Annotated in this window: 58 protein-coding genes and 1 pseudogene (1 of these 59 running past the window's edge); 24 read left to right on the top strand and 35 right to left on the bottom strand. The window is 56.0% G+C overall.

Going from position 1 to position 57,131, the window contains the following annotated elements:
• From AC2FH8_RS01680 to AC2FH8_RS01665, 4 genes are all read right to left on the bottom strand, one after another.
• Positions 1-27, bottom strand: partial view of a xanthine dehydrogenase family protein molybdopterin-binding subunit gene (locus AC2FH8_RS01680; RefSeq protein WP_142634107.1) — the beginning only. It extends 2,334 nt beyond the left edge of the window; the window shows 27 of its 2,361 coding nt (coding positions 1-27); it begins with the start codon at positions 25-27; the stop codon falls past the left edge of the window.
• Positions 28-81: 54 nt separating this feature from the next.
• The gene (locus AC2FH8_RS01675) at positions 82-567 is read right to left on the bottom strand and encodes a (2Fe-2S)-binding protein (RefSeq protein WP_142634109.1); all 486 of its coding nucleotides are present in this window, start codon (positions 565-567) and stop codon (positions 82-84) included.
• A gap of 147 nt (positions 568-714) precedes the next feature.
• Entirely contained in the window at positions 715-1,716 is a 1,002-nt protein-coding gene (locus AC2FH8_RS01670) for a molybdopterin-binding protein (protein ID WP_281994692.1), read from the bottom strand.
• Entirely contained in the window at positions 1,713-2,681 is a 969-nt protein-coding gene (locus AC2FH8_RS01665; RefSeq protein WP_496687866.1) for an XdhC family protein, read from the bottom strand. The genes AC2FH8_RS01670 and AC2FH8_RS01665 overlap by 4 nt, the downstream gene beginning before the upstream one ends.
• A 225-nt stretch (positions 2,682-2,906) precedes the next feature.
• Between AC2FH8_RS01665 and AC2FH8_RS01660 the strand changes: the two genes are divergently transcribed.
• Positions 2,907-3,407 (top strand): hypothetical protein, encoded by a 501-nt coding sequence (locus AC2FH8_RS01660; protein WP_496687864.1) that lies wholly within the window; start codon positions 2,907-2,909, stop codon positions 3,405-3,407.
• A 3-nt stretch (positions 3,408-3,410) separates the two neighbouring features.
• Here the strand turns inward: AC2FH8_RS01660 and AC2FH8_RS01655 are convergent, their stop codons facing one another.
• A complete protein-coding gene (locus AC2FH8_RS01655; RefSeq protein WP_496687862.1) occupies positions 3,411-4,667 on the bottom strand; it encodes a vWA domain-containing protein in 1,257 nt (418 codons plus the stop codon).
• A complete protein-coding gene (locus tag AC2FH8_RS01650; protein WP_271946832.1) occupies positions 4,667-5,575 on the bottom strand; it encodes an AAA family ATPase in 909 nt (302 codons plus the stop codon). Before AC2FH8_RS01650 ends, AC2FH8_RS01655 begins: the two co-directional genes overlap by 1 nt.
• Positions 5,576-5,736: 161 nt before the next feature.
• Between AC2FH8_RS01650 and pyrC the strand changes: the two genes are divergently transcribed.
• On the top strand, positions 5,737-6,774 hold the full coding sequence (gene pyrC, locus AC2FH8_RS01645) for a dihydroorotase (RefSeq protein ID WP_496687860.1): 1,038 nt from the start codon (positions 5,737-5,739) through the stop codon (positions 6,772-6,774).
• Here the strand turns inward: pyrC and AC2FH8_RS01640 are convergent.
• Complete coding sequence (locus AC2FH8_RS01640) at positions 6,771-8,066, bottom strand: MmgE/PrpD family protein (protein ID WP_496687857.1); 1,296 nt, start codon at positions 8,064-8,066, stop codon at positions 6,771-6,773. The genes pyrC and AC2FH8_RS01640 overlap by 4 nt on opposite strands.
• A 38-nt stretch (positions 8,067-8,104) precedes the next feature.
• Complete coding sequence (locus tag AC2FH8_RS01635; RefSeq protein WP_142634123.1) at positions 8,105-8,551, bottom strand: type II toxin-antitoxin system RatA family toxin; 447 nt, start codon at positions 8,549-8,551, stop codon at positions 8,105-8,107.
• Positions 8,552-8,623: 72 nt separating this feature from the next.
• Between AC2FH8_RS01635 and hpt the strand changes: the two genes are divergently transcribed.
• Positions 8,624-9,166, top strand: coding sequence for a hypoxanthine phosphoribosyltransferase (gene hpt, locus AC2FH8_RS01630; RefSeq protein ID WP_142634125.1), 543 nt, complete (start codon positions 8,624-8,626; stop codon positions 9,164-9,166).
• 131 nt (positions 9,167-9,297) lie between these two features.
• The gene (locus AC2FH8_RS01625; protein WP_142634127.1) at positions 9,298-9,657 is read left to right on the top strand and encodes a hypothetical protein; all 360 of its coding nucleotides are present in this window, start codon (positions 9,298-9,300) and stop codon (positions 9,655-9,657) included.
• A gap of 4 nt (positions 9,658-9,661) precedes the next feature.
• Here AC2FH8_RS01625 and AC2FH8_RS01620 read toward each other — a convergent pair whose 3' ends face one another.
• On the bottom strand, positions 9,662-10,804 hold the full coding sequence (locus AC2FH8_RS01620) for an amidohydrolase (protein ID WP_496687854.1): 1,143 nt from the start codon (positions 10,802-10,804) through the stop codon (positions 9,662-9,664).
• Entirely contained in the window at positions 10,801-11,751 is a 951-nt protein-coding gene (lipA, locus tag AC2FH8_RS01615) for a lipoyl synthase (protein WP_142634131.1), read from the bottom strand. The genes AC2FH8_RS01620 and lipA overlap by 4 nt, the downstream gene beginning before the upstream one ends.
• 265 nt (positions 11,752-12,016) lie before the next feature.
• On the opposite strand from lipA, the gene AC2FH8_RS01610 reads away from it, so the two are divergent.
• Entirely contained in the window at positions 12,017-12,565 is a 549-nt protein-coding gene (locus AC2FH8_RS01610) for a peroxiredoxin (RefSeq protein WP_496687851.1), read from the top strand.
• A 46-nt stretch (positions 12,566-12,611) separates the two neighbouring features.
• Here AC2FH8_RS01610 and AC2FH8_RS01605 read toward each other — a convergent pair whose 3' ends face one another.
• Together AC2FH8_RS01605 and AC2FH8_RS01600 are read right to left on the bottom strand one after the other, a co-directional pair.
• A complete protein-coding gene (locus AC2FH8_RS01605) occupies positions 12,612-13,532 on the bottom strand; it encodes a hydrogen peroxide-inducible genes activator (protein WP_496687848.1) in 921 nt (306 codons plus the stop codon).
• A 52-nt stretch (positions 13,533-13,584) separates the two neighbouring features.
• Positions 13,585-14,688 carry a DUF6456 domain-containing protein gene (locus AC2FH8_RS01600; protein WP_271946820.1) on the bottom strand — a complete coding sequence of 368 codons (1,104 nt, stop codon included), beginning with the start codon at positions 14,686-14,688 and terminating at the stop codon, positions 13,585-13,587.
• 241 nt (positions 14,689-14,929) lie between these two features.
• Here AC2FH8_RS01600 and AC2FH8_RS01595 point away from each other — a divergent pair, with 241 nt between their 5' ends.
• On the top strand, positions 14,930-15,238 hold the full coding sequence (locus AC2FH8_RS01595) for a DUF6477 family protein (protein WP_142634139.1): 309 nt from the start codon (positions 14,930-14,932) through the stop codon (positions 15,236-15,238).
• Here AC2FH8_RS01595 and AC2FH8_RS01590 read toward each other — a convergent pair.
• The gene (locus AC2FH8_RS01590) at positions 15,231-16,775 is read right to left on the bottom strand and encodes a trimethylamine methyltransferase family protein (protein ID WP_496687845.1); all 1,545 of its coding nucleotides are present in this window, start codon (positions 16,773-16,775) and stop codon (positions 15,231-15,233) included. The genes AC2FH8_RS01595 and AC2FH8_RS01590 overlap by 8 nt on opposite strands.
• 276 nt (positions 16,776-17,051) lie before the next feature.
• Here AC2FH8_RS01590 and guaA point away from each other — a divergent pair, with 276 nt between their 5' ends.
• From guaA to AC2FH8_RS01550, 8 genes are all read left to right on the top strand, one after another.
• On the top strand, positions 17,052-18,611 hold the full coding sequence (gene guaA / locus AC2FH8_RS01585) for a glutamine-hydrolyzing GMP synthase (protein ID WP_142634143.1): 1,560 nt from the start codon (positions 17,052-17,054) through the stop codon (positions 18,609-18,611).
• Positions 18,612-18,707: 96 nt separating this feature from the next.
• Entirely contained in the window at positions 18,708-19,607 is a 900-nt protein-coding gene (locus tag AC2FH8_RS01580) for a DMT family transporter (RefSeq protein WP_496687843.1), read from the top strand.
• Between the two features lie 125 nt (positions 19,608-19,732).
• Complete coding sequence (locus tag AC2FH8_RS01575) at positions 19,733-20,857, top strand: OmpP1/FadL family transporter (protein WP_142634147.1); 1,125 nt, start codon at positions 19,733-19,735, stop codon at positions 20,855-20,857.
• Positions 20,858-21,089: 232 nt separating this feature from the next.
• Positions 21,090-21,962: an ATPase gene (locus tag AC2FH8_RS01570; RefSeq protein WP_142634149.1), complete on the top strand. Its 873-nt coding sequence runs from the start codon at positions 21,090-21,092 to the stop codon at positions 21,960-21,962.
• A gap of 39 nt (positions 21,963-22,001) precedes the next feature.
• Positions 22,002-22,919: a homoserine O-acetyltransferase MetA gene (gene metA, locus AC2FH8_RS01565; protein ID WP_142634151.1), complete on the top strand. Its 918-nt coding sequence runs from the start codon at positions 22,002-22,004 to the stop codon at positions 22,917-22,919.
• A 58-nt stretch (positions 22,920-22,977) separates the two neighbouring features.
• Entirely contained in the window at positions 22,978-23,862 is an 885-nt protein-coding gene (locus AC2FH8_RS01560; RefSeq protein ID WP_496687840.1) for an alpha/beta fold hydrolase, read from the top strand.
• A gap of 49 nt (positions 23,863-23,911) precedes the next feature.
• The gene (gene ppk2, locus AC2FH8_RS01555; protein WP_496687838.1) at positions 23,912-24,781 is read left to right on the top strand and encodes a polyphosphate kinase 2; all 870 of its coding nucleotides are present in this window, start codon (positions 23,912-23,914) and stop codon (positions 24,779-24,781) included.
• A 104-nt stretch (positions 24,782-24,885) separates the two neighbouring features.
• Positions 24,886-25,500 carry a TetR/AcrR family transcriptional regulator gene (locus AC2FH8_RS01550; RefSeq protein WP_142634158.1) on the top strand — a complete coding sequence of 205 codons (615 nt, stop codon included), beginning with the start codon at positions 24,886-24,888 and terminating at the stop codon, positions 25,498-25,500.
• Between the two features lie 5 nt (positions 25,501-25,505).
• Here AC2FH8_RS01550 and AC2FH8_RS01545 read toward each other — a convergent pair whose 3' ends face one another.
• The 3 genes from AC2FH8_RS01545 to AC2FH8_RS01535 form a co-directional block, all read right to left on the bottom strand.
• On the bottom strand, positions 25,506-26,564 hold the full coding sequence (locus AC2FH8_RS01545) for an adenylate/guanylate cyclase domain-containing protein (RefSeq protein ID WP_271946800.1): 1,059 nt from the start codon (positions 26,562-26,564) through the stop codon (positions 25,506-25,508).
• Positions 26,561-26,953 carry a group I truncated hemoglobin gene (locus tag AC2FH8_RS01540; protein WP_496677803.1) on the bottom strand — a complete coding sequence of 131 codons (393 nt, stop codon included), beginning with the start codon at positions 26,951-26,953 and terminating at the stop codon, positions 26,561-26,563. Before AC2FH8_RS01540 ends, AC2FH8_RS01545 begins: the two co-directional genes overlap by 4 nt.
• A 103-nt stretch (positions 26,954-27,056) precedes the next feature.
• On the bottom strand, positions 27,057-27,899 hold the full coding sequence (locus AC2FH8_RS01535) for a glycosyltransferase family 25 protein (RefSeq protein ID WP_281972190.1): 843 nt from the start codon (positions 27,897-27,899) through the stop codon (positions 27,057-27,059).
• 132 nt (positions 27,900-28,031) lie between these two features.
• Between AC2FH8_RS01535 and speB the strand changes: the two genes are divergently transcribed.
• Positions 28,032-29,006, top strand: a complete 975-nt coding sequence (gene speB, locus AC2FH8_RS01530) for an agmatinase (protein ID WP_281994703.1) — start codon at positions 28,032-28,034, stop codon at positions 29,004-29,006.
• 21 nt (positions 29,007-29,027) lie between these two features.
• Here speB and AC2FH8_RS01525 read toward each other — a convergent pair whose 3' ends face one another.
• The 6 genes from AC2FH8_RS01525 to AC2FH8_RS01500 form a co-directional block, all read right to left on the bottom strand.
• Complete coding sequence (locus AC2FH8_RS01525; RefSeq protein ID WP_496687834.1) at positions 29,028-30,248, bottom strand: aminopeptidase P family protein; 1,221 nt, start codon at positions 30,246-30,248, stop codon at positions 29,028-29,030.
• Positions 30,249-30,409: 161 nt separating this feature from the next.
• Complete coding sequence (locus tag AC2FH8_RS01520) at positions 30,410-31,621, bottom strand: ABC transporter permease (protein ID WP_281994705.1); 1,212 nt, start codon at positions 31,619-31,621, stop codon at positions 30,410-30,412.
• 5 nt (positions 31,622-31,626) lie between these two features.
• Positions 31,627-32,901 carry an ABC transporter permease gene (locus AC2FH8_RS01515; RefSeq protein ID WP_281994706.1) on the bottom strand — a complete coding sequence of 425 codons (1,275 nt, stop codon included), beginning with the start codon at positions 32,899-32,901 and terminating at the stop codon, positions 31,627-31,629.
• 70 nt (positions 32,902-32,971) lie between these two features.
• The gene (locus AC2FH8_RS01510; RefSeq protein WP_142634172.1) at positions 32,972-34,060 is read right to left on the bottom strand and encodes an extracellular solute-binding protein; all 1,089 of its coding nucleotides are present in this window, start codon (positions 34,058-34,060) and stop codon (positions 32,972-32,974) included.
• A gap of 101 nt (positions 34,061-34,161) precedes the next feature.
• Complete coding sequence (locus tag AC2FH8_RS01505; RefSeq protein ID WP_142634174.1) at positions 34,162-35,253, bottom strand: ABC transporter ATP-binding protein; 1,092 nt, start codon at positions 35,251-35,253, stop codon at positions 34,162-34,164.
• A gap of 576 nt (positions 35,254-35,829) precedes the next feature.
• Positions 35,830-36,873, bottom strand: coding sequence for a pyridoxal-phosphate dependent enzyme (locus AC2FH8_RS01500; protein ID WP_281994707.1), 1,044 nt, complete (start codon positions 36,871-36,873; stop codon positions 35,830-35,832).
• 154 nt (positions 36,874-37,027) lie between these two features.
• On the opposite strand from AC2FH8_RS01500, the gene AC2FH8_RS01495 reads away from it, so the two are divergent.
• The 3 genes and pseudogenes from AC2FH8_RS01495 (at position 37,028) to argE (ending at position 38,628) form a co-directional block, all read left to right on the top strand.
• Positions 37,028-37,159, top strand: coding sequence for a hypothetical protein (locus AC2FH8_RS01495; RefSeq protein WP_425595910.1), 132 nt, complete (start codon positions 37,028-37,030; stop codon positions 37,157-37,159).
• 69 nt (positions 37,160-37,228) lie between these two features.
• Positions 37,229-37,474: pseudogene (locus AC2FH8_RS01490) on the top strand (ectoine hydrolase DoeA); the annotation flags it as partial.
• Positions 37,471-38,628, top strand: a complete 1,158-nt coding sequence (gene argE, locus AC2FH8_RS01485) for an acetylornithine deacetylase (protein ID WP_282027439.1) — start codon at positions 37,471-37,473, stop codon at positions 38,626-38,628. The pseudogene AC2FH8_RS01490 and the gene argE, both read left to right, overlap by 4 nt.
• Here the strand turns inward: argE and AC2FH8_RS01480 are convergent.
• From AC2FH8_RS01480 to AC2FH8_RS01455, 6 genes are read right to left on the bottom strand one after another with little or no spacing between them, the layout of a single operon-like run.
• Positions 38,625-39,491 (bottom strand): urea carboxylase-associated family protein, encoded by an 867-nt coding sequence (locus tag AC2FH8_RS01480; RefSeq protein ID WP_281972195.1) that lies wholly within the window; start codon positions 39,489-39,491, stop codon positions 38,625-38,627. The genes argE and AC2FH8_RS01480 overlap by 4 nt on opposite strands.
• Before the next feature lie 32 nt (positions 39,492-39,523).
• Entirely contained in the window at positions 39,524-41,002 is a 1,479-nt protein-coding gene (locus AC2FH8_RS01475; RefSeq protein WP_281972196.1) for an aldehyde dehydrogenase, read from the bottom strand.
• Between the two features lie 8 nt (positions 41,003-41,010).
• A complete protein-coding gene (locus AC2FH8_RS01470) occupies positions 41,011-42,045 on the bottom strand; it encodes an LLM class flavin-dependent oxidoreductase (RefSeq protein ID WP_271946767.1) in 1,035 nt (344 codons plus the stop codon).
• 12 nt (positions 42,046-42,057) lie between these two features.
• Positions 42,058-42,966 (bottom strand): flavin reductase family protein, encoded by a 909-nt coding sequence (locus AC2FH8_RS01465; RefSeq protein ID WP_496687826.1) that lies wholly within the window; start codon positions 42,964-42,966, stop codon positions 42,058-42,060.
• On the bottom strand, positions 42,963-43,742 hold the full coding sequence (locus AC2FH8_RS01460; RefSeq protein ID WP_496687824.1) for an alpha/beta fold hydrolase: 780 nt from the start codon (positions 43,740-43,742) through the stop codon (positions 42,963-42,965). Before AC2FH8_RS01460 ends, AC2FH8_RS01465 begins: the two co-directional genes overlap by 4 nt.
• Positions 43,714-44,313, bottom strand: a complete 600-nt coding sequence (locus AC2FH8_RS01455) for an amino acid synthesis family protein (RefSeq protein ID WP_496687821.1) — start codon at positions 44,311-44,313, stop codon at positions 43,714-43,716. Before AC2FH8_RS01455 ends, AC2FH8_RS01460 begins: the two co-directional genes overlap by 29 nt.
• 108 nt (positions 44,314-44,421) lie before the next feature.
• Between AC2FH8_RS01455 and AC2FH8_RS01450 the strand changes: the two genes are divergently transcribed.
• The 5 genes from AC2FH8_RS01450 to AC2FH8_RS01430 all read left to right on the top strand — a co-directional run bounded on the left by AC2FH8_RS01450 (position 44,422) and on the right by AC2FH8_RS01430 (position 50,403).
• Positions 44,422-45,270 (top strand): LysR family transcriptional regulator, encoded by an 849-nt coding sequence (locus AC2FH8_RS01450; RefSeq protein ID WP_496687819.1) that lies wholly within the window; start codon positions 44,422-44,424, stop codon positions 45,268-45,270.
• An 85-nt stretch (positions 45,271-45,355) separates the two neighbouring features.
• The gene (locus AC2FH8_RS01445; protein WP_271946755.1) at positions 45,356-46,606 is read left to right on the top strand and encodes a sarcosine oxidase subunit beta family protein; all 1,251 of its coding nucleotides are present in this window, start codon (positions 45,356-45,358) and stop codon (positions 46,604-46,606) included.
• Positions 46,607-46,620: 14 nt separating this feature from the next.
• Positions 46,621-46,908: a sarcosine oxidase subunit delta gene (locus AC2FH8_RS01440; protein WP_496687817.1), complete on the top strand. Its 288-nt coding sequence runs from the start codon at positions 46,621-46,623 to the stop codon at positions 46,906-46,908.
• Positions 46,905-49,850, top strand: a complete 2,946-nt coding sequence (locus AC2FH8_RS01435) for a sarcosine oxidase subunit alpha family protein (RefSeq protein ID WP_281994714.1) — start codon at positions 46,905-46,907, stop codon at positions 49,848-49,850. The genes AC2FH8_RS01440 and AC2FH8_RS01435 overlap by 4 nt, the downstream gene beginning before the upstream one ends.
• The gene (locus tag AC2FH8_RS01430) at positions 49,843-50,403 is read left to right on the top strand and encodes a sarcosine oxidase subunit gamma (protein ID WP_281972201.1); all 561 of its coding nucleotides are present in this window, start codon (positions 49,843-49,845) and stop codon (positions 50,401-50,403) included. The genes AC2FH8_RS01435 and AC2FH8_RS01430 overlap by 8 nt, the downstream gene beginning before the upstream one ends.
• Before the next feature lie 7 nt (positions 50,404-50,410).
• Here AC2FH8_RS01430 and AC2FH8_RS01425 read toward each other — a convergent pair whose 3' ends face one another.
• Both AC2FH8_RS01425 and AC2FH8_RS01420 read right to left on the bottom strand, forming a co-directional pair.
• Complete coding sequence (locus AC2FH8_RS01425) at positions 50,411-51,415, bottom strand: GlxA family transcriptional regulator (RefSeq protein ID WP_271946744.1); 1,005 nt, start codon at positions 51,413-51,415, stop codon at positions 50,411-50,413.
• Between the two features lie 43 nt (positions 51,416-51,458).
• Positions 51,459-51,707, bottom strand: a complete 249-nt coding sequence (locus AC2FH8_RS01420; RefSeq protein ID WP_142634203.1) for a hypothetical protein — start codon at positions 51,705-51,707, stop codon at positions 51,459-51,461.
• 211 nt (positions 51,708-51,918) lie between these two features.
• Here AC2FH8_RS01420 and AC2FH8_RS01415 point away from each other — a divergent pair, with 211 nt between their 5' ends.
• Positions 51,919-52,797, top strand: coding sequence for a LysR family transcriptional regulator (locus AC2FH8_RS01415; RefSeq protein ID WP_496687814.1), 879 nt, complete (start codon positions 51,919-51,921; stop codon positions 52,795-52,797).
• 3 nt (positions 52,798-52,800) lie between these two features.
• Here AC2FH8_RS01415 and AC2FH8_RS01410 read toward each other — a convergent pair whose 3' ends face one another.
• From AC2FH8_RS01410 to AC2FH8_RS01390, 5 genes are read right to left on the bottom strand one after another with little or no spacing between them, the layout of a single operon-like run.
• Positions 52,801-53,478 (bottom strand): YrbL family protein, encoded by a 678-nt coding sequence (locus AC2FH8_RS01410; RefSeq protein WP_281994715.1) that lies wholly within the window; start codon positions 53,476-53,478, stop codon positions 52,801-52,803.
• A gap of 40 nt (positions 53,479-53,518) precedes the next feature.
• Positions 53,519-54,928, bottom strand: a complete 1,410-nt coding sequence (locus AC2FH8_RS01405; protein WP_281994716.1) for a hypothetical protein — start codon at positions 54,926-54,928, stop codon at positions 53,519-53,521.
• Positions 54,925-55,674, bottom strand: a complete 750-nt coding sequence (locus tag AC2FH8_RS01400; RefSeq protein WP_281994717.1) for a methyltransferase domain-containing protein — start codon at positions 55,672-55,674, stop codon at positions 54,925-54,927. The genes AC2FH8_RS01405 and AC2FH8_RS01400 overlap by 4 nt, the downstream gene beginning before the upstream one ends.
• 9 nt (positions 55,675-55,683) lie before the next feature.
• A complete protein-coding gene (locus AC2FH8_RS01395; RefSeq protein ID WP_271946729.1) occupies positions 55,684-56,070 on the bottom strand; it encodes a GtrA family protein in 387 nt (128 codons plus the stop codon).
• Positions 56,067-57,026, bottom strand: a complete 960-nt coding sequence (locus AC2FH8_RS01390; RefSeq protein WP_271946727.1) for a glycosyltransferase family 2 protein — start codon at positions 57,024-57,026, stop codon at positions 56,067-56,069. The genes AC2FH8_RS01395 and AC2FH8_RS01390 overlap by 4 nt, the downstream gene beginning before the upstream one ends.
• Positions 57,027-57,131 lie beyond the last annotated feature (105 nt).

Genomic DNA, 57,131 nt, shown 5'->3' with positions numbered 1-57,131 from the left:
GGCTCCGATGCCACTGTCTTTGGGCATTGCTTGTTCTCCTCCCTGAAAAAGAATTTTCGTCGAAAATTCTTTACGTCGGTATTACTCGGCAGCGATGCCGCTTACGTCCTGGCCCGATGCGGCCATGATCGCTTTGACAATGTTGTGATAGCCTGTGCAGCGGCACAGGTTGCCTTCCAGATACTTTCGAATCTCGGCTTCGCTCGGGCGCGGGTTCTCTTTCAGCAAGGCGGCGGCGCTCATCACCATGCCCGGCGTACAAAACCCGCATTGCAACCCGTGATGATCCTGAAACGCCTGCTGAATCACGTTCAAAGACCCATCCTCAGCGGCCTGGCCCTCAATCGTGGCGACCTCAGACCCGTCTGCTTCCAGCGCAAGCATGTTGCACGACTTCACCGCCGCGCCATTCACATGAACAACACACGCCCCACATTGCGCAGTGTCACATCCAACATGCGTTCCGGTCAGCGACAGATGATCACGTAAAAATCCAGACAACAACGTCCGACCCTCAACCTCACCGCTAACAGACCTCCCGTTCACGGTCATGGTGACCTGTGTCATAAGTTCCTCCCATGTCATATTTTTCTCTGTCGAGTTAAACACGGGACTTATTGTTTGAGAACAAAAATTTCGCAGGGCGCCGTTTATGACAGATCACAATGCCGAACAAAGCGGTCTGATCTGGGCCTTAAATTGATGTCAAACGCCTTACCGCTTGATAGATGCGCGTGGCTGTGGCCGGGTCGGGATTTCCTTGAGCAATCCACCGACCCCCATGCCTGCAATATGCGCCGCTGTCGTTTCAATCCCGCAAGCCACGCGCGACAAAACCCAATCCGCACCGTTCAGTGCAGGAGAGCGCGCACACCCCGGCAAACCGATTACGGGTCTGGCGTCCAGCAGACCGGTGAACAACAGGTTGCCCGGATCTACTGGCATTCCAAACCGATCCACCTGACCGCCTGCAACACGAACAGCCTGCGGCGCAACATCATGCGCATCCGAAGTTGCTGAGCCCGTCAAGATCAGGACAATATCCCCTTTAACACCCGTCAATGCAGCAGACAGCGCCTGAATCTCATGTGGCACCACCCGAATGTCATCCAAACCCATACCCAGGGCTTCGACACGCCCTCGGATTGCAGCTATTCCCTTGTCGTTCGAAACACCTCCGGGGATGTCTGTGACGATCAGGCCGGCACTGCGAAACACCGGGCCAGACAGGCGCACCGCCCCTTGTGCCAGCGCCGAGGCACGCGCCACATCTTCGCCGGGGACGGCATAAGAAATGACTTTGATCGTCGCCACCATCCCGCCTGATCCCATCTGTTGATATTGGGGTACTGTGGCCACGGTAATCATCGGGTTAACCAAGTTGAACGCTTCCAGCGCCTGTACGTCCAGAACAGCGACTCCGGGGCCTCTCGCCAAGAGGTTAACGCGCCCTGTGAACGGCTCGGTGACGCGCAATCCCACGGTTGCCGGGTCCGGGGCCAAAGCCTCTGCCAAACTCCGGGCAGCGTCGTTTTCGTGACAATCACCGGGTTCCAGCTGCGCAACAGTGACCGAGGTCAACCCGGCGGCGGCCATTTCATCCAGATGAGTTTGCGTGAGCAAAAGGCCCTTACGCAGCTTTGTGTCTTGGGCTTTCACTGAATGCGCCAGAATTGCACCAGCGGCCTCGCGCAAAGGAACCGAGCCAAACTTCATGCTTTGCCCCGCAACACCGCAGTCATTTCGGCCAATATGGAAACCGCAATTTCCGCAGGATCGGCGGCACCGATATCCAAGCCTACGGGACCGTGAATCTGTGAAATCTGCCCTTCAGTAAATCCGGCTTCTTTCATCCGGGTGACGCGTTTCGCATGCGTTCGATTAGACCCCAGCGCCCCAATATAGAACACCCCGGCTCTCAGGGCGGCCTCTAACGCGGGATCATCCAGTTTTGGATCATGGGTCAGCAAGACAACAGCCGTTCGCGCATCCATTCCAAGCTTTGCAACGGCCTCATCCGGCCAATCCGTCAGCACGGTTTCCTCAGGGAATCTTGCGGCGGTTGCAAACGCATCTCGTGGATCCACAATCGCAGGGTCGTACCCCGCAATTCGCGCCATCGGGACCAGGGCCTGAGCAATATGAACGGCCCCGACCACTATCAACCGCAAGGGCGGATTGTGGACCGAAACAAATGTCTTCGCATCCTCTTCGAAACCGGACCGGTCCATGCGCATGCGTTCGGGATAACGATCGCGCTGCAACGCACGATGGCCGGATTCGATATTCACTTCATAAGCCACAGGCTCGCGCTGCGTGCGTGCAGCGACCAGATCGCGCAATATGCTTTCAGGAAGGACCGATCCAATAGGCTCGACCAGTACCCGAATTGTTCCGCCACAGGCCAGCCCGACCGCAAAAGCATCTTCGTCACTGACCCCGAATTCAAGTAGGCGCGCTTCACCCTCTTCGATCGCTTCCAACGCCTCGACGACAACCGCACCTTCGACACAACCACCCGATACCGACCCCTCAAAGCGGCCATCACCTGCTATCACAAGCTGAGCGCCAACACGTCTGGGGGCACTGCCCCAGGTCTGAACAACCGTAGCCAGCGCAACTGGCTTTCCCGTTTCATACCAATCCAGAGCAGTCTCGGGGCTGTTGTCGAATCTGTCCATATCGCCCTCCTGGCGTTTCCCGCACCAACATAGGCAGGTTTGGCAGGATGAAAAGTAAGCCATCAGGCTAACTCATGGGCCTTGAAAGAAATTCCAAATGCTATGCAAAGCCCCGCGGGTTTCAGCCGAACATCCAATGCATTGATTGCCAGCCCTCCCGATTCTGACCTAAACGCGGATCATGCGCAGCTGTGACGCAGATAATTTTCAAAAGGAGACAGAGACTTGAAACACATTATTACACTCGGATCGGTATTGGGAATGCTAGCGGCGACAGTGGCCAGCGCAGATACCTTCCTGCGCTATGGCGAAGTGGACGGATGGAAAATCTTCATCGACGAAGACAAGAAATCCTGCCTGATCGAAGCTGTTGATAACGCGGAAAACGTGGTTCAAATGGGCCTGACCGAAGACCGCGGCGTGGGATATGTTGGCGTATTCACCAAAGCTGAAACCAACATCAAGCGTGGCGAAACCGAGGCTGTGGCGATCCTGCTGGGCGAAAACCTGTATCTTGGAGAAGCCACCGGCATGAAGGGCAACATCACCAAAGGCTATTCGGGTGGCTATGTGCTGTCGGATGACCCCAAGTTTGCCGAAGACCTTGCCAAACAGAAAGTTATGGTTGTGTTCCCCGAAAAGGAATTCGCCTTCACCGTTGATCTGACCGGTACGTACAAAGCGATGGAAATGGCGCGTAAGTGCAACGAAGAACAGCTTGGTTGAGACCTACTTCGAAAGCGCGGCCATCAACCGCGCTTTCTCACCCATGTCATCCGGTTTTGAGATGACTTTGGCCAGATCTTCCAGCGACGCAATGGAATGGCCGGCCCGAAAGCTGTCAACATGGGGAAGCATCGCCGCCACCCCCTGCGCTTTTGGCGCAAAGCCATCCCAGCGCAACAAAGGGTTTAGCCAGATCAAACGGCGGGCTGACAGATGCAGGCGCTGGATTTCTTTTCCAAGCACCTCGGGTTCGCCCCGATCCAGACCATCCGTAATCAACAACACCACCGCACCCTGCCCCAGAACCCGACGCGACCAGTCACGGTTAAAAGCGTGCAGGCATTCCCCGATCCGCGTGCCACCCTCCCAATCTTGCGCCTCGGCCCCTGCCGCCGACAGGGCAGCATCCACATCGCGTTGGCGCAGGTGCCGGGTGATATTCGTCAACCTCGTACCGAATGTAAACGCATGAACCTTGGCCCATCCCGCGCCTTTGACGTTTGAAACCGCATGCAGGAAATGCAGGATGATACGAGAGTACTGGCTCATAGATCCTGAAATATCGCAGAGAACGACAAGGTTCGGCCACCGTTGTTTCGGCTTCAAATACGCGATGTCCCGCAGTTCACCACCCTGCCGCATGGATGCGCGCAGCGTGCGGGCGCGGTCGATCCGATGCCCAAAGTGGCTGGCTTGGCCTCGGCGCGACTCGATTGGTTTTACCGGCAATTTGAGCTGTGCCAGAATGCGCTTGGCCAAGGCAATTTCTTCGGTGCTCATTTGCTCAAAGTCTAGATTGCGCAACCGTTCTTCCGAGGACGCGGTCCGCGACGCATCTATCTCCAGCTCAGTTTCTTCCTCGATGTCAGAGCTTTCAGGCAAGTCCCGTTCGACGCCGTCCAGCAGAGCCTCGGCCGCGCGTTTCTCTGCAGCTTCGGCCTTGCGCTCTTCCTGAACGCCGCGGATCGCGGGCAGCATCATGGACATCATGTGTTCCATGTAACGAGGGTCGCGCCAATACATGCGGAAAATCTGCGCAAATACTGCCCGATGCTCGGGTCGGGTCACGAAACAAGCGTGCAACGTCCAGTAAAAATCCCGCTTTTCCGAGAAGCCCGCAACCTGAACCGCCCGGATCGCATCCACAACCCGCCCGGTGCCAATCGGCAGCCCTGCCTTGCGCAAAGCCCGCGCGAAATGAGTGATATTCTGCGCCAGTTTTGGGTTGTCGGGGATTTCGAGAGGGAGCTGTTCAGCCATCAGGCAGGTTCCAGCGACGCCTTGGCTTCATCCAGAATGCGTTTCGCCTCGGACCCTTGCAGTTGCTGGATATCGTCCTGATATTTCAGGATCGCTCCCAGCGTGTCGCCGATCACTTCGGGGCTAAGGTTGATGACGTCCAGCGCCAGCAGGCATTTGGCCCAGTCGATCGTCTCGGCCACGCCTGGTTTCTTGAACAGATCCTCTGTGCGCAGGTGTTGGACAAAGGCGACGACCTCTCGGCTTAGCGCCTCGGCGACCTCGGGTGCGCGGGCGTTCAGAATTTCAATTTCACGGTCAAAATCCGGGTAATCGACCCAATGGTACAAGCAACGGCGTTTCAGGGCGTCATGCACCTCTCGCGTTCGGTTCGATGTAACGATGACAATCGGTGGCTCCGGCGCTTTGACAGTGCCCAATTCGGGGATGGTGACCTGAAAATCGCTGAGCGCTTCCAGCAGGAAGGCCTCGAACGGTTCATCCGTGCGGTCAAGTTCATCAATCAACAGGACGGGTGCCCCGTTTTCATCCGGACGCATGGCCTGCAACAACGGACGCTCGATCAGGTAGTCGTCAGAAAACAATTCGGTCTGCAACGAACCCCGGTCAGCGCCGCCCGAGGCTTCGGCGGTTCGGATCGCAACCATTTGCGCCGGGAAATTCCATTCGTAAACCGCCGAGGAGGCGTCCAGCCCTTCATAACACTGCAGGCGGATCAGGCGACGGTTCAGACCAGCGGCCAGTGCTTTGGCGATTTCTGTTTTTCCGACGCCTGCCTCACCTTCTAGAAATAGCGGGCGGCCCAGTTTAAGCGACAAAAACACCACTGTCGCCAAGGCCCGACCGCAAACGTAACCTTGCGAGCCCAGCATTTGCTGCACGGTATCAATGGAATCTTGCTGCGTCATGGAACCCTCTTTCTTTCGTTGCTTAACAGGTCATGCAAGCGCGGGGGCGTCAAGGCCCCGGCCCCGCCACCCAGACGCCATCGCGGCAGAGAGGTGAAGTTTTTGCACCAGATCCTCACGGTTTGGTTGGTCTTTGGCCGAGGCTGTGCTAGCGGGTGCGCATGACTGATACGCTGACCATTCGCCGCCCCGATGACTGGCATCTGCATTTGCGCGATGGCGCCATGTTGCAGGCCGTTCTGCCCGAAACCGCACGCCATTTTGCCCGTGCGATCATAATGCCGAACCTTGTTCCGCCAGTTGTGCGCGGCGATCAGGCCGCCGCATATCGCGACCGCATTCTGGCCGCCCTGCCCGAAGGCATGCCGTTCGAGCCGCTGATGACCTTGTACCTGACCGAAGACACCGACGCCGAGGATGTCGCCGCAGCCCATGCAAGCGGGCTGATCAAGGCCGTAAAGCTGTATCCCGCAGGCGCAACCACCAATTCCGCCTCGGGCGTGCGTGATTTCGACAAGGTCCGCCCGGTGCTTGAGAGAATGGCTGAGATCGGTCTGCCGATGTGTGTCCATGGTGAAGTCACCGATGCCGAGGTCGACATTTTCGACCGCGAAGAGGTTTTCATCGATACGATACTTGATCCACTGCGCCAGGCGACTCCTGGTTTGCGGGTGGTGATGGAACACATCACGACGGCTCAGGGTGCGATTTATGCGCAATCCGGTGGAGATGATCTTGCTGCAACAATCACGGCCCATCACCTGATCATCAACCGCAATCACATCCTGGTGGGCGGGATCAAACCGCATTACTACTGCCTGCCCGTGGCCAAGCGCGAGACCCATCGCCAGGCTTTGATGAGCGCCGCAACTTCTGGGATGTCTTGCTACTTCCTTGGCACCGACAGCGCGCCGCACACAGACGCAAACAAGGAAATGGCCTGTGGCTGTGCGGGATGCTTCACCGCTACAAACACAATGTCCCTTGTGGCTGAGATGTTTGACAAAGCCAGTGCGCTGGACACGCTGGAAGGGTTCACATCATTGAACGGACCTGCGTTTTATGACCTGCCTGTGAATAAAGAAACCATCACCCTTACCAAAGGCGACCCCGTTGAATATCCCGACAAGATCGAAACTGACGACGGCCCGGTAACAGTATTCGAACCCGGGTTCCCCTTGCACTGGCGCGTCGTCTAACGCGCCAGCATTTTCGCCAGATCACGGGTGCGGCCACCGGTACGCAGCATCGACCAGATCGCGTCTGCGTCCTCGGCACCGATCAGCTTGGCCGCCTTGCTTCTGACCCGATCTTCCCGGTCGGCCAATGTCATAGGGCCAAGCAAATCGTGGCTGGCCTGTTTTCGTGCCCCATCGCGGCGCAGCAAAGACAGATCCGCTTGAGTTTCAGACAGCGACTCATCGGCTTCGACTGAAATCCGGTCCCGCAGCGATTGCAGGCGCCTATCCGCACATACCTTATCCGAAAAATTGTCTGGCAAGGCTGTGTCATATCCCAACGCTTGCATAGCAATAACCGTCCGGTAGGAAAACTTGGCCCCCAACCCGGTGGTCGGAGAGGTTTGATTACACACTGTCATCCAGCGCGGGTGGGTCCTGATCCTGATCTCGGCTACTTCGGGTTCAGCAATATCCAGGTCACGTGCGGCCTCTAATGCGGCGTGCAACCCATGACAGCAGGCATGAAACTTATGGCTTACATCTTTGAACAGCCACGTCTCTCCGATTCCATCCAGAGCAGCGGCCTGTTCGGACTGACCCATATGGGTTGCACCAAAACCATAGGGCCCCTCAAGCGCATCCGAGTTGGGATCAAACCCCTTGGACACCAACAGCGCAGCCTCAACCCCTGCAGCGGCAGCTAGCCCGGCATTATAGGGCTTCCCCATCGTGCCGAAATGAGCTTTCAGCCCTGCGGCGCGGGTGGCAGCCAGACCAAGAACCCGGCGCATCTTATCCGTATCGAACCGCAGCACCCGGCCAGCGGCGACCGCCGCACCAAAGGCACCTGACGTCGCGGTCTGATGGAACCCACCTTGATAATGCGCGCGCCCCAGCCAAAGCCCTACGCGGATCGAAACCTCCATCCCGACAAGAGCGGCCTCAAGGACATCGACAAGAATCCGGTCGTCCCAATCACAAAGAGCAAAGGCCGCAGGCATAACCGCGACCGAAGGGTGCCCGATATGCGCAAAATGCGTGTCATCATAATCCAAAGCGTGGGAAATGGTTCCGTTAACCAAACCTGCTGCCCTGACGGGAGCCAGCCCCCCGCCAAACAGATGGGCCTGCGGGTTGCCTCCTTCATCCAGAACCAGTGCGCGCACGGTCTGAGATACGGGTTCGCTAACACCGACGCGGCCAACAACCACCCAATCCAGCGCAGACAGAGAGGTTACGAGACGGGCCTCTGACGAGGTCGCAACAGGCCCCGAGGCAAAATCGGCCAATGCTGTGGTAAAATCAGTCATGTGGCGCAGTCTAGCAAGCGCCGCTTTCGGGTAAAGACTTAGCTGTACAATTCCTCTGCCCGGCCCTCGAACGCCCTCACGATCCTGTGCATCGCCTCATTGAAGACCACTCCGATGATACCCTGAAGAATGGCATTCTTGAATTCGAAATCAACATGGAACGAAACGTTGCACCCGCCTTCTGCTGCGTCCTCGAAATGCCAGTCCGACTTCATGTATTTGAAGGGCCCATCCAGATATTCCGTGTCGATCCGGCGTTGTTCGGCAAACAGGGTAACCCGGCTGCCAAAGCGTTCGCGGAACACTTTGAACGAAATGATCAGGTCCGCTTCCATCACCTGTGCCTCTCCTGCTGCATATGAGCGTCGGATACGTGCAGCCGCACACCAGGGCAAAAACTCGGGATATTTTGCTACATCGGCAACCAGATCGTACATCTGTTGCGCAGTGTAAGGCAGGTGTCGCGTTTCCGAATGTATAGGCATGGCGTCCGGTTTTTGCAGGTGACAATGGCGCGTCATGTCGTATGTTGCGCGCCAAAGATCAAGGGGGCAGCGATGAGCCAGCGCGGATATGTGATTGATGAGATGATCTCGGCAAAGGCCATTGCCGCCAGGATCGAAGAACTTTGCCGCGAAATCACTGCCGAATTCGACGGGACCGACAAGCTGGTCGTTGTCGGCTTGCTGCGTGGCAGCTTTGTCTTTATCGCCGATCTGGTGCGCGAATTGGACTTGCCCATCGAAGTGGATTTCCTTGAGGCGTCATCCTACGGGGATGCGATGGAAAGCAGCCGGGAAGTCCGCATTCTAAAAGACCTGCGCGGCGCTATTGAGGGTCGCGACGTTCTTGTGGTCGAGGATATCGTCGACACCGGGCACACGCTGAACCACGTTACTCATCTGCTGCAAAGCCGCGATCCTGGAAAACTTCGCTCGATCGCACTACTGGACAAGCCCAGCCGGCGCGAAGTCGATTTCCGTTCGGACTGGATCGGGTTTGAAATTCCTGATGAGTTTGTTGTGGGTTACGGGATCGACTACGCACAGCGCAATCGCAACTTGCCATTTATTGGTAAGGTTCGTTTTATCGAAGACTGAGAAGGGTAAAAATAGACCCAGATTCCAATAGTCAAAGTTGCTGCGCACCTTTGCATTCACTTAATTGAATACCATTGGACAACGCCCTCAACAACAGATTACCCTCCGATCATCTTGGGAGGATTCTGCTTATGAAAGTAATGTCTATTGGGCTTCTGGCGACTTGCGCAGTCGCCGCAACGGTTGGTCTTGCGGACGCAAAAGACAACAAGGGCAAAGGGAAAAGTTCAGACAAGTCGAAAATCGAAAAGTCGATAAAGACCAATAATGGCGTTGGTGTACCGCCCGGACAGATCAAGCGTTATACGCGAGGTCAGAAACTCCCTAACGATCTGAATTTTGACTATCTTGATGACCTGGACGGCTGGAAGTTGAAGCCCCTACCCGCCGGTCAGCGATATATCCGCGTGGATGACGAAATCCTGTCGATATCTGATGACACTAAGACAGTCATTGATGCCGTTGGAATAGTGAGCGATCTCGTAAACTGAAGTTTCAGCCATTAAGTGATCGAATTGCGGCAACAAATACGTCTACTCCTACCGGGATAAGTGCGTCTGGGAAATCATAGTCAGGGTTATGCAATTGCGGATGATCCTGCCCCGACCCCAGCCAGAACATGGCCGTTTTCGCGCCTTTCCCAAATTGCCCGAAATCTTCTGAGAACTTTTGCGGCGTCTTTGTTGAATGGCACGGTACTCCACGTTCGGCGCAGGCCGTTGCGATGATGCTCACCGCGTCGCTGTGATTGACGCAGGCCTCGAAGACATCGTCATCGGTGATCTCTACCTCCAGACTGTCGGCGGATGCGGCGCGGCGCGCCAGTGCCTCGGCCTCGGTCATCAGCGTCTGCATCCGGGCATCTGAAACGGTGCGCAAGGTTACCCAGATCTCGGCCTGTCCCGGAGCGACGCCGAAAGTCGGCTCTCCCAAACGGGCATGCGTCACAGTTGTCAGCGCAAAATCGGCATCCAACGCGCCGCCTGCGCCTAAACTCGCCAGCTTCGAAACCAGTTCGGACATCGCCTCAGCCGGGGAAATCCCATCCTGAGGCGCAGCCGCATGGGACGTCTTGCCGGTCAGGATGATTTTCATCCCGCGCGAGGCGCAGTTAGCCGAACTCTGACACAACTCGACAGCGCCAAGTTCCAACCCCGGCAGGTTGTGCAGAGAGAACACGTAGTCCGGCGCGATCTTCGCGAATTGAGGGTCCGCGCGAAAGGCGATGGCGCCCTGCCCGGTTTCTTCAGCCGGTTGAAAGATCAAAACCACCCGACCCTTTTGGGGTCGGTGACGCGCCAGGTCTTCCGCAACGCCAAGCACCATCGCCATGTGCCCATCATGGCCACACAGATGCCCTTTGCCCGGAACCTTCGACACATATAGGTGCGTACCAAGTTCTTGAATCGGCAGCCCATCCAATTCGCACCGGATACCAACGGTTGGCCCAGCCTGCCCACTGTCAAAAACCGCGGCAACGCCATGCCCTCCCAGTCCGGTAAGCACATGGTCCGCACCGAACCCCCGCAAAAGATCTGTTATGCGGGCAGCGGTCTCACGCTCGTGCCCGGATAGTTCGGGATATTGATGCAGGTCGTGGCGCAGGCGTGTCAGCCGCGCATGCGCTTCGGGTGTCACCCCTGTTCCAGCTTTTTCCGGCGTGCCTCACGCAGCCGGGCAAAATCGTCTCCGGCGTGATAAGACGACCGGGTCAAAGGTGTGGCCGATACCATCAGGAACCCTTTGCCATAAGCTGCCTTTTCATAGGATGCGAATTCTTCCGGCGTTACGAACCGATCGACTCCGTGGTGTTTGGGCGTGGGCTGCAGATACTGACCGATGGTCAGGAAATCAATTTCAGCGGCGCGCATATCATCCATGACCTGCCGGACCTGCTGACCATCCTCACCCAAACCGACCATGATCCCGGATTTGGTAAAGACCGACGGGTCCAGCTCTTTCACGCGCTGCAATAGACGCAAAGAGTGGAAATACCGCGCGCCCGGTCGCACTTCGGGATAGAGGCCAGGCACCGTTTCAAGATTATGGTTAAAGACGTCTGGCTTTGCCTCAACGACAACTTCTAGAACGGACGGATCGCATTTCAGAAAGTCGGGCGTCAGAATTTCGATCGTCGTACCCGGAGACCGGTGACGCACGGCGCGAATGGTCTGCGCAAAGTGCTCTGCCCCGCCATCTGCAAGGTCATCGCGGTCGACAGAGGTGATGACCACATGGTTCAACCCCAGCTTTTCAACCGCATGAGCAACGCGACCAGGTTCAAACGCATCCAGCGAATCCGGGCGACCGGTGGCGATGTTGCAAAAGGTACAGCCGCGGGTACAAATCTCGCCCATGATCATCATGGTCGCGTGGCCCTGGCTCCAACATTCACCGACATTGGGGCATCCGGCTTCTTCGCAGACCGTAACCAGATTGTTGTCACGCATGATCTTGCGCGTGTCGGCATAACCCTGACCACCGGGTGCTTTGACGCGAATCCAACTGGGCTTTTTCGGCTGCGAATTGTCGGGCCGATGAGCCTTTTCTGGGTGTCTTTGTTCGGGAATGTTCAGATCGCGCACGGCCTGTCTTTCTGACTTTGGGTCAATTCGGTTTACCCATAACATAAACTGACCTCTGCTATTACACCACCCATGCATAGCCGCTATGCATCAGGGTGAAAGACTTTGACGTCTCAGGGCCAAAATTCTAAATAATTTCCTATTATTAACTGCAACTTACGCGTTGTCAGGTAAATTCTGACGCACCTGGAACATCCGCCATTGAAGCGGATTTGGAATCCTTTTAATTCCACGAAAACCGTACGTGATTCACAGGAGTTCGATCATGAAGTCTGGCACCAAACTGCCCGAAGTGACCTTTCACACCCGCGTCCGAGACGCCTCTGTCGAAGGACCAAACCCCTTCCGCTGGGAAGACAAGACCACGGCGGACTATTTCGCAGGAAAGCGCGTGATTCTGTTCTCACTGCCTGGCGCATTCACCCCGACATGTTCGACCTATCAGTTGCCCGGTTTTGAAAACGGCCACGCAGATTTCAAAGCCGCAGGTGTGGACGAGATCTATTGCATGTCCGTGAATGACAGCTTTGTCATGAACAAATGGGCACAGGATCAAGGCCTGAAAAACGTCAAAGTCATCCCTGATGGCTCAGGCGAATTCACACGTAAAATGGGCATGTTGGTCGACAAAGATAATCTAGGCTTTGGCATGCGGTCCTGGCGCTATGCGGCCATCATCAATGACGGCATCGTAGAAGCCTGGTTTGAAGAGCCCGGACTGATGGATAACTGCCCCGAGGACCCCTATGGCGTTTCGTCACCGGAAAACCTGATGAAACATCTAAACGAAGTCAAAGAGCCGGAACTGGCCTGAGTTCGTCCTCAACAGAAAAGCCCGCTTCAGGCGGGCTTTTTTGTGACTAGCGCGTTTGCGTGACAATGCTCTCGCCGACGGTGCGAATGGTATCCGCCAGGCTTTCGAACCAATCTTCCTGCGAGGTAGAAGATCGACGAACTAGCCCCACTGTCCTTGCCGGCTGCGGCGAGGCAAATCGCATCAGCTTAAGACCCGGTACCGCGTCGGATTCGGAACGGGCGGCAAGCTCTGGCATGAGCGTCAATCCAAACCCTTCGGCAACCAAACGGGATAATGTCGCCAAAGACGAGGCACCCATGTTAATCAGACCGCTGCTGCGGTCCTGACCACAAACCTCCAGGGCCTGATCCGTCAGGCAGTGCCCATCATCCAGTAGCATAAGCTGTGCATTTTGAAGGTCCAAAGGGCGCAAACGCTCTGTATCGCTGGAAAAATTGCGCAACCGTGCCGAACTTCCAGCCAATAAGAACCGATCCTCGAACAAGGGAAATTCGAACAATTCGCTTCCCCCGGAGGGCAGCGCGACCACACCTGCGTCGATCTCACCAGCGCGCAGCATCGTCAACAGGCGCTCTGTCCGCGCTTCGCGTATCTGCACTCTCAAAGAAACATCGGCCGCCCTTAACCCCGCCAGAACACCTGGCAGAACATAGGGCGCAATCGTCGGGATTATTCCGATCGACAAAGACCGATGCCCGCTTGAGTGATCCTTGGCAAATTGGTCGAGCCTGTCCGAGGCACCAAGTATCTGACGCGCATATTCGAGCACATCCCGCCCCAAAGGGGTAAGCAATATGTCACGGGCCTTACGCTCGAACAGGGCACCACCGAGGGTTTCTTCTAACGCCTTGATCTGAACCGATAATGCCGGTTGCGAAACGTTACACATCTGTGCCGCCCGCCCAAAGTTGCGCTGTTGCGCAACAGCGTTAAAGTATAGGAGCTGTCGAAGGGTAAAGTTCATAACCCCTAGCTATCACTCCACCCTGAAACCGCAACCAAAACCGATCAAAGCGTTATCCGATCATACGGCTGCGCTCTTCCTGATCCTGGTAATGACGTTTCAGGCGCTGTAATGCGATACGCAAAACGATTTTGCCGGACCGCGCTGACCACCCCATTCGCTTTTCCGCCAATTCCAACCCTTCCAGATAGCAACAGCAGCGCAAAGCCACGTCGCTCAGCCCCGGTCCAAGGTCAGACAATGCACGCTCTACGCGGTCGCGCGCTTCTGAAGAACCCCGGTTGCCAGTGTCGCCGCTTCCAAAACTTCCGCGCCCACCGGCAGTCAGGAAATGGTCCCAGTTCTGTGCAACCTGAGGTCCGATCTGAGCCAGTTCAAAATCCTCGCGCAGGCGCTCTCCTGCCCCGACAAGTGCTTCATCTAAAAACGGCTTTCCATCCCGATCCCGACGCCTTGCCAGGGCGATCAGCGGGCTTTCTGCGGCGCTATAGCGCATTCTTCTGGGACGTTCTGGATGGGCGCGGTTTGTCGTCGCGTGAGAGGGCGCCCCATGAAACGAAGAAGGCGCTTCTGCCATTCCATGTTCGTTGCGAGACCTTGCCTGGTTCTCGAAATCGGCCATTAACTGGCTCAGTGCCGTGCGGCCCGCGCTGGTAATCCGGTAGCGCGATATCCGGCCTGGGTTGTCGCAGGAAATCCAATCCTTCAACGCCAACGCCTGTGCGATCCTGCAATCAACCACTGCAGTTCTGGTCGCAGCGGCTTCGCCGGTATCGCGCACCACCACTGCTTTGTTCATTTCTTCAGCGACAGCCAGGACCGAACCGGTCTCACACAGTCTGCGCAGTACCCTTAGGGCCTCGTGGTTGAATTCTTCTTTTTCGACGTGTGAATTATGACTGAACGCTGAAACCGTGCGATCAGAAGCATCATTGACCGAAAAATGTTCTTCGGCCAACGACTGCAAAGCCGCATCCACCAATGGATCGTCACGACGCATCTCAATTCGGCGGATTTGTCTAAGAATGGTCGAAGCATGGCACCCCGCAGATCGCGCAATATCGCGGATCGACTGGCCGGTTTCTGTGTGGGCCAGGTATCGCTGTGCCCCCTCAGGTACCCAAGCCGGAATGGTGAAAGCCATGTTGTTTTCCATAGTTCTGTGCCCTCATCGACGAAACAATCTGTTCTCTATCGCCCCCGGTGACTTTGTTAACCAATTCTAACTAGAGTCGCTTTCGTTACTCGTTCGTTAACTGCCGGAGGTGATGACCAGATTTCATTCAAATTCATAAACACTCATGAAGCGAGAGTTCGGGGAGAACCCGATTAAGGCAACACCCGCTTAGGTTGTGTAACAAATTGGGCAACATTAATCCGACAAGTGGAGCCCAAAGATGCAGGACCTGATGACCATGATTTCCGCCCTTCGCCGCCCCCGCCTATTGGCGCGGGCAGCCAAACACGGCGCGCAGGACTATGATCGGGACCGCCACCTGCAACGCATACTTGGGTACGGATCGCTACCTGGGTCGGGTGCGGCGCTGATGCGTTTGATGGATATTGAACGAGAGGTTAACGCGCAGAGACTGGCAGAAGATGCAGGCTATTCGCTGGTCCGTCATTTGGACCTTCTGATCGCGCTATTGGGTGAGGCGCAGCTGTACAAAGCCAGCCGCGCCTCACAGTTTTCAGTTATCAGCTGAAAGCGTCCGGCATAGAGGCCTTTTTCTTTTCAACATATTCGGTCAAAGCGCTGTGAATTCCCGGGTCGAGTTCCGGTTGCTTGTAGTTGGCAATCAAATGCTCGACCCGAGACGAGGCCAACTGACGCGTATCGCGCGCGCCCTCGTCTTCCCAGGTTTCGTAAGGTTTGTAGTCCAGCAGGTCGGACTTCCAGAACGCCTCTTTGAAGTTTGCCTGCGTATGGGCACATCCCAGATAGTGGCCACCCGGGCCGACCTCGCGGATTGCGTCCATGGCCTGGGCGTTTTCATCATAGGCGACACCTTTGGCCAGACCGTGCAGAACGCCAAGCTGATCTGCGTCCATGACGAACTTTTCAAAGTCCGCAACCAGGCCGCCTTCAAGCCAACCGCAGGAATGCAGCATGAAGTTCACACCCGCCATCAGCCCCATGTTCAGCGAGTTCGCGGTCTCATAAGCGGCCTGCGCATCGGGCAGTTTCGAGCCACAGAAAGACCCGGCTGAGCGGAACGGCAGACCCAGACGCCGCGCCAGCTGTCCCGCACCATAGGTAACCATTGACGCCTCGGGTGTGCCAAAGGTTGGCGCGCCTGAGTTCATGTCGATCGACGAAACGAAAGCACCAAAGATAGCAGGCGCTCCCGGGCGGATGATCTGACTGTACGCGACACCGGCCAAAACTTCGGCCAGAACCTGTGTCAATGTCCCCGCTATCGAAACCGGCGCCATCGCACCACCGACGATGAACGGCGAGATGATGCAGGCCTGATTATTCCTGGCGTAGACTTCCAGCGACCCCATCATCACATCGTCGAAGGTCATCGGCGAGTTGATGTTGGTCAGCGAAGTCATGACCGTGTTTTCCTGAACAAACTCTTTGCCGAACAGGATCTCACACATTTCCACCGAATCCTGAGCGCGGCTGGGATCGGTGACCGAGCCCATGAATGGCTTGTCCGATAAGGTCATATGCGCCATCAGCATGTCCAGGTGACGCTTGTTCACCGGAACGTCTGTGGGTTCGCACACAGTACCGCCCGAGTGGTGCAGCCACTTTGACATGTAAGCCAGTTTCACGAACTTGTTGAAATCTTCCATGGTCGCATAGCGACGGCCACCTTGCGCATCACGCACGAACGGAGGGCCATAGACCGGCGCCAGAACCAGATTGCGACCGCCGATGACCACGGACTTTTCAGGGTTTCTTGCGTGCTGCGTGAACTCGCTTGGCGCAGTTTTGATCAACTCGCGCGCAAGGCCGCGTGGGATGCGCACCCGTTCGCCATCCACATCGGCGCCCGCGTCTTTCCAACGTTCCAGCGCCGCAGGGTTGTCGACAAAATTGACGCCGACTTCGGCCAGAAGCGTTTCCGCATTTGTTTCGATGATCTGCAACGCTTCTTCGTTGAGAACCTCGAAATTCGGAATATTGCGTTCGATGTACTTTGCGGTCTCGATACGAACCGCTGTACGTTCGGCCCGGCGGGCAGCGCCACCGCCACCTCTCGCCCTGCGCCGGGTGTTTGCCTCTGTCATGAGAAAATCCCGTATCAGTTGTTGAATTTACATGTGTGTTACAGGAACCCGCCGCAATGGCAGTCGTGGATAACGGCGCTATAGGGGAAAAAGCGACAAAATGTCGGGGACAACCGCCACAAATAACCCAGCACATGTTTTTAAAGTCGCGCGGGTCTTCGTCATTCGTTTCGAGACCGACCACCAGACTAGCGGGCCCTAACCGCGACTAACTGGCGTGTCTATACCACTTGAAATCCCTTGCGCTTATCATCTTCGCAACCTAGTAGCAGACCCATGACCCAAGACACCCATGACCGCCTTCTGATCATCGACTTCGGCAGCCAGGTAACGCAACTGATTGCGCGCCGCCTGCGCGAGCTGAATGTCTATTGTGAAATCCATCCTTATCAGAATGTTACGACGGACTTTGTTCGGAAAATGGCCCCAAAGGCCGTTATTTTCTCGGGCGGTCCCGATAGCGTGACACGAGAAGGGTCTCCGCGGGTCCCGCAGGAAATCTTTGACATTGGCGTTCCCATCCTTGGTATCTGCTATGGCCAGCAAGTGATGATGCACCAGTTGGGCGGCAAGGTCGAAAGCGGCCATGGCACCGCAGAGTTCGGCCGCGCCTTTGTGACCCCCAAAGGCCAACTGGATATTCTCGATGGCTGGTTCACCGACGGCGATGAACAGGTCTGGATGAGTCACGGCGACCATGTCAGTGAAATCGCGCCGGGGTTTCAGGTTTATGGCACCTCGCCCAACGCACCGTTTGCGATCACCGCAGACACGTCCCGCCATTTTTATGCAGTTCAGTTCCATCCCGAGGTGCACCACACACCAAAGGGCGCCAAGCTTTATGAGAATTTTGTAAAGCTCGCCGGGTTCAGCGGCGATTGGACCATGGGTGCCTATCGCGAGCAGATGATCGCGACAATCCGCGAACAAGTGGGCGATAAACAAGTGATCTGCGGTCTGTCCGGAGGTGTCGATAGTTCGGTCGCGGCGATCCTGATCCACGAGGCGATTGGCGACCAGCTGACCTGTGTGTTCGTTGATCACGGCCTGTTGCGCAAGAACGAGGCTGACGAAGTCGTCGGCATGTTCCGCGACAACTATAATATTCGGCTTATCCACGCGGATGAAAGCGATCTGTTCCTAGGTGAGCTTGAGGGGCAAAGCGACCCGGAAACCAAGCGCAAGATAATTGGCAAGCTGTTCATCGACGTGTTCCAGAAACATGCCGACACGATCGACGGGGCGGAATTCCTGGCCCAAGGTACCCTCTACCCTGATGTGATCGAATCCGTTTCGTTCTCGGGCGGGCCTTCGGTCACGATCAAAAGCCACCACAATGTTGGTGGTCTGCCAGAGAAAATGGGCCTGAAACTGGTCGAGCCGCTGCGCGAACTGTTCAAGGACGAGGTCCGCGCATTGGGACGCGAGCTGGGTCTGCCCCAAAGCTTTATCGGCCGCCACCCCTTCCCCGGCCCTGGTCTGGCAATCCGTTGCCCCGGTGAAATCACCCGCGAAAAACTAGATATCCTGCGCGAAGCCGATGCGATCTATATCGACCAGATTCGCAAACATGGGCTTTATGATGATATCTGGCAGGCCTTCGTGGCGATCCTGCCGGTTCGAACCGTCGGCGTCATGGGTGATGGCCGCACGTACGACTATGCCTGCGCCCTGCGGGCAGTTACCTCAGTCGACGGAATGACCGCCGACTATTACCCGTTCAGTCATGAATTCCTGGGTGAAACCGCCACCCGGATCATTAATGAGGTCAAAGGCATCAACCGATGCACCTATGACATCACGTCGAAGCCTCCGGGCACAATCGAGTGGGAATAAAAACAAGCCGGGCCAGCGCCCGGCTTTTTTGTTTCTGCGTCACAAATATTTGGTTACCAATCAACATTGTAGAACTCCTAGTGCGCGAGCAACTCAATGGAAAGCAGCAAACCCCAAATCGGCAAAGCCGCGCTGTGGATGATCGGGGCGATCGCATCCTTTACGTCTATGGCCGTGGCCGGACGTGAGCTGAGCGTCACCCATGACACCTTTGAAATCATGTTTTATCGCAGCCTGGTCGGCATGTGCGTGGTCAGCCTTGTCCTGACGGTTACGGGAAAGTGGCATCAGGTATCGACCGAACGGATTGGCCTTCACGGGGTACGAAATACCCTGCATTTCACCGGTCAGAATCTCTGGTTCTACGCTGTTTCCGTGGCACCACTGGCACAGGTCTTTGCACTTGAGTTTACGCAACCGATCTGGGTGATCCTGCTGTCCCCGATGCTGCTGGCCGAGCGGTTGACAGTCGTGCGGGTCCTTTCAGCACTTATCGGTTTTGCTGGTATCCTTATAGTCGCACGACCGGGGGCTGTTCCGTTAAGCGCAGGAATTGTCGCCGCCGCGATGTCGGCGGTGTTCTTCGCTTTGACTACAATTTCCACCAAAAAACTCACGCATTCTGCAAGTATCGGGTGCATCATGTTCTGGCTGACCATTATGCAGGCCGGTCTTGGGCTGGCAGTCTCTGCGATCGACGGAGAACTTGCGTTACCAACAATGGCAACCGCGCCTTGGCTTTTGCTTGTAGGACTTGCGGGCCTATTAGCGCATTTCTGCATTACGAATGCACTCTCAATCGCACCGGCTACGGTTGTGATCCCATTCGATTTTGCGCGCCTTCCTACAATCGCCATTGTCGGTATGCTTTTCTATCATGAGGCGCTCGATCAGTGGACGCTTGTCGGGGCTGCTGTCATTTTTTTGGGTATCTTCCTTAATGTTCAGTCGGAAAACCGTAACAGTTTAGCAACAGATTCTCGCAACACTCACTAAGGGTAACGCTCAGTCACCCGTTGACCAGCTATTGTTGAACGAGTGAAATCCACCTGTAAGAATAACTCGGTTGTGCGCAGACACCACAAATTCGCGCAACTTAGCCATATAATTGGGAGGAATGGATGAAGAAGACGCTTCTACAGGCGTGTGCTTTGTGCGTGGGCGCAACAAGCATTCAAGCCGGTGGTCTGGACCGTAGTGGACAGGGAATCAATATCATTTTCGAAGAGGGATCCGTGGTCCAGCTTCGTCTTGGATATGCATCACCCGACGTAAGCGGTGAACAAAATGGCGTAGAATCAGGTGATGTGTCGAATGCTTTCTTCTCACCGGGCCTGGCTTACAAACGTTCATTTACTGACAAACTGGACTTTGCGCTGATCTATGATGAACCATTCGGTGCGGATATTGGGTATTCCGCCGACTATCCCCTGTCGCAGAATCCAACTGCAGCGTTTGGAGGACGCAGCGGGATTCTGAGGGCCAGCGCTGATGTCGACTCCCTCACCGCATTGCTGCGCTACAAGCTTGACGGTGGCTTCAGCGCCATTGGCGGTATTCGCGCGCAACGTGCTAGCGCAAAAGTCGTTGTACCGGCAGCAGCCGGATACGAATTTGACGCGGACGCCGATACTGACTTTGGTTATCTCGTCGGGGTTGCCTGGGAAAAACCTGAAATCGCAGCTCGGGTTTCGCTGGTCTACAACTCCAAGATCACTCACGATCTGTCGTCGACCGAGTCGTTCAACGTAGTGCCGCCCGTCCCCGCCGGGTTGCAAACAATCGATGACACGACCAGGGTCGAGACACCGCAATCCATCAACCTGGATTTCCAGACCGGGGTTGCCCCAAAAACGCTGGTGTTCGGATCGATCCGCTGGGTTGACTGGCCTCAGACAGTAGTGGCACCTGCCGCCTATGTCGGGATCGTTGGGGACAACCTCGTCGACTTTGACGACGACACATTCACCTATACTCTTGGAATGGGATATCAGTTCTCAGAAGCTTTTTCTGGCGCGATATCCACATCTTACGAAAAGTCGAATGGTACCGAAGTATCAAACTTGGGGCCGACTGACGGTTTCTGGAGCATTGGCGTAGGCGGTACTTACACCGTGGAAAATGCTCAGATCTCGGGCGGTGTCCGTTATACGGACATTGGCGATGCGACAACCACCACGGGTGGTGAATTCAGCGGCAACTCTGCCTGGAGCGTCGGCCTTCAGTTGACCTACTCTCTGAACTGATCAGCGGCAAAACTGTTCACAAGGCTCCGCCCTCCGGCGGAGCCTTTTTTGCATAGATCCGCATGATCACGAATTGAGATGATGCGGTCCTGCGTGGCAAGGAACAGATATCTACTCCCATTCTGGCATAACGAAACCTGTGCCCAAGACTGTTGGTTCTAAACAACCGCGCACGCGCGATTGACGCCGCCTCCCACCCGTTTTAGCAAGGTCGGAAAAGGGATAGTGGACAATGATCTACAACTCGGCAAAAGACTGGCGGGAAGCCGCGCGCAAAAAGGTGCTGTTTTTTGGCATGTCAGGCCTGGGAAAGACCTATGTGTCCAACGTTCTGCGCGATTCCGGGGACTGGTTCCACTATTCGGTCGATTACCGGATCGGCACGCGATACATGGGCGAGTATATCATCGACAACGCCAAAGCCGAGGCCATGAAGGTCCCTTTCCTACGTGACCTGCTGTTGTCTGATTCCATTTACATCGGATCAAATATCTCGTTCGAGAACTTGACCCCTGTCGCCGCCTATCTGGGAAAACCGGGCAACCCGGCACAGGGCGGCATGGAGCTGACCGAATATAAACGCCGTCAGGAACAATTCCGTTTGGCAGAAATTCACGCTCTGCTGGATACCGAGTATTTCGTGGATCGGGCGCAGAGATTGTACCAATACCCGCATTTCATTTGCGATACTGGCGGTTCGATCTGCGAATGGGTTGATCCCGACGATCCGCGCGATCAGGTCCTGACTGAGCTGTCGCGCCACACGCTGATGATTTGGATCAAAGGTGATGACGACCACACGTCCGAGCTGATCAGGCGCTTTGACCGTGCGCCCAAGCCCATGTCTTATCAGCCCGAATTCCTGACACGTGTCTGGGACGAATATCTGACCCAACAAGGCTGTTCCGCCGAACAGGTCGATCCCAACGCATTCATTCGCTGGACCTATGCCAAAGCTCTTGCGCACCGGCAACCGAGATACAGGGCAATGGCCGACAACTGGGGTCTGACGATCGCTGCCAGCGACATGCACAGTATTCGCGACGACGGTGATTTCGATGAGTTGATCGAACGTGCACTTGAGACCCGGCCAAAGCGCGATTAACTACGGCACTTACACTCTCAAACCAAAGGCTTGCATCCGATGCCGATCAAGATTCCCTCTGACCTGCCTGCATATGACGTTCTCACCAATGAGGGCGTCATGGTCATGTCCGAGGATCAGGCAATGCGTCAGGATATTCGCCCCCTTCGGATCGGGTTGCTGAATCTGATGCCCAAGAAGATTCAGACCGAAAACCAGTTCGCTCGCCTCATCGGTGCAACCCCACTGCAGATCGACCTATCGCTGATCCGTATGACCGAACATCGGACCAAAAACACCGCAGCCGAGCATATGGCCGAGTTCTACCGCCCGTTTCAGGAGGTAAGGGACCAAAAATTTGACGGCCTGATCATCACCGGCGCCCCGATCGAACATCTTGAATTCGAGGATGTCACCTATTGGGAAGAGATCAGCGAAGTATTTGACTGGACCCAGACAAATGTCCATTCGACCTTTGGCGTGTGCTGGGGCGGAATGGCGATGATCAACCATTTCCATGGGGTGCGTAAACATATGTTGGACGCCAAGGCTTTCGGATGTTTCCGGCACCGCAATCTGGCCCCCTCCTCACCGTTTCTGCGCGGGTTTTCCGATGATTGCGTCATCCCGGTCAGCCGGTGGACCGAGATGAAGCAGGCCGAAATCGACAACGCTACCGGCCTGACCACCCTGTTGGGAAGTGATGAGGCAGGCCCCTGCTTAGTCGAAGATAAGGACCATCGTGCGATCTATATCTTCAACCACTTTGAATATGACAGTGATACGCTCAAGCAGGAATATGATCGCGATATCGACAACGGCACACCGATAAACGTGCCGATGAACTACTATCCAGACGACGACCCCTCGTGCCGGCCTCAGAACAGATGGCGCAGCCATGCGCACCTGCTCTATGGCAACTGGATTAACGAAATCTATCAGACAACACCGTTCGATATGGATCAAATTGGTTCTTAAAACCATCATAGCTCTTGCCCTGTTGATTGCAGGCCTGGCCACCGTAACAACTTGGCGCGTGTCACGGAACGAAGCTGTAGCCGAGGCCAGTTTCCCACCCGAGGGTCAGCTGATCGACGTCGATGGAGTCAGCGTTCATGCCGTAGTCATGGGGCACGGGCCCGATGTCGTGCTGATCCACGGGTCCAGTGGCAACACTCGGGACATGACTTTTGCCCTCGCACCAATTCTGGCAGAAGATTTCCGTGTCATTGTTTTTGACCGGCCCGGACTGGGGTATTCCGACAGCTTCAATCCGGACGGAGAAACCCTTGAAGAACAAGCCGAAATCCTACGCCGTGCAGCTGTCAAGCTGGGCGCGGACAAACCCATTGTTGCAGGGCAAAGCTATGGCGGGTCGGTGTCGCTGGCCTGGGCGGTTACACAGCCCGAACACATCTCGGCGCTGGTGTTGATTGCCCCCGCCGCGATCCCTTGGGAAACGCCGCTGGATGGTTTCAACCGAATGGCCGCGACCAAGCCCGGAAACGCGCTTGTGCTGCCGTTGATCAACGCCTTTGTCCCCGATTGGTATGTCGAGCAGGCCCTAGACGGTGTCTTTTCCCCCCAAACTGCACCCGAAGGCTATGCCGAACATTTCGGCCCCGGGCTGACCATGCGCCCGGCTTCGATGCATGCCAACGCAATGCAACGCGCCAATCTGTTGGACGAAGTTCGTGCGCTGCAGCCGCGCTATAAGAATATTTCGGTCCCGACCGAGGTTGTGCATGGCACCGCCGACACAACGGTCGGGTTGGAATGGCATGCGGAACCCCTGATCGACCAAATCCCCGGCGCTGAACTGATTGAATTGCCGGGAATTGGCCATATGCCACAGATCGTTGCCGCACCCGAAGTAGCGACCGCAATCATCCGGGCTGCTCAGCGGGCGGGTTTGCGTTAATTCCGAGGCTAATCCATAGTAAGATATGGATTTTATCGCGAGGTGACTCATGACACGAACTGGCAAAGGCACCATCGAGGAATATTACAAAAAACGTGCACCAGAAGAAGTCCGGAACGAGATCAAAGAGGCCGATAAGGATGACATTCTGAACCCTACATACCCCTATGACGAACGCATGAAGCGTAAGGCGTATGAGAAACAAATGCAGTCCCTGCAGATCGAGCTTGTGAAAATGCAGCTTTGGGTGAAGGAAACTGGCCAGCGTGTCGCTGTTATCTTCGAAGGCCGCGATGCCGCTGGAAAAGGCGGGACAATCAAGCGGTTCCGTGAGAACCTGAACCCGCGTGGGGCCCGGAACGTTGCGCTCAGCAAGCCATCGGATCAAGAGCGCAGCCAATGGTATTTTCAGCGCTATATCCCACATCTGCCCGCAGCCGGAGAAATCGTGTTCTTTGACCGCAGCTGGTATAACCGCGGCGTGGTGGAAAATGTGTTTGGGTTCTGCAACACAGAACAGCGTGAACGCTTCTTCCGACAGGTTCTGCCGTTAGAGACCGGCCTGTGTGACGATGGTATCCGCTTGTTCAAGTTCTGGTTGAACGTCGGACGGGCCGAGCAGTTGAACCGGTTTCTTGCGCGCGAAACGGACCCATTGAAACACTGGAAACTAAGCCCAATCGATATCGCTGGTTTGGACAAATGGGATGAATACTCTGCTTCGATTTCCGAAACCCTTACACGCAGTCACAGCGAAGCCTGCCCCTGGACCATAGTTCGTTCCGACGACAAGAAACGGGCAAGGCTGGCAGCAATCCAAACCGTGCTTCATGCGCTGGACTATGATGAAAAGGACAAAAATGCGATTGGCGATATCGACACCAAGTTATGTGGCGGGCCAGATATCTGGGATGCCTGATCTTTCTTGCCGGCCAATATCATCACAAAGATTGGACGAATACGTGCTACCGGTTTATGTCTTAGTTCTTCGAGAATTGAACAAAAAAGGCGTCTGAATCAGGGATGACAAAACGCGGGTATCACCACGGCAACCTGAAACAGGCTCTGATCGACGCAGCTCTGTCCCTGATCGAGGAAAAGGGTCCGACCGGGTTCACCCTGTCAGAGGCTGCAAAAGCGGCAGGCGTCACGCCTGCAGCTGTTTATCGCCACTATCACGGGCGCGAGGACCTGATCGCCGAGGCGGCGCGTCAGGGGTTCGAGATGTTCGCCGATCTAATTCAATTCGCTTATGACAAAGGCCAGCCTTCGGCGCTGGCTGCATTCGAAGCAACCGGGCGCGCCTATCTGGCCTTTGCGCGCAAGAATCCTGGCCACTATATCGCGATGTTCGAAAGTGGGATTTCTGTCAACCGCACCCCAGAACTTGCCCTAGCTGCAAACCGGGCCAGAGATGTTCTGGAGAAAGCTGCAGCCGATCTGTCGCAACATATTCCGCCGGAAAAACGTCCGCCAGCTTCAATGTTCAGCGCACATATCTGGGCGCTGAGTCACGGTGTAGTCGAATTGTTTGCCCGTAACACCGGCGCCACCGCACCCTTCCCGCCCGAAGATCTTTTGGAAACGGGGATCGGTATATATCTACGGGGACTAGGGCTGGTGCCTCCGGACGAATAAGGCCGTCAGAACACCGGTTTCCGTTGCGGAATGCTGAGACCGGATGTGACATTAATCAGATCCATCTCACCCATGCCCTTGATGTCCACACGCCCGATATCAGAGACCTGAAACTCGTCAATCAGGGCGTATTTCATTTCTTCAGGCGCAACAATGTTCATTGGGTTTGCAAAGACTTGCAGCCGGGAAGCGATGTTCACGGCGGGTCCGAATACATCATAGACATATTTCTGAATACCAACCACAGATCCCACCGCTGGCCCCATACCCAGCCCCACACGTGCCTGCCACTTGTGCGGATGGCTTTCATTTCTCCGCTCAAGATAGCGAAGGAACCTGACCGCACAATGGGCAGCAGCAGTCGCATGATCTGGCGTAGCATCCGGCATGCCTGACACCGCAAGATAAGCATCGCCAATAGTCTTGATCCGCTCACATCCGAACTGTTCGACAATCCGGTCAAAGGCAGTAAAGATGTCATTCAACTCGCTTAGGGTAACCGTCGGGTCCGTCTTGGCGGCAAAATCCGTGAACCCCACAAAGTCCAGCATCACAACTGACACCTGATCGTAAAGCTGCGGCGTGACCACACCGAATGTCTTGAATTCTTCATAAACAGCGCGCGGCATCAGGTTCAGCAACAGCCTTTCAACCCGCTCTTTCTCACGCTCCAACTCGCGCGTGTTGCGTTCGACCATGGTCGAGTAGCTGTCAATCATGCTTTCAAGTTCGCGGATTTTGGTGATGTTCTGAAACTCGATGACCAGAACCTGTTCCGAAAGACCGTTTGCCAGAGAAACTGCCGTTGCGAAAACCAATGTCCTGCGTTTCGGCTTGATCTGCAATTCGACCGAGTATCTGAGCCCCGATTGCTTTACGTCTTCAAGTTCACGCGCATCAAGGTCAGGAAAAATATCCAACAATGTCTGTCCATTAGCCGGAGGGCCAAACCATTCCTGAAAAGGGCCGTTGCAGAATACGAATGTAAGATCTGACGCCCGAACCACTGCGACACCAACACCGATCGCGCGCAGCAGTTGTTCATTGATCGCAAGAATACTCATGCCGCATCGCGCGTAACAATAATTGCGCGTTTGGATTCGATCGCTCCCAAGGCAATCTTTACGTGCCGATCTTCCATTCCATGTAACGCCAGCGCTTCACCAAACAGATCTGCCATTTCGTCAAAATCTGCGTGCGAGATGTTCAGATTTCTGTGAACCGCTTCAATTCGATCATCGCTAAATGATGTCGGACCACCGATCAGAGACGATACGAACTTGGTCTGGTGATCAATCAGCCTTGGCATGTCGATATCTTCGAAATGGTCACCGATCTGATCAGACTCCAGTGCCATTTCGTAAAAAGTCATTACGATCCGACTGATCGTTTTGAAACCGCCATAATGCTCATAGATTGTCTGACCCACACCAACCCCAAACCGGAAAAACACCAACAACACTGGAAGTTTATATCAAATTGACAGTTTTGTTAACGCTTATCGAGAATTACTATTTTTGCTTGGTTGGAAAGACGTGATCAGCTCATGATCTAAACTAAACCCTCAGGTCTTCGGCACAGGGGATAAATCCGACATACCCCCCGCTTTCAAGCAATCGGGCTTCGCCTCTCTGGCGCCAATACAACTTGCGTTTCGCGGCCTGCAATTCGCGACGAATGCGAAACCACAGGGGTCCCTTATCCAGACCGCTATTGGTCTTTCTGTTTTGTGAACGTTCACTGACTTTCACGGAATCTTCAGCCTGATCTTGCTGTTTCGACCAGATCATTTGAACGCCGACTGCTGGAAAACACTGATACATTTGCCAATCCGGGCGGGGGATAGATACGAAATCATCCAGGTGATCCGAGTATTTCTCGGACCACATCAGCAATTTACGGCAGGCCGCCTGCGACAGGATATATGCGGCCGCGCTGGGTGCCATTTCCAGCATCGGGCGAACCGGTACGCCGGAAATCTGTAGTTCTGGCCCAAACCGCAGCACCCGGGGGGAATAGTCCAGCTTTAGGAAGTCGAACCCTGACCCTGCTTCGAGCAATCTGGCAATCACACCGCCAGCTTGGGTCGACATTTCGACATCGTCTTCAAAGATCGCAACAGCCTTCAGGTCTTGCTGAACGGCACGCTTCCAAACGGCGCGATGGCTTTCGAAACAAGCGACTTCACTTTGTTTCAGACCCCAGCGGCTGCCGGAACCGGCAACATAGCCGTGACCATCCAGTGCGCCTTCTTGTTGCGCGTCGGTCGCACTGAAACGCGCGGCCCCGATCAGCCCGGTATGGGCGAACTGCGCCTCCATAAAGTTGCGCCGCTCGGGTACCCGATCCAGATTGATATAGTAGACACCCGTTCCCGGTGGCAGTTCATGATGGCCCACGGCTGTTCCTTTATAATGGCTGCACCAGATACACTTCGCACAATCGGATAATCAAGCCCACAGCCCCCACCTATCGCAGCTTTGAATTCCTGTCTAAGCTGCCGTTGAACAGCAAGAAACGGGAAACTCGCCATGTCATCACATGGGTATAGCGGTGGGCGGCTTAATCTGCCTTTCGTCGGCATTTCGACCTTCGGCAAAGCGCCGTATGTCGAGGATTGGGACAATATCGACGCGGATGTCGCAGTCATGGGGGCGCCTTTCGACTTTGGCACTCAATGGAGGTCCGGCGCGCGCTTTGGGCCCCGTGCTGTACGCGAGGCCTCAACCCTGTTCAGCTTTGGCCATGCCGGGGCCTATGACCATGAGGATGACGCCACTTATCTGGATGGATCGGTGCGGATGGTCGATATTGGGGATGCCGATATTATCCACACCAAGACAGATGAGAGCCACGCCAATATTCAATACGGCGTCGAACGTATTCTGTCCGCAGGCGCCCTGCCCGTCACCATCGGCGGCGATCATTCGGTGAATATCCCCTGCATCAACGCCTTTGCCTCAGATTGCGCGCAGAACGGTCCGATCCATGTGGTCCAGATCGACGCGCATCTGGATTTCGTTGACGAGCGTCATGGCGTCACTGCTGGCCACGGCAATCCGATGCGGCGGGCGATTGAAAAGCCGTACGTCTCGGGCATGACCCAGCTGGGCATTCGAAACGTGTCATCAACCGCCAAGGAAGGGTATGAGGATGCCCGCGCTCGCGGCTCGGACATCTTGTCCGTACGACAGGTGCGCAAACTGGGCACCGAGGGCGTGGTTGAACGCATCCCCGAGGGCGCGCGGTATTACGTTACGATTGATATCGACGCGTTTTGCCCCTCAATCGCACCTGGTACGGGTACGCCCAGCCATGGCGGGTTTTTGTATTACGATGTGCTGGAAATTCTTCAGGGGCTGGCGAAACGCGGTGACGTGGTCGGGATCGACCTTGTTGAAGTCGCCCCAAGTTACGACCCAACCGAAAGCACGCAGATTCTGGCGGCACAGGTGCTGCTGAACTTTATCGGCTTCATCTTTCACGAACGGGGCAAGAAGGGCTGATCGCCCTTCCTGCCCATGTGATCAGGCGCTGATCGTGTTGTGTTCTGGCCCATAGGGGAAGCCGGTGATGTTCTCGGCACCGGCCTCTTCGACCACTAGAATGTCATGCTCACGATAGCCACCGGCACCGGGCTGTCCTTCAGGAATCCACAGCATCGGCTCGATGGACACGACCATGCCGGGTTCCAAAACCGTGTCGATATCCTCGCGCAGTTCAAGACCCGCTTCACGACCGTAGTAATGGCTGAGTATGCCGAAGGAATGGCCATAGCCAAAGGACCGGTATTGCAGCAGGCCTTCGTCGGCGAAGAAACGGTTGATCTCAGCCGTGATCCCCGAGCAGGTCGCGCCCGGTTTGATCAGGCTCAGCCCCAACTCATGCGCGGCGACGTTTGCCTTCCAGATGCGCAGGCTGTCAGCGTCGGGTTCGCCCAAAAACAAGGTGCGTTCCAGCGCAGTGTAATAGCCCGAGATCATCGGGAATGTGTTCAACGACAGGATATCGCCCTTTTGCAGCGCCCGCTTGGTGACCGGGTTATGTGCGCCATCAGTGTTCAGGCCGGATTGGAACCAGACCCAGGTGTCGCGGTACTCGGCTTCTGGATAAGCACGAGCAATCTCGGCCTCCATCGCGTCACGGCCGGCCATGGCGATATCGATCTCGTTCGCGCCTTCGCGGATCGCCGCGTGAATGGCTGCGCCGCCCACATCTGCTGTGTGTGCGCCGCCTTTGATAAGCGCGATCTCTTCGGCGGATTTCACCATGCGTGCGGCCATTGTGTCGGGTGCGATATCAACCAGTTCAGGTTGGCCCAGCATATCCAGTGCGGTGTCGCGCATTGCCAGTGTCATGTGATCGCCTTCGATCCCGACCCGACCGGCTGATCCAATCAGATCAGCCACCGCGCGCCAGTAATTGTTCCGCTTCCAGTCGGTATAGATCACGTTGTCTTCAACCGAGCGACGCCAAGGCTGGCCGGCGTCGATATTGGCCGACACGGTGGTGCATTTGTCCTGAGTGACAACGCAACCGTAGGGACGCCCGAACGAGCAATACAAGAAGCCTGAGTAATAGGCGATGTTTTGCATGGAAGTCAGCAGAACTGCTGGAATATCGCGGGCGGCCATCGTGGCGCGCAAGCTGGCCAGACGGCGTGCATATTCTGCCTTACTAAAGGGCAAAGGCGCCTTGTCACCGTTGTGGCAGGTAAAGAATTCGGGGCGATTGTTTAGATCATTCATCTTGGTCTCTCCTCGATGCCGGACAGGCAAAGCCCGGCCACAAGTCCCGGCGTTCAGGACAAGCGGCCTCGGGAACCGAGAGCCATGCACCCGCCTAGATGTCACGACGCCATCGTGACCGGGGTGCATGGTGAAATCGCTAAATCACCTTGTGAGTCGCGTCAAGCGGGACTGAGTCCCCGCATGCGTTCAGACCGCCTCCGCAGCAGTTCTACCGTGGTCAACAGCGCAATCGAGATCACCACAAGGATGGTCGCTACTGCCAGAATGGTCGGGCTGATCTGTTCGCGCAGGCCGGTGAACATCTGCCATGGAAGTGTCTTCTGGCTGGCAGAGCCAACGAACAGCACAACAACCACCTCATCGAACGAGGTAATAAAGGCGAAGAGGCCGCCCGAGATCACGCCCGGCAGGATCAGGGGCATCTGAATCTTGAAAAACGTCCGCACCGGGCCCGCGCCCATATTCGCCGCCGCCCGCGTCAGAGAGCGATCAAAGCCCACCAGCGTCGCAGTCACGGTGATGATGACGAAGGGGATGCCCAGAACGGCGTGGGCAAGGACAACTTTCACATAGCCCACGAAGTTCTTGTTCATGCCCAGCGTGCCTTCCATGAAGCGACCGATATCGCTGTAGAAGAAGAACATGCCGGTGGCCGAGATGATCAACGGCACGATCATCGGCGAGATCAGGACGCCCATGATGACGCGGCGGCCGGGTACGTGGCTCTGGCTGAGGCCGATGGCCGCCAACGTGCCCAGCGAGACCGAGATGATCGTCGCAATCGGCGCGATGATCAGCGAGTTCTTGAAGCTGCGCTGCCATTCATTGTTGGTGAAGAAATCGCGGTAATGCTTCAGCGAATACCCTTCGGGGTCCAGACTCAGCATCTCAGGGGTGAAGGTAAAGAAGTCCTGCGCGTTGAACGACAGCGGCAGAACCACAAGGATCGGGGTGATCAGGAACACGAAGATCGCACCGCAGATAACCCGGAACAGATAGTGATAGAATACCTGTTTTGGCGTCAGATAGCTGAGCAGTTTACGGCGATACCGGCCTTCATAGAGCCAATAGATAAAGAAGATAAAAAACCAACCGCCCAACAGGCCCAGAATGCCACCCATCGGACCTGACAACAGGAAACCGATGATGCCGAAACCCAGGATATTGATCCAGCGCGCCAGTTTTTCGTTCTTCAGAACGTTGATGTAGACCCAGGCCAGCGCGGCGATCAGAGCTGCGCCACCCAGAATGCCCAAAAGGATCGAGCCGTTGCCCGCGCCGACAAAGACGCCGGCGAAGGCACCCGCCAAGGCGACACTGGGCAGAACCATGGAGAGCGGTTTGCGGGATATCGGTGTAAGTGCAGCCATGTCGATTATCCCAACTTCACATTATCAATGCCCACGATCTTGTCGTAGACCCAGTAGAGCAGCATGACGACACCCAGCAGGATTGTACCCAAGGCCGCAGCCAGCCCCCAGTTCAGCGAGGACGAGATGTGATAGGCAATCCGGTTCGAGATGAAGACACCTTTTGTGCCGCCAACGATTTCAGGCGTGATGTAGTAACCGATCGAAAGAATGAACACGAGGATCGAGCCCGCTCCGATACCCGGAATGGATTGTGGGAAGTAGATACGCCAGAAGGTCGTCCAGTTGGTCGCGCCCATGGATTTCGCCGCCCGCGTGTAAGTCACCGGGATTGTCTGCATCACTGAATACATCGGCAGGATCATGAACGGCAGCAGGATATGCGTCATCGCAATGATCGTGCCGATCTGGTTATTGATGATCACCAGTCGTGCATCATCGGCCACGAGTCCAAGCCAGACCAATGTTTCATTAATCACGCCCTGCTGTTGCAACATCACTTTCCACGCCGAGGTGCGCACCAGAAGTGAGGTCCAGAAAGGCAAGAGGACAAGGATCATCAGCAGGTTTGACACACGCATTGGCAAAGTCGCCAAAAGGTAGCTGACCGGGTATGCCAGCAGGATACAGGCCCCGGTGATCACCAGCGACATGAACAATGTGCGGCCAAACAGCTTGATCAGAATCTGCTTGTCTTCAGGCTGCGACTGCGCGCCTTCGGGCGTGCGGCGCATATCGACCGCGTTCAGGAAATAACCATTGGTAACCGTTGGCGAATGGGTCTTGATCACTGCCCATGTCTTAGGATCGCCCCAGCCCTCGTGAATCTCTATGATCTGTTCCTTGAACGGTCCATCGGTTTCAGGGTCAAGCTTGCCCATTTTCCGGCCAGAGCGGCGGAACAAAGAAGACATGCCAGTCTCTTCGTAGTTCAGACGCGAGCCAAGGCGGGTGTGGGTTTTGCTATCAACGGCAACGACCATGTCGCGAACAAATGCGTCGTATACTGCTTCGTCCGGAAGCTCACCGCTTTGGGCGTCCCAGCTTTGCAGGGCTTCCACAGTAAGCGGGAGGGTCTCTGAAACCATGCTGTTTTCAACCGAGCGGAACAGCATTGAAGCAATCGGCACGATAAAGGAAAACATGACAAATAGCAGAAGCGGAGCGACGAGCATCAATGCTCGTAATTTCTGCCGCCGCAGTGAACGTGCCAGCGATTGCTTGAGCGGCGTTCCGTCCGCTGCCAGCATCGGCCCCGCATTTTGGCTTGCGTCAGTCATTTGTGCCCCTTGACTCTGCTTGGGTCTGGGGGCGGCGCACCGCCCCCGACTGTTTCATGAAATCAAACGATTATTTCGCAAGCCAAGCCTGGAATTTCGCTTCGATGTCATCGCGGTAATCCGCCCAGAACTCGTAGTTATACAGGAACGTGTTCTTGGCGTTTTCCGGATCGGTCGGCATGTGAGGTGCCATATCGATGCCAAGCTCGGCATGCTGACCAACCAGCGGAGCCGACGAGGCACGGGCTGGACCGTACGAGATGTACTTGGCCTGATCTGCCAGACGCTGCGTGTCCGTTGCGAACATGATGTAGTCCAGCGCACGCTGCTGACGCTCTTCGCTCAGACCGGCGGGGATGATCCAGCCGTCCAGGTCAAAGATCTGCGCGTCCCACAGCATGGCAACGGGCTGCTTCTGCTCTTCGATCACGCTGAACAGACGGCCGTTATAGGTCGAGCCCATGATGATCTCGCCATCGGCCAGAAGCTGCGGCGTGTCGGCACCCGCGGACCACCAGACGACGTTGTCCTTGATGGTTCCCAGTTTCGCCAACGCCTGATCCTGACCTTCAGGAGTCGCCAGAACGTCATAAACGTCATCTTTGGCGACGCCGTCACAGATCAGCGCCCATTCCATGTTGTTGATGGCGCGCTTTTCCAGTGAACGCTTGCCCGGATAGGCCTCCAGATCAAATACGGCGCAGACATCGGTCGGAGGTGTGTCACCTACCAGGTCTGTACGATAGCCGAATGTAGTCGAATACACGATCTGCGGGATAAAGCACTCGCTGACCAGCAGGTCACCGAAATCATCGGCAGCCGAGGTGCCGTCGGGCGCCGGGGCCAGCATGGTGTCGGGGTCGATCTCCATCGCCAGACCTTCGTCACACAGACGAATTGCGTCCGCAGCAACAACATCCACTACGTCCCAGGTGATGTTGCCCGCTTCGTTCATTGCCCGCAGCTTGGCAACCGCTTCGGCCGAGCTGTCATCGTTAAGGATAGTGATGCCGCTCTTTTCAGAATAGGGCTCGTGATACGCCTTCAGCTGTGACTTGGAATAGGCGCCGCCCCACGAGACAATCGTCATCTCCTCGGCCATGGCGCCTCCGGCCACGGCAACAATGGCGCTTGCCATCAAAGTGGTTTTAACTTTCATTGTTAACTCCCTGTTATACCCGTAAATTTCTGAACAGACCGGATCACGGGGCAACCCGGCCGCCATTTACCCCCCAGCGATCCACCAGGGGACGTTCTTCATCAGGCGTCAAGTGCCCGGCAATCATGGGCCAACCAACCGATTTCAACTTCCTGGCCGGGCGACAACCGAACCGCATCGGGAGCGTTTCGGGTCTTGATGATAAAGTCTTCATTGCCCGCCACAGATAGGCGGAACCGGAAGACATCACCCATATAGATGAATTCTTTGACAGTCGCCTTTAGCGTATGCGCATCGGCATGCAGGCGATCTTTGTTGAACTCCACCCGTTCGGGGCGGATTGAAACTTTGGTCCGTTCACCAGCAGCGCTGACATTGACCGGTTTGGCGTCAATTTCTGATCCATCATCCAGTGCAACCACGCACGAGTCGCCGTCGATTGACTTAACAGCGCCTTCCAAGGTGTTGTTTTCACCAATGAACTGGGCAACAAAGCTATTTTCGGGCTCTTCATAGAGCAGATCCGGCGGCGCAAGCTGCTGGATGCGTCCGTCGTCGAACACGGCCACGCGATCCGACATCGTCAGCGCCTCTGTCTGGTCGTGGGTCACGTAAACTGTCGTAATCCCCAGCTCATGCGCCAGACGGGTAATCTCGAACTGCATATGTTCGCGCAATTGCTTGTCCAGCGCGCCCAGCGGTTCGTCCATCAAAACTAGCTCAGGCTCGAACACCAAAGCACGGGCCAAGGCGATCCGCTGCTGCTGACCGCCGGACAGTTGCGCCGGACGACGGCTGCCAAAGGCGCCCATCTGGACCATATCCAGCGCACGCTTCACTTTTTCTTCCCGATCGCTTTTGCCGATGTTGCGCACTTCAAGCGGGAACGAAAGGTTTTCAGCCACAGTCATATGCGGGAACAATGCATAGTTTTGGAACACCATGCCAATCCCGCGCTTATGTGGTGGAATGTTGTTGATCGGGCGTCCGTCCAACATGATTTCGCCATGAGTAGCGGTTTCAAATCCGGCCAACATCATTAGGCAAGTTGTCTTGCCTGACCCCGAGGGGCCGAGCATAGTTAGAAACTCACCTTTTGGCATCGAGAGATTAAGGTCTTTTACGACGAGTATCTCGCCGTCATAAGATTTTTGAACACGCTGAAATTCGACGAACGCTGCGTCATTTGACATTACCAACTTGGCTCCCCTGTGCGGTCTTTGCTTGCCCGGTTCATCCGGATCTCAAAGACCAGTCCACCCTATTTAAGGACATGGGGGACCAACCACGCAACCATAAATGTGACAGCTAGGCGACAAAGAATCCTGTAATTCACTTCAGCTCAACTGATATTTCGATATCTCGTCCGCGACGCAAGGCCTTGAATGGCGTAATTAACTTGCTTCATTCGCCTCTATTTAACTTCCCAATCAACAACATAAATCTAATTATTTAAATGAGTTATAATTCCTATTTAAACCGCCGCATCTCCCAGCCCAGACCTCGACATCGATACTGAGTTGCTGAGAGATTCGCATGTCGAAATTCCTTGACCGATTGGAAAACGCCAAAATTATCTGGTGCAATCCAATCTAGAAACCGCGCTTTGGGGGGCTATTAATCTCATTTTGATAGGGCAGAGGTACGGATTTGCGAACCCCGCGTTTTCAGGCGCAATCGGATTCTGCCTTTGGGGGCAGTTGCACCCTCTTAACTTGCCGCTTCCTGCGCTTATTCCAGGGCAGGATTCAGATGCTTCTTGGCCTTCTTCAATCCGGTACTTCGGATAAAATGCACAGAACTTGGGCATCGCTTCCAATGTTCAGGGCCTCGCAGACATCTGCATTCATCGCTGCTGCGACGCCCGCCCCGCCCGAAGCAGTTGTCGCCAACCCAGCCTCTGCCATGGCCGGTAAATACCGCACCACGTCGTCATCCGAGAGCGTCAGAAAACAGTCTGCATCCCGCGCCAGACCATTCAGCGCGATCAGCGATGGTTCTTTACAGTCCAGCCGCCCCATGATGCTGTCAGGCCCATCCGCAAAGACGCAGGTACCTGCTTCGATACTGGCTTGCAACGCAGGGGCCGCTTCGGGTTCCACGACAATGATTTTGGGTCCATCACCCCAGGCATGGCGCGCATAAGCTGCAACCGACCCTGCTAGCCCACCTACCCCGGCCTGCAAAATGATATGCGTGGGCGCATTTGGGCATTGGCGCACCGCTTCTGCAGCCATCTGCAGATATCCCTCCATCAGGGTGTGCGGCAGCTCGTAATACCCGTCCCACGAACTGTCAGATAGCAATGTCCAACCGTTATCCTGCGCCGCTTTGCCAGCAGCCTCCATACTGGCGGCATAATCCGTACCTTGACGAACGACCCTGGCTTTTTGCGCACGAAGGCGTTCCGCGAAACTTTCAGGTACGGTTTCGGCGATATAGACCACTGCATCAGCCCCAAATATCCGTGCACCTGCTGCTACACTCATCCCGTGGTTACCCGCGCTAGCGGTGACATAGGTTTTCCCGCGTAAAGTAGACTCATCCGGTGTCTGCGCCAGATCAGCAGCGTGACGGGCGATGACATAGGCAGCCCCCAAAGCCTTGAATGACCCGAGGTTCATACGCCCACGCTCATCTTTGACCCATAGATCGGCGACATTGGCCAAATCCTTGGCTTCTACCAGATTGGTTTCCGCTGCTGCAGGGCATACTGTTAACAAATCAGCTACGCGAGCCGCGTTTATCGAAGGAAATGGAGCATCAGGAATCAATTTTTCCTTGCCGCGGTGTGGGTTTGAACTGAGTTTCAACAGTATTTCCTTCCTGAGTTGTCCATTGACGTGATCGGATTCGTAAAGTTCTGTCAACACGTCTCTAATCACGACACGAGGATCCGATGAGCCAAGTGAATCCGGCATTCACTCGGGGGGAATATGACCGTCGTCTGTCCAATCACGAAAAGCCGTGGCCAAGGCCGGGCTGGACGCGCTGTTCTTCGAAGATCCTTCGAACATGACGTGGCTAACCGGAAACGAGGGGTGGTCGTTCTACGTCCATCAGGGCGTTTCGGTCTTTCATGACGCAGACCCGATCTAGTGGGGACGCAATCAGGATACAAATGGGAACGACGTACAGTGTGGATGCCTGATTGTCAGATACGTCCACATTGAAAGCCGCGCGTGCTGTGGCTATCCAGTAGGTCTGAGCTATCTCCCGGACTGGGGTGAGCGCACGATATCTCTGTGTCCCGAGGATGAGACAATCCAGGAACCTGGCAAGACGTTTCACTTTATGCCTGGCCTCTGGTTGAATGACTGGGGGTTAGAGATCACCGAGTCGATCCTGATCACCGATACCGGTCCTGCCGAATGTTTCTGTAACCGCCCAAGAAAGCTGTTTGTAAAGCCATGACCCTGCAAAGAACCCAAGATATCCTCGCCGATCTGATCGCGTTTGAAACGGTATCTGCAGACAGCAATCTTAAGATCATCAGCTATCTAAGGGACAGGTTGCAGGCCTTGGGTGCACGCTGCATCGAAACCCGGGATGATACTGGCACCAAGGCCAATGTATTTGCTTCCATGGGCCCAGACATTCCCGGCGGCATCTTGTTATCCGGCCACACGGATGTGGTTCCCGTCGCGGATCAGAACTGGACATCCGACCCGTTTTTGATGACCGAGAAAGATGGCAGACTTTACGGACGTGGCACCTGTGACATGAAGGGCTTCATCGCCGCCGCACTTGCACTTGCCGAAACGCTGGATGCCAGAAAACTTACCCAACCGCTGCACTTTGCCTTCACCTATGATGAAGAAACCGGATGTTTGGGCGCGCAGAACATGGTGAACGATCTTTCCGAACGAGGAATAGTGCCGGATATCGCAATAATCGGAGAGCCCACCGAAATGTGCCTGATCGAAGGGCATAAGGGGTGCTATGAATACACGACACGATTTGTCGGGCTCGAAGGACACAGCTCGGCCCCGGATGATGGGGTTAATGCGGCGGAATACGCGGCACGCTATGTAGGAAAACTTCTGGAACTGCGTCAGATATTGAAATCCCGCGCGCCAACAAACAGCCCCTTCGAGCCACCCTGGACCACTATAAACGTGGGGTTCTTCAATAGCGGCGTCGCCCATAACGTCATTGCCAGCAAAGCCGATGTCGGCTGGGAAATGCGCCCGGTTCAGGCCAGCGATGCGGATTTCGTCAAGCAAACCCTGTCTGACTATGTGACCCAAGGCCTGCTACCCGAAATGCAGGCCGTCCATAGTGAAGCCAGCATCACGCAGGATATCACGGCCGAGGTTGCAGGTCTTGAGCCGATGGAAGAAAACGCCGCCCGCAAACTGGTTGCCGAGCTGACTGGGGCGAACGGAACAGGTGTTGTGTCATTCGCCACTGAAGCTGGCCTGTTTCAGCAGCTTGGCACCCATGCGATTGTCTGCGGTCCCGGCTCGATCACACAGGCCCATAAAGCAGATGAGTACGTCGAGATCGAACAGCTCGACCTATGCTGTCGGATGCTGGACCGGCTTGGGCAACGCCTGACCTCTTAACCTGCCCCATGGGTGCGATCATAAGCAGATCGCTTGGGCTGAATATGCGCGTTTCGGATGTCTTCACCGGGGTCATAGACTTCCATAACCAATGGATAACAAGCGGCTGCGTCCGAGGAATGCTCGGACGAGCAATCGCCCCCGGGACAAGCTGAAAGGCCGACGATCAGGTCAATCTCGGCGTAGAATTCCAGATAATCACCCGGACGCACCGGGCTTGCCTTCATGAAGTATTGGCCTGTGTCCTGCGTAAATCCGGTGCACATGAAGACGTTCAACACGTCGTGGACGTGCATTTCGGCCTCATGCAGCGGCAGGCCACAATGGCTGGCCAAAGCGCGTGTCAAGTTGGAATGGCAGCAATAATGGTAGTCATCGCCAGACAGCAATCGCCCGGTATAGGGGTCACAGCGGGTCCCGATCACGTCATGCACGGATCCGCCGTATGAATCGAACCCATACCAATCCAGAGTATCCGTGACGATGGTCGCCATGGGTCGCATATTTGGAAAACTTGACCACATCCGATCCCCGGTCGACAGATGCGTGCCATGCAGCGCGCGGGTTTTGCCGGAATAGAACCGTTCGGTCAGGTCGTGCTTGTTCCACATGTTCAGATCACCGACCTGCGCGCCATCGACCGACACCACCCGAATAAAGGCCCCCGCGGGCACTTCAATACAGGCTGCATCACGCGGGGCTGCTATGACTTCGGCGGTTTTCACCGCATGCTGCCTCAGGTCGGTCAACGCAACCAGATCAGGTTGCGGCATCGTTTCGGGCGGATAGCAAATGACCGGAGGGAACTCCTTCCGGTCATTTGCGTCTGCCGGAGGTTTAAAATTCGGATGTTTCAACTTCATGACCGCGCTCCGATATCTGTCTGACAACAGACCTAGCGCATCACAAACGGGTTCGCCATCGGCTCTTGCGAGGTGCTGATCCAGATGGTCTTGGTCCGGGTGTAATCGAGGATGGCTTCAACCCCGGCTTCACGACCATACCCTGATTGATTGAACCCGCCAAACGGCGCGATAGGAGAGATCGCGCGATAGGTATTAACCCAACAAATCCCGGACTTGATCCGCTTGGACACCCGATGCGCCCGCGCCAGGTTCTGCGTAAACACACCTGAACCCAGCCCAAAGACTGTGCTGTTGGCTAACGCGATGGCCTCTTCTTCGGTATCGAATGGCAGCAGAGACATGACCGGGCCAAACATCTCAACTTTCAACGTCTCGGTCTCGGGCGATATGCACTCGACCAGGGTTGGGTTCATGTAATTGCCGGGCCGATCCGCAGGTTGCCCTCCGAAATGGACCACGGCCCCCTGCTCCGCTGACTTGGCCAGGGTCTCTTCGATCTTGTTCACTTGCGCCATGGTACATAGCGGTCCGACATGGGTACCGGCCTCCAGCGGGTCACCCAGAACGATTGCACCCGCCTTTTCTTTGATGCGGCCGATCAGATCTTGCAGAACGGATCGCTGCACCAGCCCGCGCGTGCCCGCAACGCAACTTTGCCCCGACGCGCCAAAGTTTCCAGCGATCAGGCCATTTGCGGCCCCATCCAGATCCGCGTCTTCAAAAACAAGTATCGGCGATTTGCCACCAAGCTCCAGCGAGGTGACGGCGAAGTTTTCGGCGGAATTCCTGACCACATGGCGCGCTGTCTCGGGGCCACCGGTAAAGGCGATGCGATCCAGATCGGGATGGCGGGTTAGTGGAATTGCACAGTTTTCCGCATCCCCGGTGATGACCGAGACAACGCCCGCGGGGAATCCTGCCTGTTCAATCAAACGCGCGAATTCCAGCATCGGGGCGGGTGCGATTTCGGACGCCTTCAGCACGACGGTACACCCAGCCGCAAGCGCCGGGCCCAACTTGGTCGCTGTCAGGAACATTTGTGCATTCCAGGGCACAATAGCCGCGACAACACCAATGGGTTCGCGCGTGGTAAACACATGCATATCCGGCTTGTCGATGGGCAGAACCGTCCCTTCAACCTTATCCGCAAGCCCTGCGAAATAGCGGTAATAATCCGCGACATACCCAGTTTGCGCCGAGGTTTCTGCCAGCAGTTTGCCGCTGTCTGTTGTCTCAAATTCTCCAAGCCGTGCAGCGTTTTCGGCAACCAGGTCGGCCAGGCGATAAAGAAGCTTGCCGCGCGCTGTGGCCGTCATGTCGCGCCATTGCGGATCATCAAGCGCACGTTTGGCGGCGGCGACTGCCCTGTCGACATCCTCAGGTGCCGCACAGGAAAACGTAGCCCACCCCTGCCCAGTTGCGGGATTTGCAGATGTCATAACCTGAGACGTCGCCCCCTCAGACCAGGCGCCATCAATGAAAAGCTGAAAATGCGGTAGATTTCCCATAGTGTTCCTCACTGAAAGGCTGGCATGACATCGTCGATGAACCGCGCCAAAGAGGCACGTTTTCGCTCGTTCGTCATCCCGCTGTCGACCCAGAACGAAAACTCATCATAGCCCAAATCTTCATAACGTTTGATCCGGTCGATAACCTGCTGCGCTGTACCAACCGTCAGGTCGCGCGTCAGCTTATCATTTGTGTACATCTGATTGGCATCCATCTCGTCCTGGGTGATCCGTTGGATCAACCCTTGCTCGACCGGGCGTTTATTCATGAACCAGGCACCGAAATAGTTGTAATACCGGCGCAATTCCTGAACGCCTTGTGCAACATCGTCTGCGTCTTTGCCGACATATGTGTGATGCAACAGCATGATTTTGGGGCGCGGTCCGGTATGGCTGTCGCAGGCTGCATTGAAGCGGTCCATCAGCGTTTCAATCTCTTCCATGCCCTGCCACAGGGGGGTGACCTGGATGTTAAACCCGTTGTGGACACCGAATTCATGACTATTGGGGTCCCGCGCTGCGATCCAGATCGGCGGACCGTTTTTCTGAAACGGTTTCGGCGCAGATGTGGTTGCCGGAAAGGAATAAAACTCACCCTCATGCGCACAATCGCCCTGCCAGATTCGCGGAAGCAAAGGGGTTGTTTCCCGCATCCGTTGGCCCGCTTCCCAAGCATCCATCCCCGGCATCAGGCGCTCATACTCATAAGAATATGCGCCGCGTGCGATCCCCAGCTCGATCCGGCCTTTGGTAATCTGATCTGCCGCGGCGGCCTCTCCGGCCAATTTGATCGGATGCCAGAACGGGGCGACTACCGTACCCGTCCCCAGCCGTACATTCCGGGTGTGATGAGCCAGATCGACTAGCGAGATAAAGGGGTTGGGCGCGATGGTGAACTCCATCCCGTGATGCTCACCCGTCCAGACGGCGCGCATCCCGCCCTCGTCCGCCATTTTCACAAGGCTGACGAATTCGTCATACAGAACGTCATGCGGCTGATCTGGGGACAAACGTTCCATATGGGCAAACAGGGAAAATTCCATTGACCTGCTCCTTTATCGTATGCTGTGAATGTCGCCCTGCGAGGCGTCACCAAGGTAGAGAGCAAAATCCCCCTCTTTGGCTTCCATCGCATAGCGGGTCATCATGTGGCGGACACCGCCGGACACGTATTTCAGGTTCGGAAGGTCATCCGTTCTGATCCATTCGGCGCCCTCAAGCGGCGTTGGTCGGGAACAGCTGGCCAGAAAATAGGTGTAATGCTGCTTTGTTTCCGCATCGTCGAATGAGGAATAGACCTGTTCGACCTCTACCTTCAGTCCACGTTCTGACAAGCCCTGGGTCAATCGGTTTCGCTGCCCACCCCGCTCGACCCCGGCGATTTGAATGGGACGATAGGCACCGTTGCTCTGCTCCAGCAAAACACTGTCATCTTTGCGGATGATTGCGCCGCATATCGTCGGTACCATGGCGTCGATTTCGCGTTCGAGCCCCAGGCTGAAATACGACCCTCCGACATATCCAAGACCCTGCCCGACCGAGTGCGAGAACTCTGCCACTTCACCGATCAATAAGGTATGATCACCGGCGGGAAGGACCTGATGGGTCTCGCAGCAAAACTGCGCCAGCGCACCGTCGATCAGGGGCAGATCATAGAGACCATTGCTGTGCGCGACCTTTGCAAACCGGTCCCCTTTATACCCAGCGAAAGTATTCGATATCTCTTGCTGTCCATCTGCAAGCACATTCACCGCAAACCGGGTGCAGTTGGCGAAAATATCGTGGCTGGACAGAAACTTCCCCGGACACACCAGCAGCAATGGCGGGTCAAGCGATACGGACGAAAACGAGTTTGCGGTGAACCCAACTGGCGCGCCCTGCGGATCCCGTGCCGTCACCACTGTCACCCCGGTCATAAAGCTGCCAAATGCGTCACGCAAAGCTCGGGGGTCCATACTTGTCATGGCTGGCACCCCCCCACAAATTCCAACAGCTGTGCGTTTACTTCGGCGGGATGAGTCATCGGCAACATATGTGCGGCACCTGCGATGATTGCCGCTTGTCCCGAGGGAACCAAACGCGCCATGTCCCGAGACATTTCAGGCGTCGAATTCGGCTCATCCGCGCCGGTCATGAACAAGGCGGGACAAGCGATACGGGCCAGTTCATCATCGGAAGGACCGTCCGTTTCGGCAAAAGCGGTATACGCGGATTTGTAGGCCGCCGGATCAACCTCAGTCAGCCAGCGCATGCAGGCCAGTCGCTCGGCGGACGAGGCTTCGCCAAACCAACGTTGCAACGTGACAGTGGGATCATTTGGCCCCGATACGTCCAAGGCCGAGGCACGTGCGACGACGGCCTTGCGCGCGGCAGCCGGACGCCGATGGATCGCATTCAATGCCGCAACGCCAAGAACGCTATCTGGCACATCCGCCGCCAGTCGGAGCGCAATCAGGGCGCCCATTGAATGGCCGATCAAGACAGCGGGCTCTGTTAGCACGGACGCCGTGCGGTGCACGTATGCCTCCAAGCCAGTCGGATGATCAAAGCTCGACTGACCATGTCCTGACATATCCGGGCACAAGACACGATACCCCGCCGCGACCAGAGCGTCGATCTGCGCACCCCACGCCTCGGCTCGCAGACCAACCCCGTGCAGCAGAATAACCAGCGGCCCTTGGCCCTGATCAATCACCGCCAGGGTGCTGAGTTCAGACCGAGGCCGGGTTGTCCACGTCATGGCCCAAATCCTTGAGGTCCTGATAACGGTCGCCGATCCGATGATGGGGACGGCCCGAGGTTGCGCCACCCAGCACGACCACAATTTCATCCGCGCGCGGTGCGTCGGGGATTGCAAACTGCAGCGTCAGATAATGCGATCTACGCCCGGCATCATTCTTGTCCATCATGGGCACCATGATCGGAGTGTTCGCCGGACCGCGGGTATTGGTGAAGGACAGATAGGACTTGGCCCCAACCGCTTGACGATAGTAATTGCCGAAATGCAGCGTGTGGATCAGGCCCGAGGCATGTTCGACCTCACCATCCAAGCCAACAACCGCCGCCTTGCCATAGGCTTCGATCACCTCGCCATTGCCTGCAAGTGCGATCATCCGGTCTGTCAGCAACTGACCCAACACAGGCCCATAGGCCAGAATTTCCGGTCTCAGATCTTCGATATACCGGCCAGCCCAAGGGTTCGACACAACCGCAGCAACGGCAAACATGCGCCACGGGCGGTCGGCGGCACGAAATCCTTCGACCAGAACCTCTTCGTCGAAAGTTACCAATTTTCTGATATTTGGCTGCACAAGCGCCTCCCCAAAACTGCTTGAGGAAATATCACCGCCAGAAACATCTTTTGACAAACGAAAGAACTTGAGCCTTTGGTATTAATAATACTAATAGGTCAGTTACCGATGGCAAAAACACTCCCTCCTCTGACGTGGTTCCGGTCGTTCGAAGCGGCCGCGCGGCGGCTTAGTTCAACCGCGGCGGCGGATGAGATCGGGCTGACGCAATCCGCCGTCAGCCAACAGATCAGAGCGCTGGAAACCCGGCTGGGCGTTGTCCTGTTCCACCGCCATGCGCGCGGCCTGTCCTTGACCGATGAGGGGCGGAAACTGTTGCCCCAGGTTGAGACAGCCCTGGACATGCTGCAATCCGCCGCCTCGCCCTATTTGACAGTAGAAAAGGCGCGCCATATCACGGTTGCGGCCTCAATCAGCATTATCGAATGGGTCATCTCACCGGCCTTGCCAGAGTTTCAGGCCCGCCACCCCGAGACCTCGATCCGGTTTGTCAGCACGATCTGGCCTGACGAATACGCAGCATCGCGCGCCGATATTGAGGTACGCTTTGGTTCAGAAAAACAAGTCGGGAAAAATGCGAAACCGTTGAATCCCAATCGCCTTGTCCCGGTGGTGTCGCCGAATCTAAGCGGCAATTGGCTTGATCTGCCTCTGATCGAATCCGTTGGCACATCGGACAGTTGGGCGTCATGGGGTGAAATCACCGGCCAGAAACTGCGCAAGCCATCATATTTTGTGGATTCCTATGGCCTCGCCCTGCAACTTGCTGTTTCAGGCAGCGGTGTTGCGCTGGTGAATTCTATCATCGCAGAGCAAGCCCTGAAATCAGGCAAAGTCCGCCTTGCCAGCAAAGATTCCGCACCCGCCAGTGAGGGCTATTTTTTATCCGTCCTTCGCAACTCAGCCGAGGTATCGGATTTCACCGATTGGTTTTCCGGCCTTATTTCTTGTGCCTGAGGGTCTGATTCAGACACACCCATGTCGCATATGGGGATATCGCCGCGCCCGAAAATAATGAAGTTTGGAAGAAAAGGTCCGATTCATGAGATATTCCGGCTTTCGAGTTATCAAAGAGGCGCTAACCGGCCACAAAGGATGGAAGCCGGTCTGGCGTGAACCTGAACCTAAGGCCCATTACGACATCATCGTAATCGGCGGCGGCGGGCATGGTCTGGCAACCGCGCATTACCTTTCCAAAATCTACGGCCAACGAAATGTTGCCGTAATCGAGAAAGGCTGGATCGGTGGCGGAAATGTGGGCCGAAACACCACGATCATTCGCTCGAACTACCTGCTGGATGGGAATGAGCCGTTCTATGAGTTCTCGCTGAAGCTGTGGGAAGCGCTCGAGCAGGACCTAAACTATAACGCAATGGTCAGTCAGCGCGGTATCGTCAATCTGTTCCATACAGACGGTCAGCGTGACGCCTATACGCGACGTGGCAATGCGATGATCCTGAACGGGGCCGATGCCGAATTGCTGGACGCAGATCAGGTGCGGCGCGAACACCCTTATCTGAATTTCGACGACGCTCGCTTTCCGATCAAGGGCGGCCTTGTTCAACGGCGCGGCGGTACCGTGCGCCATGATGCAGTGGCCTGGGGCTATGCCCGGTCAGCCGACCTTCATGGCGTCGATATTATTCAGAACTGTGAAGTTACTGGGCTGCGGATAGAAGACGGTAAATGTCTTGGGGTCGAAACGACTAAGGGCTTTATCGGCGCCTCCAAAGTCGGATGCGCCGTTGCGGGCAGTTCGGGGCGCGTTATGGGGATGGCCGGACTGCGCCTGCCTATCGAAAGCCACGTTCTACAAGCCTTTGTATCTGAAGGGTTAAAACCCGTCCTACCCAGTGTCATCACCTATGGCGCGGGGCATTTTTATGTCAGTCAGTCCGACAAGGGCGGGCTGGTGTTCGGTGGCGATCTTGACGGCTATAACACCTATGCCCAACGCGGCAACTTGCCCGTGGTCGAGGATGTTTGCGAAGGTGGCATGGCATTGATGCCGATGATCGGACGCGCCCGGTTGCTGCGGATGTGGGGCGGCGTGATGGATATGTCGATGGATGGCTCACCGATCATTGACCAAACGCCCGTCGAGGGCCTCTATTTCAACGGGGGCTGGTGCTATGGCGGGTTCAAGGCAACTCCGGCTTCGGGCTATTGCTTTGCACATCTGCTTGCGAAGGACGAACCGCACCCTGTCGCAACGGCCTATCGGTTGGACCGGTTCCGCACCGGCCGGATGATCGACGAAAAAGGCGCGGGCAATCAGCCCAACCTGCATTAAAGGGGACACCAGACATGATAATCAACCACCCCCTTCTTGGGCCTCGCGATGCATCAGAATTCACCTATCTGGGCGACGCCGCGCTGATTGACCGCCCCGATTGGCAGGCGGAAAATGCCGCCGAAGCCTTTCACGACTATGCCTATCTGCGTGACAACCCGGCAGGCGAGCACCGTGAACTTTGGTACCACGAAACAGGTGACCGATCCTGGCTGGTCGTCACGCGCAACACGCTGACCCACGAGATTTCAAAGGCGGAACTGGCCCGCGATGTGGCCCGCGAACGGGGGCGCTCCAAATGACGCAGGTGAACCGGCTGAACGGCGGACAGATTGACCGCAACACCACGCTGAACTTCCGCTTTGACGGGCGCAGCTATACCGCGCATCCCGGCGACACCATGGCCTCGGCCCTGTTGGCCAATGATGTGCGTCTGATCGGGCGGTCTTTCAAATACCACCGCCCGCGCGGGCTTCTGACCGCAGGATCCGAAGAGCCGAACGGCTTGGTCGAACTGCGCTCGGGCGCCCGCAAAGAGCCCAATACCCGCGCAACAACCATCGAGATGTTCGAGGGGCTTGAGGCGCGATCACAGAACCGCTGGCCCAGCCTGAAATTCGACGCGCTGGCCGTGAATGACATGTTTTCCAACTTCCTGTCTGCGGGTTTCTACTACAAGACTTTCATGTGGCCTGCAGCCTTCTGGGAAAAGCTGTACGAGCCTACAATCCGTCGCGCAGCCGGGCTTGGATCGCTTTCGATGCAAGAGGACCCGGACGAATACGACAAGGGCTTTCGCCATTGCGATCTGCTGATCATTGGTGCCGGACCAGCCGGTCTTATGGCGGCTTTGACCGCGGGTCGTGCGGGCTCGGATGTCATTCTGGCGGATGAGGATTTCGCCCTGGGCGGTCGCCTGAACAGCGAAACACTCACCATAGACGATGCTGCGGCGTCTGACTGGGCGGCGCAGGCTGTGGCCGAGCTGTCCACGCTTCCCAATGTGCGCCTGATGCCGCGCACCACGGTGATCGGCGCGTTTGACCACGGAATTTATGGCGCGGTCGAGCGTACGGGCGATCATCTGCCCAGCCTGCCCGCAGGCAAACCCCGGCAAATCCTCTGGCGTATCTATACCCAAAAGGCGCTGCTGTGCGCAGGCGCGACCGAGCGGCCAATCGCATTCGAGAACAATGATCGCCCCGGCATCATGACAGCCAGCGCCCTGCGGACCTATGCCAACCGGTTTGGAGCAGCGGCATCGCAGCGCGTCGCCGTCTTTACCAACAATGATGACGGTCACCGCACCGCAGCTGATCTGCACGCCAAAGGTGTTAAAATCACCGCAGTGATCGATGTACGCAAGGACGCACCTATCAGCCACGATTACGAAGTTCTGCAAGGCGCGCAGGTCACAAATACCAAAGGCCGCCTGGGGCTGAGCTTTGTCGAAGTCGCCCTGCCCGATGGCTCAACCCGGACATTGGAATGCGGTGCCTTGGGCGTCTCGGGCGGTTGGAACCCCAACGTCCACATGACCTGCCACCAGCGCGGCCGCCCCGCATGGGATGAGACGCTGGCCGCCTTTGTTCCCGGCGCGGACCTGCCGGTAGGCATGTCCGTTGCCGGCGCGGCAAACGGCGATATGTCTACCCACGGTGCGTTGCGCTCTGGCGCCGAGGCCGCAATCGCCGCTTTGGACCTGACCAACGCCAAACCCGATCTGCCCGAGGCCGAGGACGCACCCATCGCGCAGACCCCATTCTGGTACGTTCAGGGCTGCAAACGCGCATGGCTGGACCAGCAGAACGATGTGACGGTCAAGGATGTCCGTCTCAGCTATCAGGAGGGCTTCCGTTCGGTCGAGCATCTGAAACGCTATACCACGCTGGGCATGGCCACGGACCAGGGCAAGACCTCGAATATCGGCGGGCTGGCGATCATGGCCGAGCTGGCCGGTAAGTCGATCCCCGAGACCGGTACCACCATCTTCCGCCCGCCCTATACCCCTGTCCCGATTGCCACTTTCGCAGGCCGGATGAAGGGTAAAGAGTTTCACCCCACCCGCCTGACGCCCTCACACCACTGGGCCGAAGAACGCGGCGCGGTGTTTGTCGAGGTTGGCAACTGGCTTCGTGCGCAGTGGTTCCCCCTGCCCGGCGAGACCCATTGGCGCGAGAGCGTGGACCGTGAAGTGCGTCAGACGCGTGCCTCGGTCGGGGTGTGCGACTGCACGACATTGGGCAAAATCGACGTGCAGGGCACCGATGCGGCAGCGTTCCTGAACCGGGTCTATGCCAACGGTTTCGCCAAGCTTGCGGTCGGCAAAACCCGGTATGGCCTGATGCTGCGCGAAGATGGCATAGCCATGGATGACGGCACCGCCGCGCGACTGGCCGAGGATCATTTCGTCGTAACCACAACGACCGCAAATGCCGTATTGGTCTATCGCCACATGGAATTCGTGCGCCAGTGCCTGTGCCCGGACATGGATGTGCAGCTGATATCCACCACAGAAGGATGGGCGCAATATGCAGTTGCCGGGCCCAATTCCCGTAAGCTGCTGCGAAAAATCATCGACCCGGAATTCGACATCTCGAATGAGGCCTTTCCCTTTATGGCCTGTGGAACCATCACCGTGTGCGGCGGCCTTCGGGCGCGGCTGTTCCGGATTTCCTTTTCAGGCGAGCTGGCATTCGAAATCGCGGTTCCCTCTCGCTATGGCGACGCATTGATGCGCAGGCTGATGGCCGAGGGCGAAGAGTTCGACGTTGTCCCATATGGCACCGAAGCACTGGGCGTCATGCGGGTCGAAAAAGGCCATGCTGCAGGCAGCGAGTTGAACGGCACCACAACCGCCCTGAACCTGGGAATGGGCCGCATGGTGTCCAAAAAGAAGGACAGCATCGGATCAACCCTGTCGGAACGCGAGGCACTGAACCAACCGGATGCACTGATGCTGGTGGGGATCAAACCGTTGGAGCCTGAAAACAAGGTAACCGCCGGTGGCCACCTGATGAAGAACGATGGCCCGGTCGATGCGGCCCATGATCAGGGCTATGTCACCTCAGCCGTCTACTCGCCCATTCTGAACAGTAGCATCGGGCTGGGACTGTTGAAAAACGGCGGCGACAGGCTGGGCGAAAAAATGCGCCTTGTCTCTCCGCTGACGGACCTGACGGTCGAGGTGGAAATTGTCTCGGCCCATTTCGTTGACCCGGAAGGAGAACGTCTGCGTGGATAATCTGGTTGCGATAACCGCCCTCGGCGCGGCTGACCCTCGGGTAGACACGGTTGGGCCTGTCACCTGTTCCGAGATACCGGGCGTGGCGTTGGCATCAGTCGCGGCGCGGCTCGGTCAGGAAACAGCGGCCAAAGCCGCATTGAAGAAACTAATTGGCGCTGAGGCACCAAAGGTCCAGAGGTTTGAAGGAACCGCAATCACCGCCTTTTGGGCGGGGCCAGAGCAATGGATGGTTGAAGCACCGCATGACACGCACGAGGACCTTGCTACGCAAGTAAAATCTGCCATTGGGTCTGCGGCCTCTGTCACTGAACAGACCGATGCCTGGGTGCGTTTCGACTTGGCTGGTGCGAACATTCAAGCAGTGCTGGAGCTTTTGTGCCAGTTGGATCTGCGCATATTGACTAAGGGGACGGCGGCGCGCAGCTCGATCCACCATATTGGCTGTTTCGTGCTGTGTCGTAGTTCGGATCACTACAGCCTGTACGGTCCGCGCTCATCCGCCAAATCTCTGCACCATGCGATCCTGACGGCGATGCGATCGGCGCTTTAGTCAGCGCCTAGACCGAGGGCAAAGGGGCGTTATCCTCAACCCGGAAACGGTTGATGCGGCGCCTGTCCTCGCTGGGGCTCAGGCCAAAAGCCGACCGGTAATGCGTCACCAAGGGCGCGACAGATCCATAGCCGACAGCGGCCGCGATCTGGGAAATGGGGTCTTTGGTATAAACCACCATCTGCCGCGCCGCCTTCATCCGCATGGCACGGTAGTAATGGCTGGGGCTGTGTCCGGTTGCCTGTTTGAATGCCCGTTCGATCTGACGAGGTGTGACGCCCATTTGTTTCGCAACTTCGGCAATCGAGATCGCTTGACCAATATTGGCGGCAAACATTTCAACGCTGCGTGAAACAAGCGGTGGAAGGCGGTCTCCCGTTTTCGGCGCTGTCGCATTGGGCACCTGCTGACGCACTGCCGCACCGCGCATCATCGGATGTTGAAACCAGCACGCAACCTCATGCGCAATGTCACCGCCCAAGCGATCGTGAACCAAATGCAGTGCCAGGTCGAACCCTGCCGCTGCACCGGCGGCGGTATAGCGCGTCACGGTGCGCACGATCACTTCGCTCCGGGCGTCCATATCGGGAAACTCGGCCTCAAATGCCGCCTCATAGCACCAGTGGACCGAGACCGGCTGACCTGCCATTGCACCGGATCGCACAAGAGGGAATACGCCACCGCTGATCCCGCCCAGAACTGTTCCGTGCCTCCCAAGACCACGCAGCAAGGCATTGCCGCTAACAGCGTTGTCAAAGACCGAAGACGGGCTGCTGAGCAGGAATAGAATGTCGATATTCCTGCAGTCCGCCAACGCGCGATCTGCTTCGAACCCAACCCCTGCGCTTGACTGAACCTTTTGACCACGTTCAGAAACCAGCGACCATCTAAACGCTTGATGACCTGCGATTTCATTGGCCGCCCGCAGGGGTTCGATCACCGATGTCAAACAAGCCATCGGAAAGCCATCAAACAGCAGAAAGCCGATATCGATTCTGTCCTGATCCGTCATAGATCCGTCCTAACAAGTTCCTGGCGGCAACCCTACACCAAGTTTATGCCCAACGGATCAGTCCAATAATGGCAGAGGTCGCATAGAACGCCTGCAACAGCAAAAACGTCCAGCGCCGATCAATCAATGCCCATGCGGCAAACAGCGCCGATGACACCAACAGTAGGGAGAATCCAAGAATCTCAGCGCCAATATTCGAAGCAATCAGCAAGGCATAAGCCATAGCCAGAACCGATCCGGTGATCTCAAACAGTGTTGTCAGGCGGCGGTTAGCTGTTCTGTCTTCCGTCATCAGTTACACTTTCCTTTGCCGAAAGAAGAAGACAGCGTCAGCGGACCAGATTTGCATGCCGACTGATGTTCGAAGTCTGTGATATCCTCCGGGTACAGATTGTTCATTTCGAAGCTCCGCGAACATTGTGTTCGCGATACCTAATCTGACATTTGCCTTTGCCGCAAATGAATGATTATCATTCAATGATCAAAATCTGTCATGGGCATTCATGAACGAACGTTTGGAAATAGACGCTTTGCGCGCGCTGCTAGCAATCGCGACCTATGGTGGTGTGACCAGTGCGGCCCGACACCTTGCGCTTTCGCAATCGGCAGTCAGCCATAAGATCGGCCGTTTAGAGCGCGCACTGAATTGCAAACTGCTGGCTCGCCGCAAAGGTGCCCCCCTGTTCACCGAAGACGGGCTGCGTCTTTGTGAATACGCCCGTCGAATTACCACTCTGCATGACGAAGCGGTGGCCTCACTTGGTAACAGGCCGCTCACCGGCCACTTGCGGCTTGGCATGACCGAGGATGCGACAACCAGCGGGATCGCCCAAATTCTTGGACGTTTCACGCGGCTGTACCCCGATGTTCGCGTACGAACCCGCACTGGTCAAAGCCTGAATGTTCAGGATTGGTTGAAGGCCGGTGAATTAGACTTGGCGGTGATTCAGATATTTCGCAACGACGTGCAGCCCGAAGATCTGATCCTGTTTCAGGATTCCCTTCATTGGGTCAAATCACCCGACTATCGTCTGAATCTGTCAGAACCGGTTCCGTTTCTGTCCTTTGACACACAGTGTTTCTACCGGAGATGGGGAATGGAAGACAGTCAGCAGCAGGACCACCGCTTTGACAATATCCTGGAATGTCCAAGTGCAGCAGGAATCCAGTCGGCTGTTCGATCAGGGCTGGGCATAGCGCTATTGAACGGGATGCACATTACACCAGACATGGAAGTCATCAACGATGTCTTTCCAAACCCTCCAGAGCTTGCCTATGTCGCACGGGTTCAGATGAACAACCGCAACGCCGTGACAAAAGCCCTGATTGCGGAGATAGCAAAAGAAGTCGAACGCGCCTTTCCCCTGCGCGTAGCAGTTTAGTGGTCAGGTCTTCATTAAACCAAAGCCACTCGACATCCTCTGTCGCCGGCGGTCGATTGACTTGCGAAACGCTGTTTCGCTGACCAGTGACAGCGGAAAAAGAACCCTCTCGCCAACGCCGTCAATCACGGTCAGCTTGCCGCCTCTTTCCTGCGCACGAACGATGTTTTCGAACCCCATGTCACCCACAATGATCCGGCCGCTTTCGAGATCGTCAAACAGTTCCATCAATTCAGCATGAAGACGTTCACGTCCGGCGTGATCTTTGGCCAGCGCGACGCGTTCCGAATGCAGGGTTGGCGCAAGATCTCCGTCCGGGCCGGTCAGTTTTTCCACCACTATCGCCGGGCCCGCTGATGTTGGCGCATATCCCATGAATTGCGCCAACCTTTCGATCTCAGGGCATCCACGGTTGAGCGCCGCCAGATATTCGTTTGCTTCGCGGTTCCATTGGCGCAGATTGCCATAGCGCCATTCGGCATAACGCGGCAGAAAATGGCTACGCACAGGTTCGTCCACCCGCACTTTCAGCAGCGCCCCTTCGACCTCGGGGTGCTGATAAATCAGGTAGTTGCGACTTTTTCGCAGGGGATTGTGGTCGCTCAGGTCAATCATGTCCGGGTGTTCCAACAGGGGTTGGGGTCTGTGTCCTTGAATGCCGGACAGCCCAAGTGGGCGCATTCATAGAATTTTCTCAAACCTGTTACAACTCACCTTTTGATCAGGGCCCCAGATTGGGACGCGGCAAAAGGATAAAGGCCTGGTCACCAGATGATGCGACAACAGGCGTCGAGACCCAGTCGCCTGGATCGAACGGAGGTGTAATCCCATCGCATCTATCGGGCTGCTTCCAGCACATGATGATCTCGGCCCCGGTCAGATAGTTTAACCGCAACCGCAGCCCCCGTTCGAATTGAACTCTGGCGTCTGCCGCGCCATTCACGCCAAGAAAATGCCCATAGATATATACGGTTTCGACCTGTTCAGGCAGGCTTTGCGCCAATGCGCGCGTTGCTTTTTGCCAAGGCGGGATGAACATAAACGATGTTTTGCCAATGAGCATCAAATTGATCATCAACACGCACATCAACAAGATACGCGAAACACTTAACCATCTTTTTGAAGACTGCAGAAACTGAACCCCACACGTGGTGAGCACGACTCCAAACAAGATCCAAAGCCAGTTCAATGCCCGAACAGGGACCTGCACCCCCGACATAATCGCCTTGAGGATAAGCGGTGCCAGACCAGCAAGTGCAGCCATCAGGATCGCGACGGCAAACATCCGTCTTCGGGTAAACAGGAACCCCCAGGCACCTGCAAATAGGGCCAAGAGCATCAAGCCATAACCGATTGTCCCTCCGCCCATTGTATAGATGATGGATCGAAGGAATACTTTGACCTTGGTAAGGTTCAGCAGCAGGTCATCGACCGAATTTACTTCGTTCGGCCCACGCCATTCAGCAACCGGTATACCAAATATCCCATGATAAAAGTAGTTCAGGGTGTAAACACTCAGCAACGCCAGAACCAGGCTGACAAAGAAAATGATCAGCGTAACAGCGACGCTGGTATAGGTTTTTGGCGCCTTGTTTGACAGCAGGATCAGTGTCAGCAACAGGAACGGATAGGTCGTGTAGGCCATGAAGGATAAGGGCACTGCCACAACCAAAAGGGCCAGCGACACACGATGCGGCAGAAACAGAACTGCCAGGCTGTACAAGGTGATAACCCAGATCCCCGGCAGCAACGTGTTGAACCAGTATGAAATCAGGAATGCTGGAACCGAAAACGCAATGAATAGCGCAAGATAACCTTTGTACCAGATCGGGTCCGAACGCTCCATGATCGCGGCTGCTGCCGCAGCCGAGAACAAGCCCCAGGCTATGTTATAGAGATACATGCTTATTTGTGAGGGCCATAGAAATGGCCGAAACTGCCACCAGTAGTTCAACCAACGACCTTCATCCAAGGCCTTGTGGTAGGCAATCTCGGTCCAGCCCAGCAGCGCCGGGAAATCATCATGACGTACGAAAGGGTCGAAAAGCTGTGGCCAATTGATCAAGAACAACGCAGCGATGCAAAGCAGGGACAGAAAAAGAAACTCCTGCCGAGATGTTTTTTCCGTCATGATTTGTCGCCATATGACCTTGCAATAACAGAGGCCCGGACCTGAGCGATAGCGGTGACAGCCGACCGGGGCAAGGCACGCACAACCAGCTTGCGTAGGGTCCAGCCTAAACTGCCGACCTCTTTCAACGCGCCGGGCGCGACTTTGGTATCCAGCACGTCCTGAGACAGCCGGACTGCCCCTGATTGGTTCGCATAGAGGACAGAATTATACCGATACCAGGGTTCGATCGATTGATCCCCGAACATTTCAGGCCGCAAACAATCATAGGCAGTGTATCCCCGTTCAGCGAACAAACCCTGCCAAAAGGACAGGCGCTGTTCATTTATATGAAACTCGCCGCCCTGCCCCGGAACGGCGGCTGAGAACAGGACCAGATCGCTATGTGTGGTCAGGCTCTGAACCAGGCTGGCCGACGCGTCGTGCGGCAAGTGTTCACCGACCTCAAGCGACTGAGCCAAATCAAACTGGCGTCCAAGCTCGACCGGTTTGGACAGATCTGCACTGATAAACGCCTCAGCCGGTATCGCAAGCTTGTCACGATCCACATAGTCGCCATCGACACCGGCAATATCCTTGCAACCCGCGGCCTGCCACTCCGACAGCCACACACCCCGCCCGCAGCCAAAGTCCACGACACTGTCCGCAGAGATTTTTCCTAGAAGGCAAGCAATTAGCCTGTTTGCGGACCGCCTGGCGCCCTGGTCAATATAGTCAAAGAACTCGTTTGAATAGATATGCGACATTGCCAATCTCTAGGTTGAATTCTGCGGTTTATAGACCCATAGCCGTAGGAACGCGAAGTTGATCACAGGCAGAACAACTACAACGACAGCGGCCGAGGCAGCTTCGCTCAGGCCAAAACGAGGACCGGCCAGTCCGGTAATCGCAGCTGAAACCAGCAGCCCAATTCCGACCATGCAAAGAAACCGCCCAAACTGTGCAGGAACCACCAGCGCCTGCCCGAAGGTCCAGACTGTTTGCCCAATATATTGGATCAGGATTGCGGACCCAAAAGCCAATGCATTGGCGATCCAAGGCGAATGAAACACGCGCAACAGGCCCAGATAGGCCAGCATGTAGTAACCAGCCACGCCTAAGCCCACGATGGCAAACCGGATTATGCGGCGCCGTTCGCTCATTTCTGCGCGGTCTTCTCTTCTACTATGGTGTCCGAAATCTCTGAGGTCTCTTGATCTACAAAATAGAGTGGTCGGTTTTTGGCCTCGATATACAGACGTCCGAGATATTCCCCCATGATTCCAAGCGTCAATAGCTGGATACCCGAGAAGAAACTGATCACCAGAACCGTCGACGCCCAACCCGCAACCGCGTTGTAAAGGATCAAGGACCAAAAGACGTAGACCGCCATCAGCGCGGCGATAATCAGTGTCAGAAAGGCCATTCGTGTGGCGATCTGCAGCGGTTTGATCGAAAAACTCGCCAGTGCATCAAGCGCAAAGCGGATCATCTTGGACATCGGGTATTTGGTCTCGCCCGCGATCCGTGGGTCGCGGATGTATTCGATCCCGATTTGACGAAAACCAACCCAAGCGAACATGCCCCGAACGAACCGCGCGCGTTCCGGCATACTCAGAACCGCATCCAGCGCCCGACGGCTAACAAGCCGGAAATCGCCCGTGTCATTTGGAATGGGTACGTCCGAAAGCCGGTTCAATATGCGGTAGAAACCATGAGCTGTTACTTTCTTAATCCAACTTTCGCCTTTTCGCTCACTCCGACGCCCATAAACCACATCATAACCCTGATCCATCATCGCCATCATGTCCGACAAAAGCTCCGGCGGGTCTTGCAGATCGGCATCCAACATGAAAATCCGCTGCCCTTGGGCTGCATTCAGCCCCGCTGTCAGAGCAATCTGGTGACCGCGGTTACCCGATAGCTTCAAACCGCGAATACGCGGATGAAACTCGCTTTGGGCACAGATTGCGCGCCATGTTTCGTCATTAGACCCATCATCCACCAGAATAATCTCGGATTCGGCGTTCCACTGTTCAGTCGCAGCGATCAGGCGCTCCACCAGTAAGGGGATCGACTCCTCTTCGTTCATGCATGGAATGACGACAGACAGTAACATCTAACCTCCGGGCGCAATTTTGCGGCGCACCTATCGCAAAACGAACCAGCCAAGGAATAACGTTCACTTGGCGTTGTAGATGTATTGATATCTCAACAGACGCAT

The organism is Ruegeria sp. CDSC025, from assembly GCF_059610805.1.
This window is presented reverse-complemented; position numbering and strand designations above follow the sequence as displayed.

Coding starts and splice junctions, on each gene's coding strand:
- AC2FH8_RS01505 (WP_142634174.1), bottom strand. CDS start 35,253: ATGTCAAATGACGCAGCGTTCGTCGAATTTCAGCGTGTTCAAAAATCT.
- AC2FH8_RS01655 (WP_496687862.1), bottom strand. CDS start 4,667: ATGGCTGAACAGCTCCCTCTCGAAATCCCCGACAACCCAAAACTGGCG.
- AC2FH8_RS01635 (WP_142634123.1), bottom strand. CDS start 8,551: ATGCCTATACATTCGGAAACGCGACACCTGCCTTACACTGCGCAACAG.
- metA (WP_142634151.1), top strand. CDS start 22,002: ATGCCGATCAAGATTCCCTCTGACCTGCCTGCATATGACGTTCTCACC.
- AC2FH8_RS01440 (WP_496687817.1), top strand. CDS start 46,621: ATGATAATCAACCACCCCCTTCTTGGGCCTCGCGATGCATCAGAATTC.
- AC2FH8_RS01460 (WP_496687824.1), bottom strand. CDS start 43,742: ATGACGTGGACAACCCGGCCTCGGTCTGAACTCAGCACCCTGGCGGTG.
- AC2FH8_RS01665 (WP_496687866.1), bottom strand. CDS start 2,681: ATGGACAGATTCGACAACAGCCCCGAGACTGCTCTGGATTGGTATGAA.
- argE (WP_282027439.1), top strand. CDS start 37,471: ATGACCCTGCAAAGAACCCAAGATATCCTCGCCGATCTGATCGCGTTT.
- AC2FH8_RS01520 (WP_281994705.1), bottom strand. CDS start 31,621: ATGGCTGCACTTACACCGATATCCCGCAAACCGCTCTCCATGGTTCTG.
- AC2FH8_RS01525 (WP_496687834.1), bottom strand. CDS start 30,248: ATGAATGATCTAAACAATCGCCCCGAATTCTTTACCTGCCACAACGGT.
- AC2FH8_RS01400 (WP_281994717.1), bottom strand. CDS start 55,674: ATGTCGCATATCTATTCAAACGAGTTCTTTGACTATATTGACCAGGGC.
- guaA (WP_142634143.1), top strand. CDS start 17,052: ATGACCCAAGACACCCATGACCGCCTTCTGATCATCGACTTCGGCAGC.
- AC2FH8_RS01410 (WP_281994715.1), bottom strand. CDS start 53,478: ATGCGCCCACTTGGGCTGTCCGGCATTCAAGGACACAGACCCCAACCC.
- AC2FH8_RS01610 (WP_496687851.1), top strand. CDS start 12,017: ATGAAGTCTGGCACCAAACTGCCCGAAGTGACCTTTCACACCCGCGTC.
- AC2FH8_RS01420 (WP_142634203.1), bottom strand. CDS start 51,707: ATGACGGAAGACAGAACAGCTAACCGCCGCCTGACAACACTGTTTGAG.
- AC2FH8_RS01405 (WP_281994716.1), bottom strand. CDS start 54,928: ATGACGGAAAAAACATCTCGGCAGGAGTTTCTTTTTCTGTCCCTGCTT.
- AC2FH8_RS01515 (WP_281994706.1), bottom strand. CDS start 32,901: ATGACTGACGCAAGCCAAAATGCGGGGCCGATGCTGGCAGCGGACGGA.
- AC2FH8_RS01640 (WP_496687857.1), bottom strand. CDS start 8,066: ATGACTGATTTTACCACAGCATTGGCCGATTTTGCCTCGGGGCCTGTT.
- AC2FH8_RS01595 (WP_142634139.1), top strand. CDS start 14,930: ATGCAGGACCTGATGACCATGATTTCCGCCCTTCGCCGCCCCCGCCTA.
- AC2FH8_RS01480 (WP_281972195.1), bottom strand. CDS start 39,491: ATGAAGTTGAAACATCCGAATTTTAAACCTCCGGCAGACGCAAATGAC.
- AC2FH8_RS01395 (WP_271946729.1), bottom strand. CDS start 56,070: ATGAGCGAACGGCGCCGCATAATCCGGTTTGCCATCGTGGGCTTAGGC.
- AC2FH8_RS01545 (WP_271946800.1), bottom strand. CDS start 26,564: ATGAGTATTCTTGCGATCAATGAACAACTGCTGCGCGCGATCGGTGTT.
- AC2FH8_RS01590 (WP_496687845.1), bottom strand. CDS start 16,775: ATGACAGAGGCAAACACCCGGCGCAGGGCGAGAGGTGGCGGTGGCGCT.
- AC2FH8_RS01675 (WP_142634109.1), bottom strand. CDS start 567: ATGACACAGGTCACCATGACCGTGAACGGGAGGTCTGTTAGCGGTGAG.
- AC2FH8_RS01390 (WP_271946727.1), bottom strand. CDS start 57,026: ATGTTACTGTCTGTCGTCATTCCATGCATGAACGAAGAGGAGTCGATC.
- AC2FH8_RS01510 (WP_142634172.1), bottom strand. CDS start 34,060: ATGAAAGTTAAAACCACTTTGATGGCAAGCGCCATTGTTGCCGTGGCC.
- AC2FH8_RS01435 (WP_281994714.1), top strand. CDS start 46,905: ATGACGCAGGTGAACCGGCTGAACGGCGGACAGATTGACCGCAACACC.
- AC2FH8_RS01570 (WP_142634149.1), top strand. CDS start 21,090: ATGATCTACAACTCGGCAAAAGACTGGCGGGAAGCCGCGCGCAAAAAG.
- AC2FH8_RS01605 (WP_496687848.1), bottom strand. CDS start 13,532: ATGAACTTTACCCTTCGACAGCTCCTATACTTTAACGCTGTTGCGCAA.
- ppk2 (WP_496687838.1), top strand. CDS start 23,912: ATGACACGAACTGGCAAAGGCACCATCGAGGAATATTACAAAAAACGT.
- hpt (WP_142634125.1), top strand. CDS start 8,624: ATGAGCCAGCGCGGATATGTGATTGATGAGATGATCTCGGCAAAGGCC.
- AC2FH8_RS01650 (WP_271946832.1), bottom strand. CDS start 5,575: ATGACGCAGCAAGATTCCATTGATACCGTGCAGCAAATGCTGGGCTCG.
- AC2FH8_RS01470 (WP_271946767.1), bottom strand. CDS start 42,045: ATGGAATTTTCCCTGTTTGCCCATATGGAACGTTTGTCCCCAGATCAG.
- AC2FH8_RS01600 (WP_271946820.1), bottom strand. CDS start 14,688: ATGGAAAACAACATGGCTTTCACCATTCCGGCTTGGGTACCTGAGGGG.
- AC2FH8_RS01425 (WP_271946744.1), bottom strand. CDS start 51,415: ATGACGGATCAGGACAGAATCGATATCGGCTTTCTGCTGTTTGATGGC.
- AC2FH8_RS01575 (WP_142634147.1), top strand. CDS start 19,733: ATGAAGAAGACGCTTCTACAGGCGTGTGCTTTGTGCGTGGGCGCAACA.
- AC2FH8_RS01625 (WP_142634127.1), top strand. CDS start 9,298: ATGAAAGTAATGTCTATTGGGCTTCTGGCGACTTGCGCAGTCGCCGCA.
- AC2FH8_RS01450 (WP_496687819.1), top strand. CDS start 44,422: ATGGCAAAAACACTCCCTCCTCTGACGTGGTTCCGGTCGTTCGAAGCG.
- pyrC (WP_496687860.1), top strand. CDS start 5,737: ATGACTGATACGCTGACCATTCGCCGCCCCGATGACTGGCATCTGCAT.
- AC2FH8_RS01550 (WP_142634158.1), top strand. CDS start 24,886: ATGACAAAACGCGGGTATCACCACGGCAACCTGAAACAGGCTCTGATC.
- AC2FH8_RS01475 (WP_281972196.1), bottom strand. CDS start 41,002: ATGGGAAATCTACCGCATTTTCAGCTTTTCATTGATGGCGCCTGGTCT.
- AC2FH8_RS01415 (WP_496687814.1), top strand. CDS start 51,919: ATGAACGAACGTTTGGAAATAGACGCTTTGCGCGCGCTGCTAGCAATC.
- AC2FH8_RS01670 (WP_281994692.1), bottom strand. CDS start 1,716: ATGAAGTTTGGCTCGGTTCCTTTGCGCGAGGCCGCTGGTGCAATTCTG.
- AC2FH8_RS01580 (WP_496687843.1), top strand. CDS start 18,708: ATGGAAAGCAGCAAACCCCAAATCGGCAAAGCCGCGCTGTGGATGATC.
- speB (WP_281994703.1), top strand. CDS start 28,032: ATGTCATCACATGGGTATAGCGGTGGGCGGCTTAATCTGCCTTTCGTC.
- AC2FH8_RS01445 (WP_271946755.1), top strand. CDS start 45,356: ATGAGATATTCCGGCTTTCGAGTTATCAAAGAGGCGCTAACCGGCCAC.
- AC2FH8_RS01465 (WP_496687826.1), bottom strand. CDS start 42,966: ATGACAAGTATGGACCCCCGAGCTTTGCGTGACGCATTTGGCAGCTTT.